Consider the following 57390-nt stretch of genomic DNA (forward strand, 5'->3'; position numbering starts at 1 on the left):
CAGCGGTAGTTCAGTCGGTTAGAATACCGGCCTGTCACGCCGGGGGTCGCGGGTTCGAGTCCCGTCCGCTGCGCCATCTTTGCCTCAAGGCCCCTTTGAACGCCTTGAAGCACAAAAAGAGCGACCTTAGGGTCGCTTTTTTTGTTTCTGCGGCTGAAAGCCTGTCTTTACCCATTTTTACACCAACCTGACAGACTCTTCACCGACCAGTGGTTCCTGTGCCTGCCTGCTGTGTTGCACAATAGGCACCTTCTCGACTTACCCGGAATTCGCAATGACCAGATCTTCCGTCTTTGGTGCGCTCGGGCTGGCCCTGGTGCTGGCGGGGGTGGCCGGTTGTTCCTCGAAAAAGACTGCCGTGTACGAGCACGAGAACTTCGATGACTCGGGTACCTTCTCGCGCAGCTTTCCGGTGAGCGATGCCGGCACTTGCGAGGCCGCCCGGCGTGCCTTGCTCAGCCAGGGCTACATCATTACCAACAGCGGTGCCAACCAGGTGGTGGGCAACAAGAGCTTCCAGCAGAATAGCGAGAATCACCTGCAGATCAGCTTCAACGTGACCTGTGCGCCGGATGTGAGCGACGAACAGCGCTCGACCATGTTCGCCAACGCCCTGCAGGACCGCTACGCGCTGAAAAAATCCAACACCTCTGCCAGCCTGGGCGTGGGGGTACTGGGTTCGGTATCGATGCCGATCGGCTCCAGCGACGACTCGATGGTCAAGGTGGCCAGCGAAACGGTGACGGCAGCGCAGTTCTATGACCGTTATTTCGCCTTGGTAGAGAGCTACCTGCCCAAGCCCAAGCCTAAGAAGGTTGAAGAAGCCAAGGTCGAGGCGCCCAAGGTTCCGAAGCCAGCGGTAGAACTGGGGTTACCTGAGCAGGCAGCGGCGAACCCGGTGGCGCCTGCGCCGGCTCCGGAAGCGGCACCGGAGGCGCAAGTTGCACCTGCGCCGGCCGTTGCCCCGGCCAGTGAAGCGGCAGCGGCACCGGTGGTGGATGACAGCCAGGGCTCGCAGCCGGTGGCGCCGCCGGCCGAAGCTGCGCCTATTCAGGTGGAGCAGCAATCCCAGCCTGCCGAGGCCGCGTCACCCTCCCTTTGACTGTTTGCCTGTTACAGACACCCCGCGATAACTTCCTGAACCCCTGCTACGTTTACCACTCATAAGCTTGTCATCATCCCTTCATCCCACCTGCTTAGGCTGAAGGCGATACCTACGAAGACAATATGAGTAAAGAGGACGCAGGGCGATGGATGAATACCAGGAAGAACTACTCGAAACCCAGGCTTACGAACTGGACACCCCGGAACCGGCTGAAGACGCTACCGAGCTTTAGCCCGCCCGCCGCTGGTTGCGGCGGAACTCCCCCGGCGTTAGGCCCGTCCAGCGCTTGAATGCGCGCTGGAAGGCCTCGGCCGAAGCAAACCCCAACAGATAGGCAATCTCGCCGAAGGCCAGCTCCGTGTCACGGATATAGGTCTCGGCCAGGTCGCGCCGCGTTTCGTTGAGCAGGTCGCGAAAGCGCGTGCCTTCTTCGGCGAGTTTGCGGCGCAACGTCCAGGTCGGTAGCTGTAAGTGCAGCGCCACTTCTTCCAGGTCCGGTTCACGGCCGCCATTGAGCAGCGGGCCCAGCAAGTGGGTAATGCGTTCACCCAGGCTGCGCACCCGTGTGCGTTGCAGCAGCTCTGCCTCACACAGTTGCAGCAGGTGCTGCCAGGTGCTCGGGCAATGCCTTGGGTTGGCCAGTTGCAGGGTTGCGCGGCTTAGCCGCAGCTGGTTGCCCTCGGCCGCGAATTGTACAGGTGTGCTGCACAGCGCCTGATAACCCTTGGCGTAGGCAGGGGCGGCAAACTCGATGTCCAGGCGCTCGGCCTGCACCTGTGTGCCGGCCAGGTCGGCAAGTTGCGCCAGCCAGCCGGCAAGCAGTGAGTCGACCACGAAGCGGTTGTAGGCGTTGTAAGGGCTGATGGAGTAGAAACGCAACCAGGCGCCTTGGGCGTCTTCCTCAAAGCTGGAGTGGCCACGGTAGTTGGCCGCATACAGTGGCTCGAAGCGCAGCAGGGTGCGCGCCGCGTCGCCCAGTGTCGGTGCCTGGGCGGCGGTGACCCCGGCCAGGCCGGCATGCGCAAGGCGGCTCAGGCGGCCCATGTGCAGGCCCAGTGCGGCCTCGCCGCTCAGCTCGATGGCTGCGTGGCCCAGGTGCATGTAACGGGGGATCGACAAGCGCGCGCCGGCCTCGGCAAGGCGGGGCGCACCCAGACCATAACGGCGCAGCAGGGGCTCGGGGTCGTGCCCCAGTTCGCGCAGGGCCTCTGTCAGCGGCTGGACAAAGCCTACCGAAAGGTCGCCCAGGCGTACGCGGGGGCGGGTCATGAGCCTACAGCCACAGATTCAGCAGGCGGGCGCCAGGGCTGGGGGGACCCGTCAGCAACTCACCCGACTGTCGGGCAAAGCCCTGGCCGTCGCTGGCCTGCTCCCAGAACTGCCCGCGCATGAACACGCTCATGCTGCTGACGCTGGCCCCGGCTGCCTCGGTCAGGCGTTGCCAGGCAGTCTGTTCGCTGACCTCGCCCCGTTGCAGGGCCAGCCCTGCGCTGGCGTCCTGGTGGCGATTGCCGCGCCATGACGCTTCCCAGCTACCCTTGCCGCTGAGGAACACCGGGTTGGCGATCAGCTGTACCGCTTGTTGTGCCAGTTGCTCATGGTTTTGCGGATACCAGCTGTCACTGCCCACCAGGACACCCAAGCGGCCGGCCGGGGTTTGCACCACTTGCAGCGGTTGCTGGCGGCCATCATGGACGTAGCGGCGGATTTCACTGTCGGGGAACTGTTGGCGCTGTGGCTGGCCCAGCAGCGAGCCATCTGCGGCAAACACCAGGCTGCTGTTGAACAGCGGGCCACTGCCGGCATGCAGCACGCCTTGTTTGACATAGGGTGCGGGCAGCACGATGGAGCCGGCCACCAGGGTGACGCCGAACTCCTTGGCCAACCCGCCGAACAACTGCTGATAGTCTGCGGCCATTTGCTCGGCCTTCATGCGCAAATGCGCGTCAGCGCGCCAGTCGTCGCCGTCTGCGCCGAGTATTGCCAGGCCGTAGCGCAGCGGGTTGCTCAGCTCCAGCCACTGCAAGGCCTCGCGGCTGTGCGTGACTTGATAAAGCTCATTCTTTTCCCCACGCGCCCACAGCCAGGTGCCGATGTGCTCCGGCAGCACCACCACCGTGCGCGGGCTCACCAGCCCTTGCGCGCGGGCTTGCTCCAGATAAGCCGCGAGCTTGCGGTGCAGGCGTTGCAGGTTCTGGTAGTCGCCCGGGTACAGCAGCGGCTCGACGCCCAGCAGATTACCGTGCTCGCCCGGCACGCCATGGTTGAGGGCCAGCTCGATGCGCAGGTCGGACAGGTAGTGGCCTTCAGGGCGCTGCTGGGTCCAGAAGCCGTAGCCGCACAGGGAGGCGATCATCACCAGCGCCAGCGCGCTTGCCAGGAGTTTTCGCATGGAACAGGACGAGGCCTTGAGAACCGAGGGTTCCCTAGGGTAGTCCGGCTGTACGTCAGGATCAATAACTTGTCATTTTCGATCATTGAGCCCATTCAAACGGCTGTTTAATCTCGCTGACAGACAAACGACGGGCCCCGCCGACCAGTGAGGTGCCCGCATACCGTGATCACGCCACCAGGGGACTTTTCCATGGCTGCCGACCGCTACCCGCACCTGCTCGCCCCGCTGGACCTGGGCTTTACTACCTTGCGCAACCGCACCCTGATGGGCTCGATGCACACCGGCCTCGAAGAGCGCCCCGGTGGTTTCGAGCGCATGGCTGCGTACTTTGCCGAGCGCGCCCGTGGGGGCGTCGGCCTGATGGTCACCGGGGGCATTGCGCCCAACGATGAAGGCGGGGTGTATTCCGGCGCGGCCAAGCTCAGTACCGAAGAAGAGGCCGACAAGCACCGCATCGTCACCGAAGCCGTGCACGCGGCGGGTGGCAAGGTGTGCCTGCAGATCCTGCATGCCGGGCGTTACGCTTACAGCCCTCGGCAGGTGGCACCTAGCGCGATCCAGGCGCCGATCAATCCGTTCACGCCCAAGGCGCTGGACGAGGAGGGCATCGAGAAACAGATTGCCGACTTCGTCAATTGCGCGGCACTGGCCCAGCGCGCGGGTTACGACGGCGTCGAGATCATGGGTTCGGAAGGCTACTTCATCAACCAGTTCCTCGCCGCCCACACCAACCACCGCACCGATCGCTGGGGCGGCAGCTATGAAAACCGCATGCGCCTGGCGGTGGAAATCGTCAGCCGGGTACGCGGCGCGGTAGGGCCGAATTTCATCATCATCTTCCGCCTGTCGATGCTCGACCTTGTTGAGGGTGGCAGCACCTGGGACGAGATCGAGCTGCTGGCCAAAGCCATCGAGCAGGCTGGCGCGACCTTGATCAACACCGGCATCGGCTGGCACGAAGCGCGTATCCCCACTATCGCCACCAAGGTGCCGCGTGCGGCATTCAGCAAGGTCACGGCCAAGCTGCGTGGCGTGGTGAATATTCCGTTGATCACCACCAACCGTATCAATACGCCGGAAGTGGCCGAAGCTGTATTGGCCGAAGGCGATGCGGATATGGTTTCAATGGCCAGGCCGTTCCTGGCCGACCCGGAATTCGTCAACAAGGCAGCGGCTGGCCGTGCCGATGAGATCAACACCTGCATCGGCTGTAATCAGGCCTGCCTGGACCACACCTTCGGCGGCAAGCTGACCAGTTGCCTGGTCAACCCGCGTGCCTGCCACGAAACCGAGCTCAACTACCTGCCCGTGCGGGCAGTGAAGCGCATTGCCGTGGTCGGCGCCGGCCCGGCTGGCCTGGCTGCGGCCACCGTGGCGGCCGAGCGGGGCCACGCGGTGACCCTGTTTGACGGCGCAAGCGAAATCGGGGGGCAGTTCAACGTGGCCAAGCGGGTGCCGGGCAAGGAAGAATTCTTTGAAACCCTGCGCTACTTTCGCAACAAGGTGAAGAGCACGGGCGTGGACCTGCGCCTGAATACCCGTGTCGACGTGCAGGCGCTGGTGAGCGGCGGCTACGACGAAATCATCCTGGCCACTGGCATCGCACCGCGTACCCCGGCCATTCCCGGTGTTGAGCATGCCAAGGTGCTCAGCTACCTGGACGTGCTGCTTGAACGCAAGCCGGTAGGCAAGGCGGTCGCGGTCATTGGTGCGGGTGGTATCGGCTTCGATGTCTCCGAATACCTCGTGCACCAAGGCGTGGCCACCAGCCAGGACCGTGAGGCGTTCTGGCAGGAGTGGGGCATCGATACCCGTCTTGAGGCGCGTGGCGGTGTGGCCGGGGTCAAGGCCGAGCCTCATGCGCCGGCGCGGCAGGTGTACCTGTTGCAGCGCAAGAAGTCCAAGGTGGGTGATGGCCTGGGCAAGACGACGGGCTGGATTCACCGCACCGGGTTGAAGAACAAGCGGGTACAGATGCTTAACAGTGTCGAGTACCTGGGTATCGACGATGCCGGTTTGCACATTCGTGTGGCCGACGGCGAGCCGCAGGTGCTGCCGGTGGATAACGTGGTGATCTGCGCTGGCCAGGATCCGCTACGCGAATTGCAGGACGGCCTGGTGGCGGCGGGGCAGTCGGTGCACCTGATTGGCGGGGCTGATGTGGCGGCCGAGCTGGATGCCAAACGGGCGATCAACCAAGGTTCGAGGTTGGCGGCGGAACTCTGAGATCGCTGGGGCTGCAAAGCAGCCCCAGGATTTCGCTGGTAAACTCGCACGATGCTTTTCGACCTCCCTCAAGCGCCCCTGCAACCCCTGAACCTGCCTTGGCTGGCAACTGCCAATGTCGAGGCCGCCATCCTGCGGCTGGACCTGATCGACCCACTGGTCAGCGGCAACAAGTGGTTCAAGCTTCGCCTTCACCTGCAGCAAGCCAGCGTCAGCAAAGCCCCGGGCCTGATCAGCCTTGGCGGCAATCACTCCAACCACTTGCACGCCCTGGCCGCCGCCGGCAAGCGCTTCGGCTTCGCCACCGCCGGCCTGCTGCGGGGCCACGTTCAGGAAACACCTACGGTGCGTGACCTTCAGGCGTTGGGCATGGAGCTGCACTGGCTCGGCTACGGCGGCTACCGCGCGCGCAACGAAACCGGGTTCTGGGGGGCCTGGCAGTCACGCTACCCAGGCTGGCATTGCATCCCCGAAGGCGGCGGCGGCCCGGCTGGTGCACAGGGCTGTGCGCTGATCATGCAGCAGGCGCGTTCGCAGCTCACGGCATTGGGCTGGTCGGGCTACGATGCCTGGTGGCTGGCTGCTGGAACCGGTACTACCCTGGCCGGCCTGGTGCTGGCCGAGGCGGGTGCGCATGTCGTACATGGCGCATTGGCTGTGCCCAGGGATCATGGCGTGCCGGAGACGGTGGCAGCATTCGCCGGTACACACGGCTACCAGCTACACGATGCGTGCCGTGGCGGTTTTGGCAAATTCGACGATGAGCTGCTGGCCTTCATTGCCGGGTGCGAGCAGCACAGTGGTGTACCGCTCGAGGCCCTGTACACCGGCAAGGCCCTGCTGGCCCTGCGTGATCAGGTCGAGGCCGGGCTGTTTGCGCCCGGCACCCGCCTGATCGTTGTGCATACCGGTGGCCTGCAGGGCCGGCGCGGTTACTTAAAGGGCAGCATGCGCAGCAGCGTGTTGTCGCGCTGCACGTAGTGGTGATACAGCCCGGCCAGGGCGTGCAGGCCGATCAACCAGTAGCCCCAACTGCCCACGCGTTCATGCCAGCCTTTGATGAACTTGGCCTGGTCCGGGTCCGGGCCAATCAGGTGTGGCAGCTCCAGGCCGAAGAACGGCACAGGTTTGTCGGCGGCGCTGAGGATCAGCCAGCCGGCCAGTGGCATGCCGATCATCAGCAGGTACAGCGCCAGGTGCATCAGGTGCGCAAGCCCGGTCTGCCAGGCCGGCGGCTTGGGCACGATGGGCGGGGTAGGGCGGCTCAGGCGCATGGCCAGGCGCAGCCAGACCAGCACGAACACGCTGAGCCCGAGCATGAAGTGCAGGTCTTTCATCAGATTGCGTTCGGCGCTGTCCTTGGGGAACAGGCCACGCAGTTCGATGAGCGCATAAACAGCGGCCAGCAGCACCAGCATCAGCCAATGCAGGGCGATGGACACGCGTGCGTAATGGGTCGCGGGGTTGGATGAAACCATGATCGGTCCTCGTCATCAGGTCAAAATGGCGCTCTTGCTGGCGCTCAGGTACCACTGTAGTGGTTACCAGAAATAAATCTTTGCGCTAGGTCTGTGAAAATTGGGTTGCCAGCACCGGCCCTATCGCCGGCAAGCCAGCTCCCACAGGGACGATGCTGAGCCTGGGGCCTGTGCAGTGGGAGCTGGCTTGCCGGCGATAGGCCCGGTACAGGTAACATCAGGCACCGGGCACGTGCGGCCAGTCATCAGCCACCAGAAACACCCGCTCCACCTCCTGCCAGGCACCCTCGGCATCAGCCTCCAACCTCACCAGCAACTGCGCCGGCGCCTGCCGCTCCAGCACATGCAACCAGGCCGCAAACTGCTCCACCGTCCAGCCTTCACCTGCCTCGACCCGCGCAGGTGCCAGCCAGGCATGCCGCTGCAAGGGCTGCCAATGTTCACCCTCTGCCATGACCCAGTCCCGCCGGCGCACCCAGCGCCCGTGCAAGTGCTGCGGGTTGGCGCCCGCGGGTGGCTCGGCATGCCCAGGCCATGGATAGAACAGGTAGCCACCCAGCCACACGTGTGCCTGCACCTGCTCAACCCCCAACCGCGCCAACAGCTCGCGGCTGTGCGCGCCGTTCGACATGGGCAACTGGTGCCCCGTCAGGTGCGCAAGTTTGCTCCCCAGCCGGTCATGGCACCCAGGTCCCAGCCAGGCATGCGGGTCGTGCCCGGCGTCTTGCGGCCCCAGGTACAACTTGATCGCCAGTTCCAGGTGGTGCACACCGTCGCGATCGCGCAGCACCACGTCCAGCTCGCCCAAGGTGCGCCCCGCGTCACGAATCGGCAGGTTGGCCGCCAGCAGCTCGATGCCGGGTGCCTGGCCCAGGGCAAATTGCCACAGCCGTTCGTAGTAAAGCCCCAGCCGCCGGCTGCCGAGCTTTGCCAGCCACGCTTGCAGCGGGCGATCGTCGGCATCCAGCGCTCGCAACCAGCCCTCGAGACGCTGCGGCTGCTGCGCCCAGAGGCTGCCCGTCAGCGGGTGGCGCTGGGGACAGGGCGGGGTGCTGAGCAGGGGCGGCGACAGCAGCGCCCAGGCCAGGTCGCGCACGGCGGGGCGGCGTAGCTGCCGGGGCAGGTCGATGAGCAGGGCGAATGGCATCATCCTGCGAGCATAGCCGGTTTGCCGCTACCCGGTGGTTTCGCCCATAATCGGGCCATCGTCACCCGTCGCAGAGCCCCGCAGGAGCCCCATGGAGCAATTTCGCAATATCGGTATCATCGGCCGCCTTGGCAGCTCGCAGGTGCTCGACACCATTCGCCGACTGAAAAAATTCCTCCTCGATCGCCACTTGCATGTGATCCTCGAGGACACCATTGCCGAAGTGCTACCCGGCCATGGCCTGCAAACCTCTACCCGCAAGCTGCTGGGCGAGGTCTGCGACCTGGTCATCGTGGTCGGCGGCGACGGCAGCCTGCTGGGCGCCGCCCGCGCCCTGGCCCGGCACAACATTCCGGTGTTGGGCATCAACCGTGGCAATTTGGGCTTCCTCACCGACATCCGCCCTGACGAGCTGGAAGAGAAAGTTGCCGAAGTGCTCGACGGCCACTACCTGGTGGAAAACCGCTTCCTGCTGCAGGCCGAGGTGCGTCGCCATCACGAGGCCATTGGCCAGGGTGATGCGCTGAACGACGTGGTGCTGCACCCAGGCAAGTCCACGCGCATGATCGAGTTCGAAATCTACATCGACGGCCAGTTCGTCTGCAGCCAGAAGGCCGACGGCCTGATCGTCGCCACGCCCACCGGTTCCACTGCCTACGCGCTGTCGGCCGGCGGCCCGATCATGCACCCCAAGCTCGACGCCATCGTCATCGTGCCGATGTACCCGCACACCTTGTCGGGCCGGCCGATCGTGGTCGACGGCAACAGCGAGCTGAAGATCGTGGTGTCCAAGGACCTGCAGATCTACCCGCAAGTGTCCTGTGACGGCCAGAACCACTTCACCTGCGCCCCCGGCGACACCATCACGGTGAGCAAGAAGCCGCAGAAGCTGCGCCTGATTCACCCGCTGGACCACAATTACTACGAGGTCTGCCGCACCAAGCTCGGTTGGGGCAGCCGCCTGGGGAGCAGGGACGACTGATGCTCGATCCGGCGCGAAGTTTCGACATCATCGGTGACGTACACGGCTGTGCACTGACCCTTGAACGCCTGCTCGACGCCCTCGGTTACAAGCGTGTGGCCGGCGTGTGGCGCCACCCGCGGCGCCTCGCGCTGTTTCTGGGCGATATCGTCGACCGCGGGCCACGCATTCGCGAGGCGCTGCACATCGTCCATGACATGGTCGAGGCCGGCCAGGCGTTCTGCATCATGGGCAACCACGAATATAACGCCCTGGGCTGGGTCACCCCGGCACTGCCCGGCAGCGGCAAGGCCTATGTGCGCGAGCACACGCCACGCCACGCCCGGCTGATTGACGAAACCCTCACCCAGTTCGCCCACCACCCCGGCGACTGGCACGATTTCGTCAACTGGTTCTACCAACTGCCGCTGTTCATCGATGCCGGGCGCTTCCGCCTGGTGCACGCCTGCTGGGACCCGCGGTTGATCGAGCCGCTGCGCCAGCAATACCCCGACGGGCGCATCGATGAACACTTCATCCAGGCCTCGGCGGTCAGTGGCAGTTTTGCCGACACGGTGTGCAACCGCCTGTTGCGCGGCACCGACATGCGCCTGCCGGACGGCCTGACGCTGACCGGCGGCGACGGCCTGACCCGCGCGTTCTTCCGCACCAAGTTCTGGGAAGAAGACCCGCAAACCTATGGCGACATCGTGTTCCAGCCCGATGCCTTGCCCGAGGAGGTAGCCAGTACCCCGCTCAGCCACAGCCAGAAGAACGCCTTGCTGCGCTATGCCGAAGACGAGCCCTTGCTGTTCGTGGGCCATTACTGGCGCAGCGGCCGCCCAGCGCCGATCCGCGCCAACCTGGCCTGCCTGGACTACAGTGCCGTGCTCTACGGCAAACTGGCCGCCTACCGGCTGGATGATGAAACCCGCATTGACCCGCACAAGTTCGTCTGGGTCGACGTCGACCGCCCACAGGCCAACCAATGAACATTATCGAAGTGATGCGCCTGCCGCTGTCGGTCGACCTCAGCGGCTTCGTCCACCTGCTGCAACGTCTGCAGGTGCCGCACCGGGTCAGCGAGGAGGGCGATGTCCAAGTGCTCTGGGCCCCCGACACCCTTGCCGAAGACGTGCTGCAACTCTACCAGCGCTACCCCGACGGCAACGCCGACCTCCAGGCGGTGGAGCAACCTGTGGGAGCGGGGCCTGCGAACGGCCCCACACAACCCTCCCTGGTGCAGCAGGCCAAAGCCTGCAAGATCACCACCCTCACGCTGCTGCTGTGCTTCATCGTCGCCGGCCTCACCAGCCTGGGCGACAATTTCACCACCATCAGTTGGTTTACCTTCCTCGACTTCCGCGTCCAGGGCGACTACCTGTACTTCAGCTCGCTGGCGCAAGTCCTGGACCAAGGCCAGTGGTGGCGCCTGGTATCACCCATGCTGCTGCACTTTGGCGTGCTGCACCTGGCCATGAACAGCCTGTGGTACTGGGAGCTGGGCAAGCGCATCGAGTTGCGCCAGGGCCCGTGGATGCTGCTGGGCCTGACCTTGCTGTTCAGCCTGGTGTCCAACCTGGCCCAGCACTACACCAGCGGGCCGAGCCTGTTCGGCGGCCTGTCCGGCGTGCTGTACGGCTTGCTCGGGCATATCTGGCTGTACCAGTGGCTGGCGCCCAACCGTCACTTCAACCTGCCCAAGGGCGTACTGGTGATGATGCTGGTCTGGCTGGTGGTGTGCCTGACCGGCGTGGTCGGCACCCTGGGCCTTGGCCAGATCGCCAACGCTGCCCATGTTGGCGGGTTGCTCATCGGATGCCTGACCGGGCTCTTGGGTGGGGCGCTGGCCCGGCGTAAACTGTCGGCTTGAATCAGGAGACACTATGTCCACTTTCGCGCAAATGATTGAAAACATCACCCCGGAAATCTACGAAAGCCTGAAACTGGCCGTGGAAATCGGCAAATGGTCGGATGGCCGCAAGCTCACGGCCGAGCAGAAAGAGCTGTCGCTGCAGGCGGTCATCGCCTGGGAGATGAAGAACCTGCCCGAAGAGCAGCGCACCGGTTACATGGGCCCGCAGGAATGCGCATCGAAGTCTGCGCCGATCGCCAACATCCTGTTCAAGTCGGACTCGGTACATTGATCGAACTCGCTCGTGGCTCGTTGAGCAAGATGGCAGTAAGCCTGCAGGCACCCGTGGTGCAATACAGCTTCCGGCTGGATGACACGCAGGTGCCAGTCAACCCGCTGATCGGCCAGCGCCTGCGCCTGGAATACCTCGGCGCCATTCACTGCAGCCATTGCGGCAAGCGCACCAAGACCAGTTTCAGCCAGGGTTACTGCTACCCGTGCATGACCAAGCTGGCCCAGTGTGACCTGTGCATCATGGCCCCGGAAAAATGTCACTACGATGCCGGCACCTGCCGCGAACCGTCGTGGGGCGAACAATTCTGCATGACCGACCACGTGGTCTACCTGGCCAACTCGTCGGGGATCAAGGTCGGCATCACCCGCGCCACCCAGCTGCCCACTCGCTGGCTCGACCAGGGCGCCAGCCAGGCCCTGCCGATCATGCGTGTGGCCACCCGTCAGCAATCAGGCCTGGTGGAAGATGTACTGCGCAGCCAGGTGCCAGACCGCACCAACTGGCGCACGCTGCTCAAAGGCGATGCCGAGGTGCTCGACCTGCCCGCCATTCGTGAGCAGATCTTCGACGCCTGCGCCGACGGCTTGCGCGAGCTGCACGGGCGCTTTGGCCTGCAGGCGATTCAGCCGCTGCCCGACGCCGAAGTGGTGCAGATGAACTACCCGGTCGAGGCCTACCCGAAAAAGATCGTCAGCTTCAACCTCGACAAGGACCCGGTGGCCGAAGGCACGCTGCTGGGCATCAAGGGCCAGTATCTGATCTTTGACACCGGGGTGATCAATATTCGCAAGTACACGGCCTACCAGTTGGCCGTGCTCCAGTAAAAAGGACCTGCACATGCGTACCGAACAACCGCAAGTGATCTACCTGAAGGATTACCAGGCGCCCGAGTACCTGATCGACGAGACGCACCTGACTTTCGAGCTGTTCGAGGACCACACCCTGGTCCACGCGCAACTGGTCATGCGCCGCAACCCGGCACGCGGTGCCGGCCTGCCGCCTTTGGTGCTAGACGGCCAGCAGCTGGAACTGCTGCGTGCCTCGCTGGACGACCAGGAACTGCAGTCGGGCGACTACCAGGTCGATGCCGACAGCCTGACCGTCCATCCCAAGGCCGAACGCTTCACCCTCGACACCAGCGTAAAGATCCACCCTGAGCGCAATACTGCGCTGGAAGGCCTGTACAAGTCCGGCAAGATGTTCTGCACCCAGTGCGAGGCCGAGGGCTTCCGCAAGATCACCTACTACCTCGACCGCCCGGACGTGATGAGCACTTTCACCACCACGGTGATCGCCGAGCAGCATCGTTACCCGGTATTGCTGTCGAACGGAAACCCGACGGGCAGCGGCCCGGCCGAGGATGGCCGCCACTGGGCAACCTGGGAAGACCCGTTCAAGAAACCGGCTTACCTGTTCGCGCTGGTGGCCGGTGACCTGTGGTGCGTCGAGGACACGTTTACGCGTCAGTCTGGCCGTGATGTGATGCTGCGCATCTATGTCGAACCCGAAAACCTCGACAAGTGCGACCACGCCATGGTCAGCCTGAAGAAGTCCATGCGTTGGGACGAAGAAGTCTACGGCCGTGAGTATGACCTGGACATCTTCATGATCGTCGCGGTCAACGACTTCAACATGGGCGCCATGGAAAACAAGGGCCTGAACATCTTCAACTCCAGCTGTGTGCTGGCCCGTGCCGAAACCGCCACCGATGCCGCGCACCAGCGCGTCGAAGGCGTGGTCGCCCACGAGTACTTCCACAACTGGTCGGGCAACCGTGTCACCTGCCGTGACTGGTTCCAGCTGTCGCTCAAGGAAGGCTTCACGGTGTTCCGCGATGCCGAGTTCAGTGCCGACATGAACTCGCGCACGGTCAAGCGCATCGAAGACGTCGCCTACCTGCGCACCCACCAGTTCGCCGAAGACGCTGGCCCCATGGCCCACCCGGTGCGCCCGGACAGCTTCATCGAAATTTCCAACTTCTACACCCTGACGGTGTACGAGAAGGGCGCCGAAGTGGTGCGCATGGTCCGTACCCTGCTGGGCGCCGACGGCTTCCGCAAGGGCAGCGACCTGTATTTCGAGCGTCACGATGGCCAAGCGGTGACCACCGATGATTTCATCAAGGCCATGGAAGACGCCAACGGTGTGGACTTCACCCAGTTCAAGCGCTGGTACAGCCAGGCCGGTACCCCGCGTCTGGACGTGAGCGAAAGCTATGACGCAGTTGCACAAACCTACAGCCTGACCTTCCGCCAGAGCTGCCCGCAAACCCCGGACAAGGCCGAAAAGCTTCCGTTCGTGATCCCGGTCGAGCTGGGCCTGCTGGACGCTCAAGGCAATGACCTGCCGCTGCGTCTGGCCGGTGAGCCGGCAGCTGGCGGTACCAGCCGTGTGCTGTCGGTGACCGAGGGCGAGCAGACCTTCACCTTCGAGGGTATCCAGGCCAAGCCGCTGCCCTCGCTGCTGCGCGGCTTCAGCGCACCGGTGAAGCTCAGCTTCCCTTACAACCGCGACCAGCTGATGTTCCTGATGCAGCACGACAGCGACGGTTTCAACCGCTGGGAAGCGGGGCAGCAACTGTCGGTACAGGTGTTGCAGGAGCTGATCGGCCAGCATCAACGCGGCGAAGCCCTGAAACTCGACCAGCGCCTGATCACGGCCCTGGGCACCGTGCTGGGTAACGCGTCGCTGGACCCGGCCATGGTTGCCGAAATGCTTTCGTTGCCGGGCGAGGCGTACCTCACCGAGATCAGCCAGGTGGCCGACGTGGACGCCATCCACGCAGCCCGCGAGTTCGCCCGCCAGCAGATCGCCGAGCAGCTGTTCGACGCCCTGTGGGCGCGCTATCAGGCCCACCGTGAAGTGTCGCGCGGCACCGCCTACGTGGCCTCTGCCGAGCACTTCGCCCGCCGTAGCCTGCAGAACATTGCCCTGTCGTACCTGATGCAGAGCGGCAAGCCGCAGGTGCTGGAAGCGACCCTGGAACAGTTCGATCAGTGCGACAACATGACCGAACGCCTCACGGCCTTGGCGGTGCTGGTCAACTCGCCGTTCGAAGCCGAGCGGGCCAAGGCCCTGGAAGCCTTTGCCGAGCACTTCAAGGACAACCCGCTGGTCATGGATCAGTGGTTCAGCGTGCAGGCGGCCAGCACGCTGCCGGGCGGGTTGGCACGGGTCAAGGCGTTGATGCAGCACCCTGCGTTCACCCTGAAAAACCCGAACAAGGTGCGTGCGCTGATTGGGGCCTTTGCCGGGCAGAACCTGATCAACTTCCATGCCGCCGATGGTTCGGGCTATCGCTTCCTCGCGGACCTGGTGATCGAGCTGAATGCGCTGAACCCGCAGATCGCCTCGCGTCAGCTGGCGCCGCTGACCCGCTGGCGCAAATATGACGATGCGCGTCAGGCGCTGATGAGGGGCGAGCTGGAGCGGATTCTGGCTTCGGGTGAGCTGTCCAGTGATGTGTATGAAGTGGTGAGCAAGAGCCTGGCTTGAGTTTTCTGTAGTCAGTGCCGGCCTCTTCGCGGGTAAACCCGCCCCCACAGGTACTTCACCGCTTTCATGGACGGTGTAGCACCTGTGGGAGCGGGTTTACCCGCGAAGCTTTTTGGGCCGACAACAAAACATAACACCCCGCCCGTTGTAATCGCGCAGACATCCCCGCTACGATCCCCTCAAGCTATTGCAGGCCTCTAGATCAGGCTTTTTGCAGTACCTGCAATGCATTGACCCACCAACAAGAACACAACAAGGGGGCAGTCATGAGGGAACAGCTACGGGCGCCGGCCAGGCGTGGTGCCTGGCCATTGGCGGCCAGCGCATTGCTGGCACTGGCATTGGGGGTGTGGGCCGACAGTGCCCAGGCCGCCGCTGCCGACGAATACTCCACCGAATCTGCCAAGGCCAGCCAAAGCCTGCTGATCGGCGCCACCCATGCCGGCAAGCGCCTGGTGGTGGTGGGTGATCGCGGCCATATTCTGTTCTCCGACGACCAGGGCAATACCTGGACCCAGGCTCGTGTACCCACCCGGCAGTTGCTCACCGCCGTGTTCTTCCTCGATGACAAGCGCGGCTGGGCGGTCGGCCATGATGCGCAGATCCTCGTCAGCAGCGACGGCGGCGCAACCTGGACCAAGCAGTTCGAAGACCTCGCCCGTGAAGCACCCTTGCTCGATATCGCTTTCCTCGATGCGCAGCACGGCTTTGCCGTAGGGGCCTATGGCGCCTTGATGGAAACCACCGACGGCGGGCAGCACTGGCAGGACGTGGCCGAGCGCCTGGACAACCCTGACCAGTTACACCTGAACGGTATTGCCCGTGTGCGGGATGCCGGCCTGTTCATCGTAGGCGAGCAGGGCGGCATGTTCCGCTCCGCCGACAACGGCCAGACCTGGGCCAAGGTGCAGGGCCCCTACGAGGGCTCGCTGTTCGGTGTGATCGGCACCGCCCAGTCGCACGCCTTGCTGGCCTACGGCCTGCGCGGCAACCTGTTCCGTTCCACCGATTTTGGTGACAGCTGGCAGCCGATCGAACTCAAGGTCGCGCGCGGCAACCTCGAATTCGGCCTGGCAAGCGCTACGCTTCTCGATGATGGCACCTTGGTGCTGGTCGGCAACGGCGGCAGTGTGCTGCGCAGTACCGATGGCGGCCAGACCTTCAGCGTGTACAACCGCGCCGACCGCATCGCCCTGGCTGGCGTCAGCGGCCTGGCCAATGGCGGCCTGCTGCTGGTGGGGCAGGGCGGCGTACACCTGGCGGATGCCCAGGGTGCCGAAGGGGTGAGCCGATGACCAGCAGGGAGAGCATTACCATGCACCCGCACCACCAGGACAAGGCCACGCTGCTTGAGCGCCTGATCTTCAACAACCGCCCCGTGGTCATCGCCCTGTGTGTGCTGGTGAGCATTTTCCTGTTCTGGCAGGCGACGCAGATTCGCCCGTCCACCAGTTTCGAGAAGATGATCCCGCTGCAGCACCCGTTCATCGAGCAGATGATGGAGCACCGCAACGACCTTGCCAACCTGGGTAACACCGTGCGCATTTCGGTGGAGGCGGTGAATGGCGACATCTTCGACAAGGACTACATGGAGACCCTGCGCCAGGTCCATGACGAGGTGTTCTACATCCCCGGCGTCGACCGTGCCGGGCTGAAGTCACTGTGGAGCCCCAGCGTGCGCTGGAGCGAGGTAACCGAGGAGGGCTTTTCCGGTGGCGAGGTGATCCCCAACACCTACAACGGTTCGCAGGACAGCCTCGACACCCTGCGCGACAACGTGCTCAAGTCCGGCCAGGTGGGGCGCCTGGTGGGTAACAACTTCAAGTCGAGCATCGTCGACGTGCCGCTGCTGGAGAGCTACCCCGACCCGCAGGACCCAGGCAAGCAGGTGAAGCTGGACTACCAGCAGTTCTCGCACCTGCTGGAAGAGAAGATCCGCGACAAGTTCCAGGCGCAGAACCCCAATGTGAAAATCCACATTGTCGGCTTCGCCAAGAAGGTCGGTGACCTGATCGATGGCCTGGTGATGGTGGCGATGTTCTTCGGCGTCGCCCTGGCCATTACCTGGGTGCTGTTGTACTGGTTCACCTGGTGCATACGCAGCACCATCGCCGTGCTCATCACCACCTTGGTGGCGGTGGTCTGGCAGCTGGGGCTGATGCATGCGGTGGGCTTTGGGCTGGACCCATACTCGATGCTGGTGCCGTTCCTGATCTTCGCCATCGGCATTTCCCACGGGGTGCAGAAGATCAACGGCATCGCCTTGCAGTCGAGTGACGCTGACAACGCCCTCACGGCGGCCCGGCGCACCTTCCGCCAGCTGTTCCTGCCGGGGATGATCGCCATCCTTGCCGACGCGGTGGGCTTCATCACTCTGTTGATCATCGATATAGGGGTGATTCGCGAATTGGCCATCGGCGCCTCCATCGGTGTGGCGGTGATCGTGTTCACCAACCTGATCCTGCTGCCAGTGGCCATTTCCTATGTCGGCATCAGCAAGAAGGCCATCGAGCGTAGCAAGAAGGACGCGACCCGCGAGCACCCCTTCTGGCGCCTGCTATCGAATTTTGCCAGTGCCAAGGTGGCGCCGGTGTCTGTCACCCTGGCGCTGGTCGCCTTCGCCGCTGGGCTGTGGTACAGCCAGAACCTGAAGATCGGCGACCTCGACCAGGGCGCGCCGGAGCTGCGCCCCGACTCGCGCTACAACCAGGACAACAGCTTCATCATCAGCAACTACTCGACCAGCTCCGACGTGCTGGTGATCATGGTCAAAACCCCGCCCGAGCAGTGCTCGGTCCACGCGACCATGGCGCCTATCGACGAGCTGATGTGGACCATGCAGAACACCCCGGGTGTGCAGTCGGCGATTTCCCTGGTGACCGTGTCCAAGCAGGTGATCAAGGGCATGAACGAGGGCAGCCTGAAATGGGAAACCCTGTCGCGTAACCCGGACATCCTCAACAACTCCATCGCCCGTGCCGACGGCCTGTACAACGGTGACTGCTCGCTGGCGCCGGTGCTGGTGTTTCTCAACGACCACAAGGCCGAGACCCTGGAGCGGGTGACCGCCGTGGCCAAGGCGTTTGCCGACAGCCACAACAAGGAAGGCCTGCAGTTCCTGCTGGCGGCGGGCAACGCCGGGATCGAGGCGGCGACCAACGAAGTGATCAAGTCGGCCGAGCTGACCATCCTGGTCCTGGTGTACATCTGTGTGGCGGTGATGTGCCTGATCACCTTCCGCTCGTTCGCCGCCACCCTGTGCATCGTCCTGCCGCTGGTACTGACCTCGGTGCTGGGCAATGCACTGATGGCCTACATGGGCATCGGGGTGAAGGTAGCGACCTTGCCGGTGGTGGCGCTGGGTGTGGGGATTGGCGTGGATTACGGCATCTACATCTACAGCCGGCTGGAAAGCTTCCTGCGTGCCGGGTTGCCGTTGCAGGAGGCCTATTACCAGACCCTGCGTTCGACGGGTAAAGCCGTGTTGTTCACTGGCTTGTGCCTGGCCATCGGCGTGTGCACCTGGATCTTCTCGGCAATCAAGTTCCAGGCCGACATGGGGTTGATGCTGACCTTCATGCTGCTGTGGAACATGTTTGGCGCGCTGTGGCTGCTGCCGGCGCTGGCACGGTTCCTGATCAAGCCGGAGAAGATGGTGGGCAAGGAAGGTGGGTCCATTTTCGCCCATTGAATCGCAAGGGGCCGCTTTGCGGCCCATTCGCAGCACAAGGCTGCTCCTGCAAGGGTTACGCGATCCCCTGTAGAAGCAGCCTTGTGCTGCGAATGGGCTGCAAAGCAGCCCCAGGGTTATAATGCCGCCATATTTCCCACAGGTACCCCCATGTCCCCCCTCGCCACCGCCCTGCAGTCCTGCGACATGCTCCTGATCGACGGCCTGCACGCCTTCGATTTCACCGCCGACGCATCCGGCCTCACCGTCGAATGCATGGACGGCCGCCAGCTGCGCCGCTGGTCCTTCACCCCTGATCAGGTCGCCGCCGCTATCGCCACCGGTGATGAATGGCAACTCAACGATGCCAACGGCGAGCATCGGCTAGTCTGTATGAGTGCCTTTCGCGCCCCGGATGAAGACCAAGATGAACCGGATCTGGACGAACCTGCTGACCGCTAGCCTGATGAGCCTGACAATCCACGCCCACGCCGCTACCTTGCTGGTGGGCAGTTACACCGATGGTGCCAGCCAAGGCATCTACCGCTATCAATTCGACGACAAGGTCGGCCATATTGACCCCACGCCCTTGCAGGTGGTGAAGAGCGTCAGCCCTTCGTGGCTGGTGTTGTCCGCCGACCAGCGTCAGCTGTTCGCGGTGAATGAAACCCCGCAGGGCCATGCCAGCAGTTTCAGCATCAGCAGCAAAGGCGAAATCAAGCCGCTCAACCAGGTGGCCACCGAGGGCGACGAGCCAACCCACGCCAGCATCAGCCGTGACCAGCGCTACCTGTTCGTGGCCAACTATGCGGTCAAGCCCGACCCCGGTGGCAGCCTGGTGGTGATTCCGGTGGCCAGGGACGGCAAGCTCAAGCCCGTGGTGCAGCAGGCCCGACACCAGGCCAGCGGGGTAAACCCTGAGCGCCAGGCCGGTGCCCATGTGCATTCGCTGGTGCTGTCGCCTGATGGCCAGCACCTGTATGCCAGTGACCTGGGTGCCGACAAGGTGTTCATCTACCGGTACGACGGTGCCAGTGCGGACCACCCGCTGACAGCGGCGATACCGGCGTCCGTGGCTTTGCCGCCGGGCAGCGGGCCGCGTCACCTGCTGTTCGATGCCAAAGGCCGCCATGCCTACCTCACCCTGGAAATGAACGCCGAGGTGGTGATGTTCGATGTGCAGGACGGCAACCTGGTCGAACGCCAGCGCTTGCCCCTGACCGAGCACCAGGAGGCAGCAGCCAAGGCTGCGGGTGGCTTGCACCTGTCGGCGGACGGGCGTTTCCTGTACGTGAGCAACCGCGGCACGGCTAACGAGATTGTGGTGTTTGGCGTGAGCAAGGACGATGGCCAGTTGACCTTCCTGCAGCGTCGTTCGGTGGAAGGCGATCACCCCAGGGAATTTGCTCTGGACCCGAGTGACAACTTCCTGCTGGTGGCCAACCAGAAGAGCAACCAGATCGTGGTGATGCGTCGCGATCCCCGCAGCGGCAAGCTGCTGGAGACGGTGCAGACGCTGCAGCAGGATGCACCCTCGGACCTCAAGTTCATCGAGTGATATCGATTGGCGTGATAATCGATACTGGCGCAATGAATTTTTGCGTGCGGCCTCGGCGGCGTAAGTTTGACCCAAGGCCCAAGCGGGCCACCGTCAAACCACCGCCGTCGAGGTCAGCCCAGATGAACTTCAATCTCTTCCCGGTTATTGCCGCATCCGCCATTTCCGCATCGGTCGTACTGCCGGCGCATGCCCATGCCGACAGCAGCGGCAAGGCCTCTGCCACCCACAGCTACACCGAGCAGTACCTGCGCCAGAGTGCCAACTTCCATGCGGCCTTGAGTGCCAAGCAGCACCACTGAGCCAGCCTGCTGCGGCCCCTGTGGGAGCGGCCTTGTGTCGCGAAAGGGGCGCACAGCGCCCCCAGGATTTGAGCGGTTTACTCTAAGAATGCTGGGGCCGCTGTGCGGCCCTTTCGCGACACAAGGCCGCTCCCACAGGGGACCGTGTAAAGCTGAGAGCTGTTCATTTGGCCATGACTGACCTGAACAGCTCCGAAGCCAGCCACCCCTCCAGCCAGCTCCGCACCCGCGGATAAGCCGCCTCGGCGAACCACTGCGGTTCGACCCCGGCAAACTGGCGCATCAGGGGTAGCAACGCGGCATCGGCAATGCTCGGGTGGTCGGCCAGCAGGTAGGGCCGGCCGGCCAGCAGGCCTTCGAGCTCCGCCAGCCAGGCCTCGGCCTGCTGGCGGTAATGCTCGCGGGAATGCTGCGGGTAACGCTCGGCATACTTGTACAGGTTCACCTGGGCCTTGAACGTGCTGTCGTTGCGCGCAATCAGCGCTTCAGCCTGCTGCGCCGCCGCAGGGTCAGCCTGTAGCTGCCAGTCCTGCGGGTCGTTTTGCGTCAGCGCCCAGCGCATGATGTCCAGGCTTTCTTCCAGTACCCCGGCACCGGTATCCAGCACCGGTACCGTGCCCTTGGGCGACAAGGCCAGCAGTGCTGCCGGCTTGTTCTTCATCGCCACCTCACAGATTTCCACCGCGCACCCGGCATAGCGCAAGGCCAGGCGCGCGCGCATGGCCCAGGGGCAGCGGCGGAACGAGTAGAGGATCACCCGCATACCTCCACGTCACTCAGGCCATTGCCCTGGCGGCGCACCTGGATTTGCACCGGGATACGCTCGTGCATTTCCTGCACGTGGGAGATCACCGCCACCTTGCGGCCTTGGGCCTGCAAGCCGTCGAGTGCGTCCATGGCCAGTTGCAGCGACTCGGGGTCGAGGCTGCCGAAGCCTTCGTCGATGAACAGCGATTCGATGCGCAGGGTGCTGGAGGCCATCGAGGCCAGGCCCAGGGCCAGGGCCAGTGAGACCAGGAAGGTTTCCCCGCCCGACAGCGAATGCACCGAGCGCAGTTCGTCGCCCATCTCGGTGTCCAGCACCAGCAGGCCCAAGGCGCTTCCGCCACGCTTGAGGCGGTAGCGGCGGGCGAGCTGGCGCAACTGGGTGTTGGCGTGGTGCAGCAGCAGATCGAGGTTGTAACCCTGGGCGATCTTGCGGAACACATCGCCCGAGGCTGAACCGATCAAAGCGTTCAGGCGCCCCCAGCGTTGCCATTGCTGATGGGCCTGTTCGATTTCTGCCGCCAACGCCTGGTGTGCCTGCTGGCGACGTTGGTCGTCGGCCTGTTGCGCGCGCAGTTCGGCGCACTGCTGCTCGTGGCTGGCCAGGCGCGCGCGCAGCCCGGTCAGGGCGTGCTCCAGGGCTTCGGCCGAGGTGTCCACGGTCATTTGCGTGGCGTGTTGTTGCAGGCGTTGTTCGCGCTCCTGCAGCAGCACACGGCCCTGTTCGATGGCTTTTTCGGCGTTTTGCAGGCGCTGGCGCAGTTCATTGACGTGCGCGTCATCCATGGCCAGCAGGCGATCCAGGCCGGCGTCATCCAGTTCCGGGTGCTCGCTGCGCCACTGGGCAATCTGGCCCTGCAACTGCTGGCACTCGGCGTCCAGCGCTTGCTGCTGCTGGACGTTGGCCTTGAGTTCACTGGCCAGTTGCACACCCTGGGTGCGCAGGTCTTGCAGGCGCTGGGCGGTGTCGGCGTCCAGGGCGCGGGCTTGCTCCAGCGTGCTGTTCATGTGCTGCTGCCAGGCTTCTGCACTGCTGTGCTCACCCAGCAGTTCGCCGAGTGAGGCCTGGGCCTGCTGGCGTTGTTCTTCGAGGACGGCCAGTTTCTGCTGCAACTGCTGCAGCCCTTGCACGCGCGCCTGTTGCTGGTCGTGCAACTTGTCCAGCTGTGCCTGACGGGCTTGTTGTTCTTCCAGTTCGTCCTTGCGCTGCTCCAGTTGCTGGAGGCGCTGGGCAATCTGCTGGTCGAGGGCGAGGAAGGCATTTGCCGGGTCTTCGTTGAGGGCCTTGAGGGCTTGCTCGGGCAATACGCCAGCGAGGTCGCTCAGCCCCTGCTGCAACTGCTGCTCATCGTTGGCCAGGGCCTGGTGCTGTTGCTCCAGATGACGCTGGGCCTGCTGCTGGGCGTCGTGGGCAGCCTGCAATTGCTGGTTGAGGCGGGCGGCATCTTTTTGCAGGGCGAGCAGGGCGCTCTGGCGCTTCTCGTCCTGGCCGATTTCTTCATCCAGGCGCCGCAACTGGCTGTCGAGCCAGGTGCTGCGGGCCTTGTCGTCCTGCGGGGCGAGGGCCGGCCACAGGCTGTGCGCCTGTACCTGGGCCACCAGCGGTTGCAGCTGTTCGCCCAATTGTTGCAGTTGCTGTTGGTAGTCCTTGAGCTGGGCATTCACCACGCCCAGCTGGGTACGCAGTTCCACCAGCTTGCCGTTGAGGGTTTCGACCTGCTTCTGCGCGGCCTCTTCTTCGGCCTGGTCATGGCGACCCAGGCTCTGCAGCAGCGCTTCGGGCTGATGAAACGGGTGCTCGGCGCTGCCACACACGGGGCAGGGTTCGCCGTCGCGCAGCTGGCCACGCAGTTCTTCGACGCTGGTGTTGCGCGCCAGGCGCTGGCGTTCCAGCAACTGGCGGGTGAGGGTCAGCGCTTGCTCGGCCGCTTCCAGCTCGGCCTTGGCGGCAGTGCCTTCGGTAATCAGTTGCTGGCGTTGCTGCATGGCCTGCTGCTGCCGATCGCGCATGGCATCCAGTTGCTGGCGCAGGTCTTGTTCACGGCCATGCAGGCGCGACAGCTCCTCGACGGCGCGCTGCTGCTTGCGGTTGTCCTGCAGCATGCCACCGAGCAGGTCGATTTGTTCGGCAAGGGCCTGCGGTTCGGCCTTGGCTTCACGGAATAGCAGGTCATAGGCGTCGCGCTCGGCCTGCAAGTGAGCATTGGCCTGGCTGGCCTGGGCCTGCAGGCCGGGCAGTTCATCACGGCCTTTGGCCAGGCGGCCACCAATCAGCATCACCTGCTTGAGCTGCGGCAGATAGGCGTGCCAGGCATCGGCCAGGCCCGCCAGGTGCTGGCTGTCGGCCAGTGCGGTGTTGATGTTGGCCAGTTGCTGCAGGCTGCGCTGCTGATTGGCTTCCAGCTGCTGCACCTGCTGCTGGCCCTCGGCGACCTGTTGTTCAGCCTGTTGGCCGGTGCTGCGCTGCGCGGCCAGCTCCTGGCCCAGGCGGGCCACGTTGTCCTGGGCGGCAAAGGCCTGACGCAGGCGTGGTGCGTCCTCGCTGTGCCGGGCCTGGCGGTCGGCAAGCGCTTGGCGTGCGGCGCTCAGCGCCTGTTCGAGCTCGAGGGTGCGCAGCTGCAGCTCGGTTTGCTGTTGCTGTTGCTCAGCGATCTTCGCGGCCACGGGTGCCAGTTGCGCAGCCAGCGCCTGCTGGCGGTGGAACTGGTGGCGCTGCGGGGCAAGGCGTTCCAGGCGTACGAGGTCCAGGCGGGGTTCGGCCAGTTGCTGCCAGCTGTGTTCGGCGGCCTGCAGCGCGGTGCCGGCTTCGGCATGCTGGGCCTGCAGCTGGCGTTGCTCATTCAGCCAGTTGCGTTGCTGCTCCAGTTGGCGCTCGCCGGCCTGGTCGGCCTTGAACTGCTGCTGCGCCTGCTCCAGGCGCTGGTCCAGTTCGGTGCGGGCTTCGGCGGCCATTGGTAACAGGTGGCTGGCGCGGTCCTTGAGGGCGTTGTGGGCCTCGGCGGCTTCACGGGCCTTGCTGAAGGCACGCTGGCCCAGGCGGGTGTAGATGGTGGTGTTGGTGAGCTTTTCCAGCAGCTCGCTGCGCTCTTTGTCGTCAGCCTTGAGGAAGGCCCCGAACTCGCTTTGAGCCAGCATCACCGCACGGGTGAACTGCTCGAAGTTCAGGCCCAGGCGGGCTTCGACCAGTTGCTTGTATTCGTTCTTGCCGCTGCCCAGCACCTGTTCGCTGTCCAGGTCGTAGAAGCTCTGGCGGCTGTGTTGCAGCTTGCCATTGGCCTTGTCGCGGGCGCGGTTGGCTTCCCAGCGGGCGCGGTAGCGGCGGCCGTCGATACCGATGAAATCGACCTCGGCGAAGCCACTGCCGGTGCCCCGGCGCAACAGGTTGCGCGGGTCGTAGGTGGGGATTTCGCCATCGGCGTCGGGCACCTTGGCCTCGCGGCCAATGTCGTTCAGGCGTGGCACCGTGCCAAACAACGCCAGGCACAGGGCGTCGAGCAGCGTGCTCTTGCCCGCCCCGGTGGGCCCGGTGATGGCAAACAGGCCAGCGCTGGCCAGCGGCTCGGCGGTGAAGTCGATTTCGACCGGGCCGGCCAGCGATGCCAGGTTCTTCAAGCGAATGGCGAGAATCTTCATGGCTGCTCCTCTTCCTGCTGCACGTCCTGCAACAGCAGGGCAAAGTCGGCCAGCGCCTGCTCATCTGCGGGGTTGCCATAAGCCTGCTCCCAGGCGCGGCTGAACAGGTCCTGCGGGGTCATCTGGGAAAGCTCGACAAAGGCCAGGTCATCGTCTTCGGCGTTATTGCGGCCGGCGTATTCGGCGCTGATGCGGATCAGCCGCACTGCCTTGCCTTCCAACGCCGTTTCAATCTGCTGGCGCAGGTCGGGTTGCGGCTCGTCCAGTATCACCCGCACCTCCAGCCAGGGCTGGCGGTTGGGGTCTTCGAGCAGGTCGATCACGGGCAGGTCGGCCAGTTGTTGCAGCAGTTCGCCGAGCGGCGCCGGGCCGACCCGTTGCAGGGCCACCGCGCGCGGTACCGGGCGCGGTTCGACGCTGACCAGGTTGGTGCCGTCCAGCTCCACTTCCAGCACCTGGTGCGGGTAGTTGATTTCGGCGAACGACAGCGGGATCGGCGAGCCGCTGTAGCGGAGGCGTTCTTCGCGGTTGACCTTCTGCGGCTTGTGCAGGTGGCCCAGGGCGACATAGCTGATGGCCTTGTCGAACAGCTTGGCCGGCAGTGCCTCGGCGTTGCCGATGATCAGGCTGCGCTCCGAGTCCTCCGACACCGAGCCACCGGCCATGTGCGCATGGCTGATGGCGATCAGCGCCTGGTCTTTCTTGCGCTTTTTCTGCGCGGCGGCGATCAGTTGCTGATGCACCTGGGTGATGCCTTGCAGATAGTCGTCGCCCAGGTTCGGGCCGGTGACCTCGGCCGGGCGCAGGAAGGGCAGGGCCAGGCACCAGGCGGCGACCTTGCCGCGGCCGTTGGTCAACGGGATCAACAGGCGCTCGGCATCCAGCTGGCCTTCATCCAGCCAGTGCACACGGCCCAGGGCATGGGTGCGCAGACGGCGCATCAATGCGGCGGGCAGCTCGATGCGCGAGCCGGAGTCGTGGTTGCCGGCGATCATCACGATGTCCAGCTTGGGCTGTTGCTCATGGGCCTGGACGATGAAGTCGTAGAGGCGCTCCTGGGCTTTGACCGGCGGGTTGACCGTGTCGAAGATGTCGCCGGCAATCAGCAGCGCATCCGGCTGGCGCAGGCGCAGCTGGCCGAGCAGCCAGTCGAGGAAGCAGGCGTGTTCGAAGTCGCGTTCCTGGCCGTGCAGGCTTTGGCCCAGGTGCCAGTCGGAGGTATGAAACAGACGCATGGATGACCTGTTGGTGTCGAGTCGGGCAAGCGGGGAAAGGGCGGTATGGTAACCCAAGGATGGGGTTGAGAGGTGTCTGCCTGGAGATGTTTGGCGGCTGTGAGATCGAGCGCCGCCCGCGATGCGCCGCGCGGGCGGCGCTCGATCTCACAGGCGCTGAAAACCTGGTGGCCTACTTGGGATAAAGCGGCGGCAAGCTGCCGTTGTCACCCGTCGGCAGCAGCACCTGCTCAGCCGGCGGAATGGTGCCAATCGCCCGCCATAAATCCTCACCCTGCCAATACTGGCCACTCTCGCTATACAACGCCCCGTTCAACCCATCCAGCGCATCCGACAACGGCACGAAGCGCGCGGCCATCTCGGCCAGGGTTTCCGGTTGTTGCCGGGCCCACGCATCCAGCGCCTGGCGCGTGGCCTGGGGGTCGTTGGCCTGGCACGCACGCTTGAGGTCGTCCAGCAAGGTACGTGGGCTTGGCCCGTTCTGCGCCGCGCGCAGCACCGCAGGCCGCGAGCGGGCGCGCCACCACAGGGCAAAGCCCAGCACGGTGGTCAGGGCGAACACCAGTGTGGCCAGTTGCCAAGGCCACAGCAGGGTGCTGGCGCTGCTGTTGTCGCCCACAGGGGTGTCTGCGCTTAGCGCCGGGTTGTCCTGCACATTCAGGGTGCGCGCCGGCAGGCTGCTGTGTTCCAGATGGTCTTCGCGGGTGTTCCACCAGGCCACTTCCAGCGCCGGCAAGGTCAGCGTACCGGCGTGAGTCGGCACCAGGGCTTCGCGTTCTTCGCGGTTGGCGGTCATGCCGCGCTCGCTGATTTCGTTGCGCAGCAGCGGTTGGTCAGGGTAGCGGCGCAAGCCGATGATCTCTGTGGCGGGCAGCGGCGGCAGTTGGGTGCTGGACAAGCCCTCGGCACGCAAGGTGATGTTGCGCGTCAGCGAGTCGCCAATCTGCACCTGCTGGCTGCCCGGGTCGGGGTTCCAGTGCTCTTCCAGGGTCAGGCTGCGGGCTGGCAACCATGGTACGCCAGCGGGCCAGGCCGCGGGAATCGGCCGCACGGTGAGGCGCAAGGGCAGCGAACTGACCTGCACCTGGCGGCCGGCGCGCGCCGTGCCATTGGCTTGTGGCGCTTCGTCGTTGCTGGCGGCGGCAGTGGCGGTAAAGGTCAGTGAGGGAATGTCGAGGCTGCCACTTTGCTGGGCGTACACCGCATAGCGGGTTTCGATCACGCCATGACGCACGCCGTTGATTTCCTTTTCATACGTGCGCGATTCGCCTAGTGGCTCGACCTTGGCGTTCTCCAGTTGCAGCGGGCTGAGGCTGCTGTCGTCGTACAGCGCCACCGAATGGTAGATGCGCAGGGTCAGCACAGCCTGGGCCTGGACGTAGACGTCGTTGCTGTCCAGGGTCGCTTCGATGAACACTTGCGAGGCGCTGTCCTGGCGGCTGGCATCGGCTTGCAGCACTTGCAGTTCGATGGCCTGGCTGTGCGACTGGCCCAGTTGCAGCTCGGGAATGCGCAGGCTGCCGCTGCGCCGTGGCAGCAGGGTGATGATCCAGCGGGTACTGGCGCGGGTTTCACCGTCCAGGGTGTGCAGGCTGTTAAGCTGGCGCGTGCCGCGCACTTCAAAGTCACCTTCCAGGGCGCGCAGGTCGGGCTTGCCGAACTCGGTGACGTCCTGGCTTTCCAGGGTCAGCTCCAGGCTCTCGCCGGCTTCCAGGCGGGTGCGGTCAACGCTGGCTTGCAGCAGCGGCTCGGCCTGGGCCAGCACGGCCCATACCAGGGTGAGCAGAAAGACGCCGAAGCGACTCATCGTGGGGTTTCCTGATGCAATTGCTGTTCATACCAGAATTTGCGCCGCAGCAGCTCCGCCGGGTTATCGGGGATCTCCCGCAGCCATTGTTCCAGGGCCTGGCGCTGCTCGGTGTCGAGGCTGGTCGAAACCGGGCGCTGTGGCGGCTGGGTGACATTGTCGTCAGCACCCGCCTGGTTGCCGGGCGCGGCCTGGTTGTTATTGCTGCTTTCACCGGGTTGTTCGGCGTTGGCCTGTTCGTCGCTGCCGGGCGTGCCTTGGGCCGGGCTGCTGGACGAGCTGCTATTGCCTTCGGTTTCACTGCCGGGTGTACCTTGGGCATCGCTGCTGGCTGACTGCTCCTCGGCCTTGGCCTCGCGCTGTTGCAGCAGTTGTTGCACCAGCGCCTGGTTGTCCAGCGCCGGTTGCAGGTCTGGCTGGCGCTCCAGGGCTTGCTCGTAGGCGTCCAGGGCGGCCTCCAGTTCGCCGCTGCGGGCGAGGGCATTGCCTCGATTGTAGTGGGCGGCGGCTGTGTCGCCTTGGGAAAATGCTTCGGCGGCACCGGCATAGTCGCCGGCCTGGTACAGCGCCATGCCGCGCCACTGTGGGTTCTGGAAGTGGCGTGCGGCGCTGGCCGGGCGGTTTTGTTCCAGCAGGCGCTGGCCTTGCTGGTCGGGGCGCAGCCACAGGTCGTTGAACTCAAAGGCCTGGCTGGGCTGTGGCAGGGCCAGCAGCAGTGGCAGGCAGAACAGCCAGCCACGACGGCCGGCGCAGGCGGCCAGCAACAACAACGGGATCAGCAGCCAGTAACCCTGGTCGGCCCAGCTGTCCAGTTGCAGGGTCTGGCCGTCATTGCGTGCGGTGCGCGGGTTGTCGAACAGGCCCAGCCCGCGCAGGTCGAGGTCGTCGATGCGGGCATGCCGGTAGCGTCCGCCCGTGCCGTTGATGAAGCCTTTGAGGCTGGCGCTGTCCAGCCGTGGCAAAAGAATGCCGCCCTGGTCGTCCTTGAGGTATTCGCCGCTGGCCTGGCGTACCGGCGCGCCTTCGCGGCTGCCAATGCCCAGCATCAGCAGGCTTGGGCCTTGACGGCCGAGGGCCTGGCTGATGCCTTGCCGTTCCTGGGCACTCAGCGACGAGCCGATCAACAGCAAACGCCCTTGGCCCAGGCCACTCTGGGCCAGCAAGGCCAGGCCTTTTTGCACGGCCAGGTCGGCGCGTTGGCCAGGTTTTGGCATGATCGACGGGTCGATGGCCTCCAGCAGGTTGCGGGTGGTGGCCAGGTCATCGGACAGCGGCACCAGGGTGTGCGCCGAGCCGGCATACACCACCAGCGCAGTCTGGCTGTCACGGCGGCGTTCGAGCAGGTCGAGCACCTTGCGCCGGGCCTGCTCCAGGCGGTTGGGCGGGCTGTCGTCGGCGAGCATCTGCGGGGTCAGCTCCAGCAGGATCACCAAGGGGTCGGCCGGGCGCTGGCGGTTTTCTTCCACGCGCTGCCAGCTGGGCCCGAGCAGGGCCAGGATCACCAGCGCCCAGGCCAGGCCCAGTGCTATCCACGGCAGCTTGCTTGCGCTGCCGCTGCCACCGCCCAGCAATACGCCGTGGAAGGCCGGCGGCAAGATCATCTGCCAGCGCCCGGCGCGCTTGCGCCGGTGCCACAGCTTGTACAGCAGCCAGCCGAGCAGCGGCACGGCCAGCAACCACAGCGGGCGAAGCCATTGGGGCCACAGTTCGATCATCGCCGCCTCCTCAGGCGCAGGCGCTTCAGACGCTGGCGCCATTCCGGGTGCGGCTGCAGGAAACGCGGCTTGCGCAGCAGGCGTTGCAACAGGTTGTCGGGCCATTGCACGGCCACCACCAGCAGCACGCTGAGCAGCAGCGCCAAGGCCAGGGGCCAGGCGTACAGGGCCTGGGCCGTGCGTGCCTGGGTAGGCTGTTGGGCTACCGGCTCCAGCTGGTCGAGGGCGTCGCCGATGGCGCCCAGTTCGGCGCCGTCATGGGCACGGAAATAGGCACCGTGGGTGATGTCGGCGATTTCCTTGAGCGAGGCCTCATCCAGGTCCAGGCTCGGATTCAGGCCAAGCAAGCCGGGGGTGCCACTGGCTTCGGGGTTGGCGCCAATGCCGATGGTGTAGATACGCACCCCTTCCTGGGCGGCCAGGCGGGCGGCGGTCAGCGGGTGGATTTGTCCGCCGTTGTTGGCGCCGTCGGTGATCAGCACCAGCACCCGGCTTTGTGCTGGCCGTTGGCGCAGGCGTTTGACCGCCAGGCCAATGGCGTCACCGATGGCGGTGTTTTTGCCGGCGATGCCGATTTGCGCCTCCATCAGGAATGTACGCACGGTGCGCCGGTCGAAGGTGAGCGGCGCCTGCAGGTAGGCCTGGCTGCCGAACAGGATCAGGCCCACACGGTCGCCTTCACGGTCTTGCAAGAAGTCGCCCATCAGCGCCTTGACCAGGTCGAGGCGGCTGATGTCTTCGTTTTTCCACTGCATGTCGGGGAAGTCCATCGACCCGGACACGTCCACCGCCACCAGCAGGTCGCGGCCGCTGGCGGCCACCGGCACCGGATCGCCCAGCCATTGCGGGCGGGCGGCGGCGCATAGCAGCAACAACCAGATGACCACGAACGGCGCCTGCTGGCGCCAGGTGGGCAGGTTGAGCCGTGCGCGGCGCCCGGCCAGGCCTTCCAGCTCGTTGAGGAAGCCTACCTTGAGCACCGGCTCGCCGCTGTCGGCGGCTGGCAACAGCAGGCGCGCCAGCCAAGGCAGCGGCAACAGGGCGAAGACCCACGGCCAGGCCAGTTCAAACATGCTTACGGATCCAGGTTTCGACGGCTTGGCTGAGCCCGGCAATGGCCTTGTCATCAAGCTTGCACTCAGGCTTGTAGGCGCCTTCGACCAGTATCATCCAGCGGGTCAGGCCGGCAGCCGGGCAGCGGTTGTCGAGAAATGCCAGCCACTGGCGGCCGTTGAGGGTGTGGCTGTTGGCACCTGGATAGTGGCTGCGGCACAGGCGCTTGAGCAGGGCATTGATCTGTTGCAGCCAGGCGCCGGCCGGGGCGCCGTCGTAGGGGCGCGGCAGGCGCGCCAGCTCGGCCAGGGCGGCCACGCGCACCGGGTCGAGCGGTTGTTCGGCGCGCACGATGCGGCGTTTGCCCGGGCGCCAGCGGCGCAGCCGCCACAGGCCCCAGCCCAGCAATGGCAGCACGGCCAGCAGCAGCCACCAGCCGGGCGCAGGCGGCCACAGGCCGACAGGCGCAGGCTCGATCAGTGGGTGCAACTGGTCGAGCGGGTTCATGACGCGCTCCTTGGCCGCTGGGCGTTCAGGTACTCGCGCAGTTGCTCGATCATGTCGCTTTGGGTGCTCAGCGGCATCAGCACGACGCGCAGTTTCTGGGCCATCAGCTCCCAGCGCTCGATGCGTGCTTCGGCCTGCTTGCGATAGGCCTGGCGCAGGTTGGCGTCCAGGGTGTCGAGTTCCAGCTGCGCGCCCCGCTGGGCAAAGCGTAACAGGCCGGCGGCAGGGAGGGCGTGGTCGAGCGGGTCGGAGACTGGTAGCAGCAACAAGTCGCAGTGGCGCGAAAGCATGGCCAGGTGCTGTTCGCACTGCGCGGTCAGCGCACGTTCGTCGCAAATGACAATGGCCAGGCTGCCAGGGCGCAGTACCTCTCGCGCCCGGCGCAGGGCCAGGCCAAGGCTGTCGGCCTGGGGCACGGCTTCGGTGTGCAGCGACTGGTTGACCTTGGCCAGGCGGTTGAGCAGTTGCAGCAGGCTCTGCTTGCTGCGCCGGGGCTTGATTTCGTGAGGGTCGTTGTCACCGAACACCAACCCGCCGATGCGGTCGTTGTGGCCCAGTGCGGCCCAGCCGAACAGTGCCGCAGCCTGGGCCGCCAGCACCGACTTGAACAGCAGCCCCGAACCGAAGAACAGCCGCTGGCTTTGCTCGACAAGGATGAAGATCGGCCGCTCGCGCTCTTCGTGGAACAGCTTGGTGTGCGGTTCCTGGGTGCGTGCAGTGACCCGCCAGTCGATGTTGCGCACATCGTCGCCGGCCTGGTACACGCGCACCTGGTCGAAGTCCACCCCGCGCCCGCGCAGTTTGGAATGGTGCAGGCCCACCAGCGGGCTGCGCTGGCCGGGCTTGGAAAACAGCTGGATTTCGCGCACGCGGTGGCGCATGTCGATCAGCTCGGCAAGGCCGATGCGGATGCCGGGTTCGGCCAGCTGCGCAGTGGGCATTGGGTCAGGCAACGGCGACGACGTCGAGGATGCGCTGGACCACACGGTCCTGGTCGATCCCCGCCGCCTCGGCCTCGAACGACAGGATGATGCGGTGGCGCAGCACGTCGAACAGCACGGCCTGGATGTCTTCGGGGCTGACGAAGTCCCGCCCGGCCAGCCAGGCGTGGGCACGCGCGCAGCGGTCCAGCGAGATGGAGCCGCGTGGGCTGGCGCCGTAGGCGATCCAGTCGGCCAGCTCGGTGTCGAACTTGGCCGGGGTGCGGGTGGCCATCACCAGTTGCACCAGGTATTCCTCCACCGCGTCGGCCATGTACAGGCCGAGGATTTCCTTGCGCGCGGCAAAGATGGCCTGCTGGCTGACCCGGCGCTCGGGCTTGGTTTCGCCGCCCAGCGCTTCGCCACGGGCTTGCGCCAGGATGCGCCGCTCCACGGCTGCGTCCGGGAAACCGATTTTAACGTGCATCAGGAAGCGGTCGAGCTGGGCTTCGGGCAGGGGGTAGGTACCTTCCTGCTCGATCGGGTTCTGCGTGGCCATGACCAGGAACAGCGGCGACAGGTCGTAGGTGCTGCGGCCCACGCTGACCTGGCGCTCCGCCATGGCTTCGAGCAGTGCCGACTGCACCTTGGCCGGGGCGCGGTTGATTTCGTCGGCCAGTACCAGGTTGTGGAAGATCGGCCCCTGCTGGAACACGAAGCTGCCGGTTTCCGGGCGGTAGATTTCGGTACCGGTGATGTCGGCCGGGAGCAGGTCTGGGGTGAACTGGATGCGATGGAACTGCGCCTCGATGCCTTCGGCCAGTTCTTTGATGGCCTTGGTCTTGGCCAGGCCCGGGGCACCTTCGACCAGCATGTGGCCGTCGGCCAGCAGCACGATCAACAGCCGTTCGACCAGTTTCTCCTGGCCTAGGATCTGGGTAGAAAGAAAGGTGCGCAGCGCGGTCAGCGCTTCACGGTGTTCCATCAGTGACGGTTCCTGGTATGGGGCCGCAGGCGGGGCTGAAGGCAGCTGCCCTGGCAAGGGGTGATACTTTAATCCATCCGGGGGGGTGGCGACCAATGGCGGCTGGGAAATTTATCCAGCCCTGGGCCTTGTATATACAGAAATGTCCTGCAAGTGGCTGGCCAAAGGCCGATGTTCTGCGGCGGGGTCCTGGCGCCTGCTTGTGCTTCTGACGCAAGCAGGAGCACAACGATGGAACTGAACAGCTGCAGTAATGAAGCCGCTGCGCCGCTCACTTTGAGGTTCGGCGTGTTTTTCGACGGCACGGGTAACAACCAGCACAATGCGATATCGGCGGATGCGAACGGCGACAAAGGCGCCAGTTATGCCAACGCCTTGAGCAATGTGGCCCTGTTGCATGCGCTGTACCCGGCGCAGGCGGCCGATACGGGCGGGGCCATGGCGTTTCTGAAATGTTATGTGGAGGGGGTGGGTACCCGAGCCGGTGAGGCGGATGGCACCTATGCCTCGGCCACCGGGCGTGGCCACACGGGGGCGCAAGCGCGGGTTACCGAAGCCTTGGCGGGGCTTGCCGGGCAACTGCGCGACTGGCGCCGGGCGCATCCGCAGGCCATGCTGGCGCAGGTCGAGTTCGACCTGTTCGGCTTCAGCCGCGGTGCGGCGGCAGTGCGTCATCTGGCAAATCTGCTGCACGACGACGGCGCCAGGCTGCTGGCAGTACCGTGCAGTATCACGATCAATTTCATCGGCCTGTTCGACACCGTGGCTGCGATCATTGCGCCGTTGCAGGGCGATTTCGACCCTGCCGACGACCGCCATGGCGGCTTGCGGCTGGGCCTGGGTAGCGGCATTGCCCGTCATGTGGTGCAACTGGTGGCGGGGGATGAGCAGCGGCACAACTTCCCATTGGTGAGCAGCGGTCACGACATCGTGTTGCCGGGTGTGCATTCGAATATTGGTGGTGGTTACCCGAGCAGTACGCAGGAGCGGGTACTGCTGTGCAAACCGCAGTCACAGCGTGTGATGCGGCGCGTCTGCGCTGAACAGACCCGCGCATATGCCAAGGTAAGTGCGTTGTTGGCGTCGGCATTTGGCGGCTTGGGCGCGCGGGTGATTACCTGGGAAGAAGCGATTGCCGGTGGGCGGCCAGAGGAGGCGCAAAAGCAGGTGTATGCGGCGGTGTACCGGGAGCGGGAGGTGGCGGGGCAGCTTTCGCGGGTGTACCTGAGTGTCATGCGTGAGCTGGCGGTGCGTGCGGGGGTGCCGTTTGAGCCGTTGGGTGGGCAGGCTGAGCATGGGGTGCCGGCTGATTTGCTGGAGATCAGCCGCAAGTTGCATGCGTTTGCCCTGGGCGAATGTGAACAGCCTGGCCTGACCGGGGATGAGCAGCGGTTGTTGCGTGACAGGTATGTGCACACCTCGGCGAACTGGAATGCGCTGAAGGGGTTGCGCAACAGTGTGCTGGATATGTTGTTCATCAACCGGCCAGCGGCAGGCGGTCGGGTGGTGCATCCGAACCCGGTAGCTTTATCAACCTGAACCGGCCTCATCGCCGGCAAGCCGGCTTCCACACGGATCGCGCCGCACTCAAGAGGTGTGGAGTCCTGTGGGAGCTGGCTTGCCGGCGAAAGGGCTGCAAAGCAGCCCTAGGGTCTAAGCCAGCTGGCGACGCTTACTGGCTAAATATGCCTCCTGCGCCAGGGTCAGCAGCACGGTCAGCAGCATGAACACCACCGAAGCGATGAAGATGCCTTCGGGCAGGCGCTGATCGAGCATCCAGCCGAATGCAATGGGCCCGAGAGCGCCGCCGATGTTGAAGCCGGTCGAGACCAGCCCGAAGGTTTTACCCTCGGCACCACGGGGTGCCGCCGCCTTGACCAGCATGTCCCGCGACGGCGCGATGACCCCGGTCAGCAAGCCGATGGCCCCCAGTACCGCTACCAATGCCCAGTCCCGCACCAGCCCCAGCGCCACCAGCGTCGTCAGCGCCGCCGCCAGGGCAAAGGCCATGGCCGCCACCAGGCCATGGCGGCGGGTGCGGTCAGCCAGGGCTCCGCCGCACAAAACGCCCACTGCACTGCTGAGTAGAAACGCTGTGAGCGCCGTGTTGGCCCAGGCCAGGGTCAGGCCTTGGCCCTGGACCAGGGCGGCCACGGAGAACTTCTCGATGGCACTGGTGCTCAGGTTCAGCAGGATGAACAACACCGTCAACACACCGATCATCGGCGTGAGCAAGCGCACGCGGCCAGGCGCAGCACCAAGGCCAGCGTCACTTTTGTTGCCATGCCCGCAAACCTGATAAATGCCGCTGCGTGGCACAGAGATCAGCAGCAGCGCGGCAATACCTACCACCGCACCTGCTGCCAGGGCGGCCTGGGTACCCAACACGGCGGCGATGCCGAGAAATACCGCTGGCGTTACCGCCGAACCGAGGAAACCGGCGAACGTATGGATCGAGAACGATCGCCCCAGGCGGCCTGCCTCAATGCCGTTGACCAGCAACGCGTAGTCGGCAGGGTGGTAGACGCCATTGGCCAGCCCGGCCAAGGCCATCGCTACCAGCAATACCGCATAGCCGGGGCTGACCGCCAGCATCAGGAAACTGAGACTGCCCAGCAGCAACCCGGCCTTGAGCACCTTGCGCGCACCGTAGTGGTCGACGGCAAAGCCCAGCGGTGCCTGCACCAAGGCAGAGACGATGTTGAACACCGCCAGGGCCACGCCAAGCTCGACGAACCCCACACCCAGCAGGCCGGGGAGGACGGGCAGCAATGCCGGGATCAGCATGATGTGCACATGGCTGACAAAGTGCACGGCAGCAATTTGGGTAAGAAGCTTGGGGCCAGCTTGGGGCATGTCGATACCTGTCGAACGGCGTGGATACAGGGCGCAGGGTAGGTTGGTTGTAAGCTGTCTATCGGGATGAACGGCTGGCGCGTGGCAGGCGCCCGTTCAGCACGGCATACGCCAGCAGGCCAATGACCAGCCCCCAGAAGGCCCCGCCAATGCCGAACAGGCTGATGTTGGCCGCCGCCGCCAGGAAGGTGATCAGTGACGCTTCGCGCGAGCTGGCATCCGCCATTGCGCCGGCCAGGCTGGCACCGATGGTGCCCAGCAGGGCAAGGCCGGCCAGAGTCGTGATAAAGGTACCTGGCAGCGCCATGAACACACTGGCCAGGGTGACCCCGAACACCCCCACGCCGATGTAGCAGACACCGGCAGCAATCCCCGCCACCCAGCGCTTGCCCGGGTCTTCATGGGCTTCCTTGCCGGTGCAGATGGCCGCCGTGATAGCGGCGATGTTGAAGGCGTGGGAACCGAATGGCGCCATCAGCAATGAGCCCAGGCCCGTGACCGCGACGATCGGGTTGGCGCTGGTCTTGAAACCGTCGTTGCGCAGCACCAGCATGCCTGGCATGTACTGGCCGGTGAGTGTGATCAGGAACAATGGCAGGGCCACGCTGAGGGCGGCGTTGAGGGTGAAGGTGGGCGCGGTGAACACTGGGGAGGCGAATTCCAGCTGCAATGCCGTCAAGCCTGCTTGCCCCTGCAGCAGCAGGTAGCCCAGGCCCAGGAGCAGAATGCCAACCACGGCATAACGGGCGGTGAAGCGTTTGAATGCCACATAGGCCGCAATCAGCAGCCCGGCCAGGACGGGGTCGAGCGACAGGCTGGCAAAGGCGCCGATACCGAACTGCAGCAGGATGCCCGCCAGCAGCCCGGCGGCAATGCCGCCAGGGACCACCCGCACCAGGCGCTCGAAGCACCCGCTCAGCCCCAGCACCACGAAGCCCGCGGCCGACAGCAGGTAGGCACCGATGGCTTCGCTGTAGGGCACGCTGGCCAGGGCGGTGACCAGGAATGCTGCGGCTGGCGTGGACCATGCCGTGATTATCGGCTCGCGGCTGTACCAGGACAGCAACAGGCCGCTGAGGCCGACGCCGATCGACACGGCCCAGACCCATGATGACGTCAGCTCTGGACTCAGCCCGGCCACCTTGGCCGCCTGGAACACCAGGATGAAGGTGCCGCCATAGTTGACGATGACCGAAACGAGCCCGGCTATCACGGGGTGAAGGAGGTCTGTAGGCCGAAACGGGGTTGAAGAGCTTTGTGCAGGCGCGTCCATGGTTGCCTCTGGTGAAGGTCGGGTGCAGCAGGGGCCCGGCTGCGAGGTGCCGCCGGGCAGGTTTCAAGGTCAGTTGGCCAGTTCGGTCAGCAGGCTTTTCAGGTAGTTGCTGCCTTGCGCATCCAGCGGCTGCAGGGGAAGGCGCGGCGCGCCGACATCCTGGCCGAGCATTTTCAGGCCGGCCTTGATGGTGGTGGGCAGGCCACGGCGGGTGATGTATTCCAGCAGCTCGAACTGGCGGTAGAACAGCGCGCGCGCTTGGGCCAGGTCGCCTTGCTGCACGGCGTCCCACAGCGCCAGGTTCAGGGCTGGTATCAGGTTGGGTGCGGCGGTGCACCAGCCCGTGGCGCCAGCCACCAGGGCTTCCAGGGTGAGCGGGTTGCAACCGTTATAGAAGGCCACCCGGCCGTCGGTGGCCTTGAACAGGCGGTGCATGCGCTGAATGTCACCGGTGCTTTCCTTGACCATGGTCACATTGGGCACTTCGCCGAGGATGCGCAGGATCAGCTCCACCGACAGGTCGGTGCCGCTGGTGCCCGGGTTGTTGTAGAGCATGATCGGAATGTCGATGGCCGCGCCGACGGCCTTGTAGTGGGCAACCACTTCGGCTTCGGTGAGCTTCCAGTAGGAAATGGGCAGCACCATCACTGCTGTGGCACCGCAGGCCTGGGCGAGGCGGGCACGCTGCACGGTACGGGCGGTTGTCAGGTCGGATACGCTGACCACGCTGGGTACGCGGCCGGCGATGCGTGCCTGGCTGAAGCGCACCACGGTTTCCCATTCGCTGTCGGACAGGTAGGCCCCTTCGCCGGTGCTGCCCAGCGGTGCGATGGCGTGCACGCCGTCTGCGATCAGGCTGTCGATGGACGTGCCCAGGGCATCAAGGTCGAGCGTGCCCTCAGCCGTGAAGGGAGTGATGGTGTAGCCGATAACGCCGCGAATTACAGGTGTAGACATGACCAGGCACCTTTGCCGTTGTTGAGGAAAGAGTACAGCTTCGATCAGCCCAGGCAGTCGCCATGGGCACGCAAGGCACGGCGTGCGTAGTAGCTGAACGCGGCGCCATGACGTTTGGGGGTGGAGATCCAGTCGTGGGCTTCTTTGCCCAGTGCCTCAGGGATGGGGCGGATGTCACCGGCGCCCATGGCCAGCAATTGCATCTTTGCTGCGCGCTCGAACAGCAGGGCGAGCACGCAGGCTTCCTCGATCGAGCCACCGGCAATCAGCAGGCCGTGGTGGGAGAGCAGGATTGCACGCTTGTCGCCAATCGCCTTCGCGATGATTTCACCTTCCTCGTTGCCCACCGGTACGCCTGGCCATTCCTTGAGGAATGCGCAGTCGTCGAACAGCGGGCAAAGATCCATGTGCGAGATGGCCAACGGCACCTCAAGCATCGACAGGGCGGCGCTGTGCAGCGGGTGGGTGTGGATGATGCAGTTGACGTCGGGGCGGGCCCGGTACAGCCAGCTATGGAAGCGATTGGCCGGGTTGGCCATGCCGCGGCCTTGCAGCACGGTGAGGTCTTCGTCCACCACCAGCAGGTTGGAGGCAGCGATTTCGTCGAAGCCCAGGCCCAGTTGCTGGGTGTAATAGGTGCCAGGTTCCTGCGCACGAGCGGTGATCTGCCCGGCCAGGCCGGAGTCGTGGCCGCCATCGAACAGGATGCGGCAGGTGAGGGCAAGCTTTTGTCGGGGGGTGTAGGTGTTGTCGGCCAGGGCCGTCAGCATCTGCTGCTGGGCCAGCTTGACCAACTGGTCCTTGGGGATGTGCATGGTGGTCGTCATGGGCGGTACCTGCATGGGAAAGGGCGGGCGCTGGCTGTTCGTCGTGATGGCGTCGCCAGGACACATGGCGATCTTAATGACACTTTGTGTCATGCGCAAGCATTGTGTCATTCAAAAGGGGGGGCTGGCTGGCAACCCTCTGAAAGCTAGCGCGATCAAGGTGGGAGCCACTGTCTTGCTCAATGTCTAGAATCTAGCGCGGTCCCTGTGGGAGCGGGCTTGTCCCGCGAACACGGGCGAAGCCCGTGCCATTCACTGCGCGGGTTGCAGGCTTATGCAGTACCTCATGCGCCTATGCAAAGGTCGTCCCGCCTGGTTGCCATATCCCTTTGCGGGTACTGTCGAAACGCCTCTGAAATGGCGGTGATCAGCTGCTCATCCCTGATCGGGTGCAATCCTGGAAAACGCTTGCCATTACAGTCACCGTCACGGGTAAGCACGGCCTCAACGCTGGCGTCGTTTTCCCGATAAACCTGTCTGATCGCCTGGGCTTCCTGGTCCTTGCTGTCTTCGCAGCGCAACGCATGGTGAATGGCCAAGGCCGCGCCAAACGTCAGTGCCGGGGTTTCGATACCGTGTTTGCGTGCAAGGTCGATGCTGCTGAGGATCCGTTCGTTACGCTGAAGCTTGCGCAACGGGTCGCGCCCCACCCGGGCACAAGGGTCTTTGAACGAGGTTGCACAGCGCTCAAGGAACGTATCGGCAAAACGGCTGACCACTTCGGCCATGTGTGGGTACTCCGCCACCAGTGCGGGCCCGACTTCCTGGCGAATCAGGCGTTCGGCCAGTTCGCTGACACGCGCGTCGCCCATACCCTGGCCCACCGAATCATGGCCCAGCAGGCTTGCGTACCAGGCAACAACGGCATGTGGGCCGTTCCACAGGCGGTTCTTGATGACCTGGATCTGGGTGATGTCAGGCACCGTCTTCACCTGGCGCAGGCGCTCGAGCAGCTCGCTGCCGTGCTCTACATACAGCGGCATGTCGGGTTCGCTGTTGAACAGGATCAGGTGCAACTGGCTCATCGCGCTGCTCGGCTGGGCGAAAGGCCTGAAGCGCCCGATCAGTCGTTCGTACTCAGGCACTGGCGTGGATGCCTTTGTGGCGACTGCCGGTTCGTCTTCCAGGCTGTTCTGGAACATCTGCGACTTGATGCGCAGTTGCCGCACCAGTGCGTCATTGCTGAGCTTGGAGACGATGCGGCTGACCACCGTTTCGGCGAAATGGGTCTTTTCCAGCACTTGCTCGCCAATGGCCGGCGGGCACAGCAATGCCAGCTCCGCTTGCACATGGCGGCGCACGAACGCGGCGCCGCCTACCTTGTTCAGCACGATCAGCAGCGTCAGCTCACGGCCACGTCGTTCGAAACGTTGCAGCAGCCCCTTGGCGATCACCTTCGCCTGGTTGCGGATGGCCTGCTCGGGCAGGCTCAGGCCGACAATTTCGGCAGTGGTGTACATGCCGATCACGGCGTCGTCATCGTCCAGGTCGATCATGCGTACATTGTCGATGGTCTGGTCGAACGAAGTGGCCCCGTAGCGCACGCTGTAACGGCCGAAGGCATTGACGCTTTCGCGCAGCATGCGCGAGCGGGTCGCGGCGATGATTTCACGGGGCCGGGTGTAGCCGTCCCAATGGGAAAATACCTGTGTCAGGTACCCACCGCCGATGGCGCCGAAGCCATGAATGCCCACGCTGAACTGGTTCAACGAAGCCGGGAACGGCTCGCTCAATGCTGGCATGCCCAAGTCAGGTACGCACTCGCTCAGGTCGGCGAGAAACTCATGCATGCTGCGGTAGGCTTTGAGTGCGCCTGCCTTGATCTGGGCAGCGGGCGGCTTGATGTCTTCGATCAGGATCGCCTGGCCTTCGGCGCGGATGGCCGACAGCATGCCGTTCTCTGAATCCTCGACCATGAAGCACTGATCGGGTTCGCAATTGAGCGCGCGGGCGGCTTTCAGGAAAATCTCGGGGTGGGGTTTGCCCTGGCTGACTTCATCGCCACAGACAGTGATGTCGAAATACTTCAGCACATTGGCATTGATCAGGTATTCCTCGGCAATGGCACGGCGGCTGGAGGTGGCCACTGCCATGGTCAACCCCGACTTGCGCAGGCGTTCGAGTACCTCCAGCAGGCCGGCCTTGATGGGTACGCCGTGATTGCGCACATATTCGAGCTCAAGTTCATCCGCGCGTTTGCGAATCTCGGCGTACGGGAAGTTTTCACCGTTATGCGCCTTGGCCAAGGCTTCGGCCTTGGTCGCGCTCAAACCCAGCGAGCCGATCAATGTGTCCTCGCTCAGCGCTTTGCCGAAGATTTCCACAGAGGCTTGCTTCAGTGTCTTGAAGCGCAAGCGTTCGGTGTCGAAGAGGGTGCCATCCATATCGAAGATGGCGCTGAAAATGCGTTTACCGTGAAAGAAAAGCATTGGGTATTGCCCCTTGTTGTTGCGTCATACATCCCGCCTGTAACAGGCGAATACGGTGTGTGAGCTGCAGCGATGGCAGTCAGGTAGGGGGCACACGGTCGACAGGGGGGCGCTCAGGGGTGACGCAGAGGTAAGGCGGGGCGGAGCGGGGCGTGCAGAGCAGGTTTGTAACCTTTGAGGCGAGGCGGGCAACTGGTTTGGCCTTGAGGTCACGCCCACTGGCTGCAGTCGGTTTTGCAGGCAGTGGGCGCAAGTAGCGATGGATACGTGTGATTCCAAGCATAAGGTGCTTTGCTTCCTTTTTCGTCATGGGTCATCCTTTTTCAGCCTTGCACGTATGCGCGCCGCCATGCAAGGCTTGGGCTTCCGTTACAAGGTGAAGCGCAATGACCCAAGCTACCGATCAGGCCTTTTATGACCGCGCCGATGCGCACATCGACCTGGCCAACCAGCAGATTGAAAAATTCGAAGACCTGGGCAAGGTAAGTGCCTCGCTGACCTTTGGCGCCACGCGTTTCAGCGCCTGGATGAGCGCCCGCAGCTTCAAGTCGGGCGCGGAACTTGCGGCAGCCCGGGAGGAGATTCTGAAGTACTTCTGCGAGCAGTACCGGATGATGCTCGAAGATAATCTGGATGAGCACATCGAGCATTTCGACCGCATTGTGCTGGGCAAGGACGCCTGACCTCACCTGCCTGCGCAGCCGCGACTCAACGGTTGGGCCACTGCTGCAGCAGGATCGAAACGAACTTCTCCGCCGCAGGCGACAATGACGCACCGCGCCGGTACACCAGCCCCAGGGTGCGTGTGACCTGCGGCTCGATCAACGGCACGCTCACCAGCGTCGGGTGATCAGCGTTGGGCATGGCCAGGCTGGGCATGGCCGACACGCCCAGCCCGGCCTCGACCATGCCCAGCGACGTCGACAGGTGCTGCACTTCGTAGAACCATTTGGGCCGCAGGTTGAGCCCGGACAACGCATGGTCCAGCAGCATGCGGTTGCCACTCAGGCGGCCGACGCCGATCAGGCGGTAATCAGCCAGCTCTGTCCAGGTAACGGATGCGCGTTCTGCCAGTGGGTGGTCGCGCCTGCACGCCAGTACAAAATGCTCTTGCACCAGTGAGACAAACTCGATGTCCGGGTGCTGGCCGCTCATCATGTTGATGCCGAAGTCGGCCTCGCCGCGCAGCACTGCTTCGAGCCCGTCGTTGGCGCTAAGGTCCAGCAGGCGAATGCGGATTTTAGGGTACTGCTCGTTGTAATCGCGGATCACCGACGGCAGGAAGTAGAACGCTGCGGTGGGAATGCAGGCGAGGGTAACCTGGCCGGTCTGGCGCTCGGCCAGCTCGCGAATGCTGAGGATCGAGTCTTCAAAATCATCCAGCAGGCGCCTGGCCTTGGGCAGGAAGTCGCGGCCCACGCTGGTCAGGCTGACCCGGCGAGTGGTGCGTTCCAGCAGCGAGGTGCCCAGGCCTTCCTCGAGCTTCTTGATCCGCCGGCTTAGCGCTGGTTGGGACAGGTGAAGCGCTTCGGCGGCCTCGTGGAAGCTGCCGAGTTCGGCGATTTTCACGAAAGATCTGATGTCTTGCAGCTCATATTCCATAAGAAAACCCGCTACTGTCGCCGTGCTTGATTAATGTTTGAATCGCAATAATGGCTACGATATTTGCATTGGATTGATTTATCCATGCCTGTCACTCTTTTGCTCACAGCATCAATGATGTCCATTGATCAACAAGAGTGCGAAATCATGCAACGAATTCCTTGCGTACTCATGCGCGGTGGTACCTCCAAAGGGCCGTTCTTCCACGCTTGGGACCTGCCTGCCAATGTGGTCGAGCGCGACGAGTTGCTGATCAACCTGATGGGCTCTGGCCATGAGCTGGAAATCGACGGCATCGGTGGCGGCAGCCCGCAGACCAGCAAGGTGGCGATCATCAGCCCGTCTTTGCACGCCGACGCCGACGTCGACTACCTGTTCGTGCAGGTGATGGTTGCACAGCGGCGGGTCGATACTGCTCCCAACTGCGGCAACATGCTGTGTGCCGTTGGCCCGTTCGCCATCGAACAGGGGTTGGTCAAAGGCAAGGAAGGCAAGACCCTGGTCCGTATTCGCAACCTGAACACCGGTACCTTCGTCAATTCGCTGGTAGAAACCCCAGGCGGCATCGTGCGCTACGAAGGCCGAACCGCAATCGACGGCGTACCAGGCACGGCGGCCCCGGTGCACCTGACTTTCCTTGATGCAGTCGGCAGCAAGACCGGCAAGCTGTTCCCCACCGGTCAGGCCAAGGATTTGATCGATGGTGTCCCGGTGACCTGCATCGACATGGCCATGCCGATGATGGTGGTAGAGGCCAGCCAGCTGGGTGTCACCGGCTCGGAAACCCCGGCCCAGCTGGACGCCAACAGCGAACTGTTGCAACGCCTTGAAGCATTGCGGTTGAAGGCCGGCAAGGCCATGGGCCTGGGCGACGTCAGTGGCATGGTCATTCCCAAACCAGTGCTGGTATCCAGGCCTCGCTACGACGGCACGCTGCAGGTTCGCTATTTCATGCCGCACAACTGCCATCGCGCCTTGGCTATCACTGGCGCAGTGGGGCTGGCGACTGCCTGCGTCAGCCCCGGCACGGTGATTGCCGACCTGCTGGGCGAAGGCGCGCAGCAGCTGACCGAGGTCCGACTCGAGCACCCCAGTGGCGGCATCGATATCGCCCTGACGCGCAGCGGTGCCGATGGCCAGACGATCCAGGCCTCGGTCGTACGAACCGCCCGGCGGCTCTTCTCAGGCTTCGTCTACGCCCCTACATTCCGCAGGTTGGCCGGGTAGCACCAGGCGTCGATCAAGCCCCGCACATTCGTAGCAAGCGCATCCGCACAATTTCAACAATGGTGATGCCCCATGAAACTCGCCAAATCGCTGTACTTCCAGATCCTCTGCGCCGTCCTGCTGGGCGTGGTGGTCGGCCACTTCTGGGCGCAACAGGCCGTGGCCCTCAAGCCGCTGGGTGATGCGTTCATCAAGCTGATCAAGATGATGATTGCGCCGGTGGTGTTCTGCACCATCGTCACCGGCATCGCCGGCATGACCGACAAGCGCTCGCTGGGGCGGCTGATGAGCAAGACCCTGCTGTTGTTCCTGGGCCTGACGGTGGTCAGCCTGGTGATCGGACTGGCGGCGGTCTACCTGTTCAAGCCGGGGAGTGGCATGAACATCGACCCTGCCACCCTCAGTACTGCAGGCCTGAGCCAGTACACCGCCTCGGCCGCCAAGCTGAGCGTGGTGGACTTCTTCATGCACATCATCCCGGACACCTTCGTCGGTGCCTTCAACAAGGGAGAGGTCTTGCCGGTGCTGTTCATCGCCGTGCTCAGCGGTTTCGCGCTGTCGTCGATGGGCGAAAAGGGCAAGCCGGTACTGGATGTGCTGGAATCGGCGTCGACCATGGTGTTCCGCATCTTCGGTTACCTGATGCGCTTTGCCCCGATCGGCGCTTTCGGCGCACTGGCATTCACCGTAGGCCAGTACGGCATTACCTCCCTCGGCTCGCTGGCCAAGCTGGTGGGGACGTTGTATATCGCCTGTGCGTTCTTCGTTCTGGTGGTGCTCGGTGGCATCTGCCGGGCCCATGGCTTCAGCCTGTGGAAGCTGCTGCGCTATTTCCGTGAGGAGTTCCTGGTGGTGCTTGGCACCTCGTCCACCGAACCTGTGCTGCCGCGCATGCTTGAAAAGCTCGAGAAGCTTGGATGCAAGAAAGGCGTGGTCGGCCTGGTGCTGCCCACCGGCTATTCTTTCAACCTTGACGGTACTGCCATCTACCTGTCGTTGGCAGCCGTGTTCATCGCACAAGCCTGCAACATCGACCTGAGCCTGGGCCAGGTGGTGACCATGCTGGCGATCATGCTGTTGTCTTCCAAGGGCGCGGCAGGTGTCACCGGCAGCGGTTTTGTGGCCTTGGCCTCGACCCTTACCGTTATCCATGACATTCCCCTGGCCGGCCTGGCCCTGCTGATCGGCGTCGATCGCTTCATGTCGGAAGCCCGTGCGCTGACGAGTCTTGCCAGCAACGCAGTGGCTACGGTGGTGGTTTCGCTATCGGAAAATGCCTGTGACCGCCAGACGCTTCACAGCCGCCTGAACGGCGAGCCGGTGGCCACCCCCGTGGTTGAATCCGCCGACTGGGTCGCCGAACCGCGCCGCCACGGCTGAACACCCACTCCTTCACCCTTTTGACAAGGCCCCCACCAGGCGCTGCCGGGTGGGGTAGGGGGCCGTCTGCGCTGCAGGTGGCCACATAGACAATAAAAACAAGAGAACAAACCATGCTCGCACTCTTGGGCCTGATCATGGTGGTGACTTTCACCTACCTGATCATGAGTAAACGCCTGTCCCCGATCGTTGCACTGACCGTCGTTCCGATTGTTTTCGCCCTGGTTGGCGGCTTCGCGCCAGACCTGGGCAAGATGATGCTCGATGGGCTGAAAATGGTCGCACCGTCTGCCGCGCTGCTGTTGTTTGCCATCTTGTTCTTCGGCTTGATGATCGACGCTGGCCTGTTCGACCCGCTGATCCGCAAGATCCTCAAACGGGTAAACGGCGACCCGGTCAAGATCGCCATCGGCACGGCCTTGCTGTCGCTGCTGGTGGCGCTGGACGGTGACGGCACCACGACCTACATGATTACCTGCGCCGCCATGTTGCCGCTGTACAAGCGGATCGGCATGAACCCGATGATCCTGGCCACCGTGTCGATGCTGTCGTTGAGCATCATGAGCGGCATGAGCCCTTGGGGCGGCCCCGCCACCCGCGCCATTGCCGCGCTCGGTCTGGATGCGACCGAATACTTCATTCCGATGTTGCCCACCGTCATCGGCGGCGCATTGTGGGTGGTGTTCACCGCTTACCTGCTTGGTCGCACCGAGCGCCGGCGTATCGGCAATATTGCGCTGGAGTCGGGAGGGGGTAACTGCTACATCAAGGAAATCCTCGGGGACAGCCCGCACAAGCGCCCGCGCCTTGCCTATGTGAACCTGGTGCTGGTGATCGCCGTGATGACCGCGCTGGTGCTGGGGCTGATGCACGCGGCCATCCTGTTCATGATCGGTTTTGTCGCCGCACTGATGATCAACTACCCGCAGCTGGACCTGCAGAAAGAGCGCATCCTCGCCCATTCGGGCAACGCCATGACCGTGGTGCTGCTGGTGTTCGCCGCAGGCATATTCGCCGGTATTTTCTCGGGTACCAAGATGGTCGATGCGTTGGCCCAGACCCTGGTGGACTGGATTCCGGAAGCCTGGAGCCACTGGTTCCCGCTGGTGGTGGCGCTGACCAGCATGCCGCTTACCTTTGTGCTGTCCAACGACGCGTACTACTTCGGCGTTGTGCCGATCCTGGCAAACGCCGCGGCCGCGTACGGCATCGACCCGGTGGAAATTGCCCGCGCTTCGGTGCTAGGCCAGCCTGTGCACCTCATGAGCCCGCTGGTGGCTTCCACGTTGTTGCTGGTGGGCATGGTCGACCGCGATATCGGTGACTTCCAGAAAGCCACCGTGAAATGGGCCGTGCTCACCTCGTTGGTGATCACAGCGCTGGCGCTGCTCACGGGCGCCTTGTCCTTCTTCGTCTAAGCATTACTGGGCGTTGCCAGGCGCCCGGGCTCCCGCTCACTCAGAAAACAACAATAGAGTACCGATCATGTCCCGAGCTGTGTTCCGTGGGGCCACCTGTGGCCTGCTTTGCGGCTGGCTGCCTGTTGCCGGCGCTTCCGGTTTTGTCGACGACAGCAAGCTCAAGCTGCAGTTGCGCAATGTGTATTTCAACGAGAATTTCCGTGACGAGCACGGTATGAGCGCCCGCGCGGCCGCCACCGCCAAAAGCGAACGGGTGGAGTGGGCTCAAGGTTTTCTGCTCGACTACCAGTCTGGCTTTACCCAAGGTACGGTGGGCGTGGGGCTCGATGCACTGGGGCTGCTAGGCTTGCGCCTCGATTCCGGTCGTGGGCGCAGCGGCACGGGTTTGTTGCCGGTGCACGACGATGGCCGCGCAGCGCAGGAGCTTGCCAGTGCCGGGGCCACGGCCAAGGCACGCCTGGGCCAGACCGTGGTCAGGTACGGCACCTTGCTGCCAAAGACACCGGTGCTGGTTTACAACGATGCGCGGCTGCTGCCGCAGACCTACCAGGGCACTCAGCTGACCAGCACGGATATCGACGGGCTGACCCTGACGGCCGGGCACCTCGACCGCTTCAAGCAGCGTGACTCGTCAGACAGCACCGGTATCTATCTGGACGGATATGGGGGCGGCAAATCGGGTGACTTCAGCTTTGCAGGTGCCGATTATGCAGTGACCAAACAACTGCGCCTGAGTGTCTACCATGGCCAGCTGGCAAACTTCTATCGCCAGGATTTTGCCGGGCTGGTCCATGACCTGCCGTTGGCCGGCGGGGTACTGACCACCGACCTGCGCTACTTCAAAAGCCGCGACAGCGGGGCGGCCTACGGCGGCGGCATCGACAACCACATGTTCAGCGGCCAGGTGGCGTACGCGCATTCCGGTCATTCTGTGGGTGCCGGTTACCAGGTGCTCGATGGCGAAGCCGGCTTGCCGTACATCAGCGGTGCGACCGTGTATTCGTTCAGCAACGTCGGCATCGGCAAATTCATCGAGGAGGAAGAGAAAACCTGGATGGCCAGCTACGCCTACAACTTCGCTGCGGCCGGGGTGCCGGGGCTGACCTTCATGACGCGGTACCTGAGTGGGGACAATGGCCGTTCAGCTGGCGAGGGCATCAAGGAGTGGGAGCGTGACGCCGAGATTGCCTACGTGGTGCAGGGCGGACCGCTGAAAGGGCTGGGCGTGAAGCTGCGAAACTATGTGTATCGATCAGATTTCGCCCGCGGCCGAGACAGCAATCGCCTGTACCTGACCTACGATATTGCCATCTGGTGATGGCACAGGCCGGACGATATCTCCGGCCCTGAGCCGCCTGAGGCGCCGTGGTTCAGCGGCGCAGCAGGCGAGAAACCACCAGTGTGACGGCGGCGGTGATGGCCAGTGCGGCGAAGGGCTTTTCCTTGACGAACGAAGACACCGTATCCAGGGTGTCGCCGTAGGTCTTGGTCACCTGGCCTGCGGCCTGACGCGCATCGCCTTCGGCTTCCAGCGCCGGGTCTTCGACCAGACGGCCTACAGCGCTTTGTGCCTTGCCTGCGAGGTTCTCTGCAACACCTTCGATCTGTTCACGTTTCATGATGGCTTTGTTCCTTCCTGTGATCGGCTTTGGGTTAACAGCACAGGGTTAGGGCGGTGAAGGACCGCAATGGTTCCAAGCAACTGCTTGCCACCTGCAGGCCACGCGCTGTTGCGAAGGGTTGCACATGGCTCGAGAGCGCGAGGTTAGCGGGCCTTCTTCTCCAGAATCCGTGCCCCGGTACCTTCCTTGCCCAGCACATCCTCGGGGTTGCGCAGCGGGCAGTCTTCCAGCGACAGGCAACCGCAACCAATGCAGTTGTCGAGGCTGTCGCGCAGCGCCTCCAGCGTGCGGATGCGGGCGTTCAGGTCTTCGCGCCAGGCGGTGGACATCTCACCCCATTGCGCCGCCGTAAGCTTGCTGTTGGGCGCATAGCGGCTGAACGCCTGCCTGATTTCCTCCAGCGGAATACCCGTGCGCTGCGCCACCTTGATGATCGCCAGTGTACGCAGCACCAGTGAGGGAAAGCGGCGCTGGTTGCCAGCCGTGCGCACGCTGGCGATCAGCCCCTTGGTCTCGTAGAAGTGCAGCGCAGACACCGCCACGCCGCTGCGCCTGGCCACTTCACCCACTGTGAGCATCCGCGTGTTGTCCGCTGCCATGCCTGTTGACCTCAAGTTAAGTTGAGCTCTTATAGTCCTGCCCGATCTTCCCCGCAACCGCTTTCCCTGTGATCGGAGCTGTGCATGAACAAACGGACGTTACTGGCCTGGGCTGGCGCTGTAGCCGGTGTGCTGGCTGCTTGCTATGCGTTAGTGGGTAGCGGTTCGGCGCCACCCGCCGCGGCGGCGTGGCCGGCGACCAAGGTGGCGCTGGCCACGGCCGAGCAGGTGCCACTGGCGCGGCAGCACTTTGCTTCGGGGGAGCTGGAGGCGGTCAACCAGGTGCAGGTAGCGGCCGAGACGGCGGGGCGCATTACCCGCATTGCCTTCGAGTCGGGGCAGGCGGTAACCGCCGGGCAGTTGCTGGTGCAGTTGAACGACGCGCCGGAGCAGGCCCAGCGGGTGCAGTTGCGGGCGAAATTGCGTAACGCTAACGTGGTGCTGCAGCGCAGCCGCAAGCTGCGGGCGATGAATGCCGTGTCGCAAGAGTTGCTGGACAACGCCGCCACCGCCGTGGACGTGGCCAGCGGGGAGCTGCAGCATGTCGAAGCGCTGATCGCGCAGAAGGCCATTCGCGCACCGTTTACCGGCAAGCTGGGCATTCGGCGGGTGCATCAGGGCCAATACCTGGACGCCGGCGAGGCCATCGTCAGCCTGGCCGACATCAGCCAGTTGCATGTGAATTTTGCCGTGGGCGAGCAGGCCGCCCCCGAAGTGCACGTCGGGCAAGTGCTGGCGCTGACGCTGGACGCCGTACGCGGGCAAGGCTTCCAGGCCCGGGTGGTGGCGGTCGATCCGGTGGTCAGCAAGGCGCGCCTGGTGCAGGTGCAGGCAGCCTTGCCGAACCCGGACGGGCAGTTACAGCCGGGCATGTACGCTGGCGTGCGCCTGGATGCTGTGCAGCCGTCGACTGTATTGGCGGTGCCGGAAACCGCGATCACCTACGCCGCCTATGGCCAGACAGTATTCGTTGCCACTCAGGACGCGGCGCATGGTACCCGGGTCAGCAGGGTGCGGGTAACCACGGGTGAGCGCTGGCAGGGGCGGGTGGAGGTTACCTCCGGCCTGGCGCCCGGTGACCGGGTGGTGGTGTCTGGCCAGTTGAAGCTGAGCGACGGCATGTCGGTCGAGCCGGTGGCGCAGGACAGCTTGCAGGCCAACCTCGGAGGCCGGCAGCGGTGAAATTTACCGATCTCTTCGTGCGCCGCCCGGTGCTGGCGCTGGTGGTCAGCAGCCTGATCATCCTGATGGGGCTGTTTGCCATGGGCAAGTTGCCGATCCGTCAGTACCCGTTGCTGGCAAGCTCGACCATTACCATCAGCACCGAGTACCCCGGCGCTTCTGCCGAGCTGATGCAGGGCTTCGTGACCCAGCCGATTACCCAGGCGGTGTCGTCGGTCGAGGGCATCGACTACCTGTCCTCGTCGTCGCAGCAGGGGCGCAGCCTGATCACCTTGCGCATGGTGCTCAACCGCGACTCGACCCAGGCGCTGGCCGAGACCATGGCCAAGGTCAACCAGGTGCGCTATCGCCTGCCGGAAAAGGCGTACGACCCGGTGGTGGAGCTGTCGGCAGGCGACTCCACCGCCGTGGCCTATGTGGGTTTTTCCAGCTCCAGCGTGTCGATCCCGGAGCTGAGCGATTACCTGTCGCGGGTGGTGGAGCCGCAGTTCTCAGGCATCGACGGCGTGGCCAAGGTGCAGTCGTTCGGTGGGCAACGCCTGGCCATGCGCCTGTGGCTGGACAGCGAGCAGATGGCCGGGCGCGGGGTGACGGCAGCGGACGTGGCGCAGGCGGTGCGGGCCAACAACTACCAAGCGACGCCGGGCCAGGTGCGTGGGCAGTACGTGCTGGCCGATATCCAGGTGGACACCGACCTGACCCGGGTCGAGGACTTCCGTGAGCTGATCATCCGCAACCATGGTACCGACCTGGTGCGCCTGCGCGATGTCGGCACCGTCGAGCTCAGTGCGGCGGCCACCCAGACCAGCGCTACCATGGACGGCAAGCCTGCCGTGCACCTGGGGCTGTTCCCCACGCCGGCCGGCAACCCGCTGGTGATTGTCGAGGGCATTCGCCAGCTGCTGCCGCAAATCCAGCAGACCCTGCCGCCTGGGGTGAAGGTGGCGCTGGCCTATGAGACTGCGCGCTTCATCGATGCTTCGATCCATGAGGTGTTGCGCACCCTGGTGGAGGCGATGCTGATCGTGGTGCTGGTGATCTGGTTGTGCCTGGGTTCGTTGCGCAGTGTGCTGATCGCGGTGGTGGCCATTCCGCTGTCGATGCTCGGTGCCGCGGGCCTGATGCTGATGTTCGGCTTCAGTCTCAATCTGCTGACCTTGCTGGCGATGGTGCTGGCCATCGGTCTGGTGGTGGACGATGCCATCGTGGTGGTGGAGAACGTGCACCGGCATATCGAAGAGGGCAAGTCGCCGGTTGCTGCGGCATTGGCCGGGGCGCGGGAAATCGCCGGGCCGGTCATTGCCATGACCCTGACCTTGGCGGCGGTGTATGCGCCGATCGGGCTGATGGGCGGGCTGACCGGCACGCTGTTCCGCGAATTCGCCCTGACCTTGGCGGGGGCGGTGATCGTGTCCGGCATTGTGGCGCTGACCTTGTCGCCGGTGATGAGCTCGTTGCTGTTGCAACCCGGGCAGCAGCATGGCGCGATGGCCAACATGGCCGATCGGTTGTTTGCTGCTTTGACCGGGGCCTATGGACAAGTGCTGGCCTACTCCCTGGCGCATCGCTGGATCAGCGCTGGTGTGGCGCTGCTGGTGTGCCTGAGCCTGCCCTGGCTTTACCTGCTGCCCCAACGCGAGCTGGCGCCACCCGAGGATCAGGCCGCGGTGCTGACCGCCATCAAGTCGCCGCAGCATGCCAGCCTCGAATATGCGGAACGCTTTGCGCTGAAGCTCGACCAGGTGATGAAGTCCATCGCCGAAACCACCGACACCTGGATCATCAACGGCACCGACGGCCCGGCCGCCAGTTTCGGGTGCATCAACCTCAGCGCCTGGCAGGCGCGCGAGCGGTCCGCGGCACAGGTGCAGGCACAGCTGCAGCAGGCCGTGGCGGATATCGAAGGCAGCAGCATCTTCGCCTTCCAGGTCGCTTCGCTGCCGGGCTCCAGTGGTGGCCTGCCGGTGCAGATGGTGCTGCGCAGCGCCCAGGATTACCCCGAGCTGTACCAGACCATGGAAGTGCTCAAGCAACGCGCCCGCGACAGCGGCCTGTTTGCCGTGGTGGACAGCGACCTCGACTACAACAACCCGGTGGTCAAGGTGCGTGTCGACCGGGCCAAGGCGGCCAGCCTGGGCATCAGCATGCAGGCCATTGGCGAGTCGCTGGGGGTGCTGGTGGGCGAGCAATACCTCAACCGCTTTGCCCTGTTCGGGCGCTCCTATGATGTGATCCCGCAGAGTATCCAGGACCAGCGCCTGACGCCTGCGGCGCTGAACCGCCAGTATGTGCGCGCCGAAGAGGGCAGCCTGGTGCCGCTGGCCACGGTGGTGCACCTGGATCTCGAAGTGGCGCCCAACCGCCTGTTGCAGTTCGACCAGCAGAACGCCAGTACCCTGCAGGCAATCCCGGCCCCGGGTGTGTCGATGGGCAATGCCGTGGCCTTTCTCGAACAGCTCACCGCCGAGTTGCCACCGGGCTTCAGCCACGACTGGCAATCGGAATCGCGCCAGTATGTGCAGGAAGGCTTTGCCTTGATGTGGGCGTTTCTTGCTGCCCTGGTGGTGATCTACCTGGTGCTGGCGGCGCAGTACGAAAGCCTGGTTGACCCACTGATCATCCTGGTGACTGTGCCGCTGTCGATCTGCGGTGCGCTGCTGCCGCTGGCGCTGGGCTGGGCCACGCTGAACATTTACACGCAGATTGGCCTGGTGACGCTGATCGGCCTGATCAGCAAGCACGGTATCCTGATGGTGGAGTTCGCCAACGAGATCCAGGTGCGCGACAACCTCGACCGTGCTGCCGCCATTGTCCGTGCCGCGCAGATACGTTTGCGGCCGGTGCTGATGACCACCGCAGCGATGACCTTTGGCGTGCTGCCGCTGCTGTTTGCCAGCGGCGCCGGGGCCAACAGCCGCTTCGGGCTGGGGGTGGTGATTGTGTGCGGGATGCTGGTGGGCACCTTGTTTACCTTGTTCGTGCTGCCGACCCTCTATGCCTGGCTGGCGCGCGATCACCGGGTGACCACGGTGCGGGGGCAGCAGTTGCTGGAGGCCGATCGGGTGTTGGGCATGTGAAGTGAGGGAACAGGAATATCGGGGCCGCATAGCGGCCCCGGTTGCACGATCAGGACGGTGAGCGAACCCGGCGCATCTGGGTCACCAGGGTGAAGCGGTCATCCGGGTGCACGGTTTCGGAAACCGCCATCAAATCACCGTTTTCCTCGCGGTACTGGCGGATGATTTTCAGCCCCGGTGAACCCGCCTCGGCCTTCAGTGCTTTGGCCAGCTCTGCCGTCAGCAACACTGCCCGTACCTGCTGGTCGACCACCGCGATTGACCGGCCAACGTGCTGCTCGATCAGCCCTGCAATCAGCTGGTCGGGGTGCTCGCGGGCCCGCTCGATGACCTCGGCATAGTCGCGCTGTGCGTACACATCGATCCAGCACAGCGGTGCGGCATTGTGCAGGCGGTCGACGCGAATGCTGGACACGCAAAAGTAGTGCTCCCCCGGTACCAGCCCCAGCCGCGCCGCCTCGCTCAGGTCGGCGACGAAATGGCGCACGTCCTGGATTTCCCGCTGCTGGGTTTCGGCCAGGTGGGCCAGGTCGGCCACGCTGGCCAGCGACTGCGAATAGCCGCCGCGCGGGCTGCTGGCCTCTACCCGGGTGCCTACGCGCTTGCGCCGCGACACCAGCCCCTGGTCGAGCAGCTGGTTGATCGCGGCGCGCACCGTGTGCCGGCTCACATCGTAAAGGTCGCACAGCTCGAACTCGGTCGGCAGCAGGCTGCCCACCGGGTAGCGGCCGTTGGCGATGCCATCCATCAAGTCCTTTGCCACGGTGGAGTAGCGCGTCGGGTTCATACCTCTGGTCTGTCTCGTAAATTTCATCGGTTGGCAGTGTAACAGCGACAGGGATATGTTCGGCACCGCCGAAATGCGTGCGGTGCTGGGCCGCGCGCCGGGTGCGGCACTCTAAACGCATGCTCCGACAGGGAGATGTGTCGGCGTCACAATTGGTGTTTTGACCGTAACAGCAATGCCGCTACTGCACACCCGACCAACGCCAGGCACGCCAGGTAGAACGCATCACTGTAAGCCAGCAGGTAAGCCTCCCGCCGAATCGTCCCGGCCAGCCCCTCCAGCATCTGCTGCTGGTGCGGCAACCAGCTCTGTACTGTCTGGTTGATGCGCTCTTGCACGCCAGGCGCGAACACTGTCACCTGCTCGTGAATGCGCTCGCTGTGAAAGCGCTCACGGGTGGCCACCAGTTGCGTCAACCCGGCCGTGCCGATGGCTCCCCCCAGGTTGCGCAGCATGGAGAACACCGCCGAGGCCGAGCCGGCTTCACGCTTGTCCAGCCCGGCCACCGCCAGCACCGACAACGCCACCATGATGAAAGGCTGGCCAATACCGCGCACCACCGTGGACGGGATGATCACGTTGTCGGCACTGTCGGCGCTCAGGCTAGCCCCCAGCCAGCAGCCCAGGGCCATGATCAGAAAGCCGCTGGCGACCATGAACTTGGCGCTGGTCCAGCCCATCAGCCGGGGCATCAACGGCGCCAGCAGCAGCTGCACCACGCCATAGGCGATCAGCGCCACGCCGACATCGTGCGCGCTGAAACCCTGCAGCTGCGACAGGTAGTTGGGCACCAGAAAAACCAGGCCGAATGTGGCGGCGCCAAAGATGAACATCGCCACGCTGGCGACGCCGAAGTTGTAGCGCCCGAGCAAGCGCAGGTTGATGAAGGCGCGCTGGCCGAACAGCTGGGTCACCACGAACACCACCAGGGCAATGGTGGCGACCACACTCATGGCGACGATGAATGGCGAGCCGAACCCGTCCAGCCGGCCGCCTTCTTCCAGCACGATCTGCAAGCCACCCAGGCCGATCACCATGGCGGCGATACCCAGCCAGTCACCTTTGCGTAGCAGCTCAAGCTTCATGGGCTTGGCCTCGATCGACCAGGCGATGGCGAACAGCAGCGCAAGGCCGGGGAACAGTTGCAGATAAAAGATCCAGCGCCACGAATAGGCATCGGTCAGCCAGCCACCAATCGATGGCCCGGCCGCCTGCGCCACGCTGTTGGCCAGGCTGAACAGCGCCATGCCCATGGCCATCTTGCTGGCCGGCAGTTCGGTGATGATCAGCTGGAACGACAGGGGGATCAGCACCGCGCCCGCAGCACCCTGGATCACCCGGATGGCAATCATCGCCTCCAGGTTGGGCGCCCAGGAACAGGCCACCGAAGCGATCAGGAAGATGAGCGAGCCGGTCCACATCACCCGGCGCAGCGAGAACACGTCCACCAGCCAGGCCGTCAGCGGAATCATCACGATTTCCGCTACCAGGTAGGCGGTGGAAATCCAGGAGCCCTCTTCGAAGCTGGCGCCCAGCGAGCCGCGGATTTCCGGCAGTGCGGCGCTGGTGACATGCACGTTCATGCCGGCCATGAAGCACCCCAGCAGGCCGCCGAGCACCGCTACCCAGGCGCGCAGTGTGACCGTTGGTTCAGTGCCCATCGGCCACCTCTGCGGGGCGCGTGTCGACCGTGCTCACCACGGACATGCCGGGCAGTACCTGCGGGCCATCCAGCGGTGTGTCGAGCAGAATACGCACCGGGAAGCGCTGGACAATCTTGGTGAAGTTGCCGGTGGCATTGTCCGACGGCAGCAGTGCGAAGACATTGCCGGACGCTGGCGAGAAGCTGGCCACATGGCCGCGCAGTGGCTGGCTGACGAAGCTGTCGACGCGGATTTCTACCGGCTGCCCCGGGCGCATGTTGGCCAACTGGGTTTCCTTGAAATTGGCCACCACATAGGCCTGCTGCAGGGGTACCACGGCCAGCAGCGGCTGGCCCGGCACCACGTACTGGCCGGCACGTACGCGGCGTTGGCCGACCACGCCCGTGATCGGTGCGCGGATCACGGTGTCCTGTTCGTCCTGCTCGGCCAACTGTTGGCGGGCCTGCGCGCGGGTCAGCGCTGCCGCGCGCTGTTGCAGTTCGGCGTTACCCTGGGCTGACCGGGCCTTGGCCATGGCCAGTTGTGACCGTTGTTGGCGCACCGCGGCCTGGGCACCTTGCAGCGCGGCTTGTGCCTGGGTGGCATGGGCGCTGGCGGTTTCCAGGCGCTGCACGGTCGCGGCCTCGTCTCGCACAAGGCCACGGTAGCGTTGCATGTCCAAGTCACTGCGCCGCTGTTCGGCAGTGGCACTGCGCATGGCTGCTTCAGCCTGCAAGATGGCTTGTTGTTGCTGGTTGATACGCTCGCTGGCCACCTGCTGGCGGGCCTGGGCGGCGATCAGTGCCGCCTGGGCCTCGGCCACACCTGCCCGTGCCTGGTCGAGGCGGGCGCGGTAGTCGCGGCTTTGCAGGCGCACCAGTACATCGCCGGCTTTCACGGGCTGGTCGTCAGCCACTGCGACCTCGGCCACGTAACCGGCCACACGCGGGCTCAGGGCTACCCAGTCGGCGCGGACGTAGGCGTCGTCGGTGGTCTCCAGGTAGCGGCCGGTGGTGAGCCAGTAGCTGGTGAAGGCCAGCAGGGCGATTGCTGCCAGGCTGCCGCTGGTGGTGTAGGCCAGGCGGCGACGGGATCTGGCTTTGGCCCGCGGTTCAGTTTCGGCTGGTGCGGTTTGTTCTACGGCAACATTCATGTACGGTTTCCATGCTTGATTTTTGGGGCTGCTGTGCAGCCCTTCGCGGGCACGCCCGCTCCCACAGGGATGGCGTTTTCTTCGGGCGCTGCGCAGTTCCTGTGGGAGCGGGCGTGCCCGCGAAGGGCCGCTAAGCGGCCGCATTTGTTGTTACCTGAAGCTACCACCGCCCGCCCAGGGCGCGGAACAGGTTGACCTGTGCCTGCGCCAGCCGCCCTCGGGCTTCTACGTGGCTGGCCCGCAGGCGT

General features: G+C 64.3%; 47 protein-coding genes (1 of these 47 only partly in view). 22 read left to right on the forward strand and 25 right to left on the reverse strand.

Annotated elements, in window-relative coordinates:
* Positions 1-274 precede the first annotated feature (274 nt).
* On the forward strand, positions 275-1102 hold the full coding sequence (locus tag AC07XM_RS07910) for a DUF2242 domain-containing protein (RefSeq protein WP_096425773.1): 828 nt from the start codon (positions 275-277) through the stop codon (positions 1100-1102).
* Between the two features lie 231 nt (positions 1103-1333).
* Here the strand turns inward: AC07XM_RS07910 and AC07XM_RS07915 are convergent, their stop codons facing one another.
* Together AC07XM_RS07915 and AC07XM_RS07920 are read right to left on the reverse strand one after the other, a co-directional pair.
* Entirely contained in the window at positions 1334-2374 is a 1041-nt protein-coding gene (locus AC07XM_RS07915; protein ID WP_060519093.1) for an AraC family transcriptional regulator, read from the reverse strand.
* Between the two features lie 4 nt (positions 2375-2378).
* Entirely contained in the window at positions 2379-3497 is a 1119-nt protein-coding gene (locus AC07XM_RS07920) for a nitrilase-related carbon-nitrogen hydrolase (RefSeq protein WP_023049504.1), read from the reverse strand.
* A gap of 192 nt (positions 3498-3689) precedes the next feature.
* Between AC07XM_RS07920 and AC07XM_RS07925 the strand changes: the two genes are divergently transcribed.
* A complete protein-coding gene (locus AC07XM_RS07925; protein WP_102689345.1) occupies positions 3690-5726 on the forward strand; it encodes an NADPH-dependent 2,4-dienoyl-CoA reductase in 2037 nt (678 codons plus the stop codon).
* A gap of 51 nt (positions 5727-5777) precedes the next feature.
* Positions 5778-6707, forward strand: coding sequence for a 1-aminocyclopropane-1-carboxylate deaminase/D-cysteine desulfhydrase (locus AC07XM_RS07930; RefSeq protein ID WP_102689346.1), 930 nt, complete (start codon positions 5778-5780; stop codon positions 6705-6707).
* Here the strand turns inward: AC07XM_RS07930 and AC07XM_RS07935 are convergent.
* Both AC07XM_RS07935 and AC07XM_RS07940 read right to left on the reverse strand, forming a co-directional pair.
* Positions 6659-7204, reverse strand: a complete 546-nt coding sequence (locus AC07XM_RS07935) for a cytochrome b (RefSeq protein ID WP_016485535.1) — start codon at positions 7202-7204, stop codon at positions 6659-6661. The genes AC07XM_RS07930 and AC07XM_RS07935 overlap by 49 nt on opposite strands.
* 217 nt (positions 7205-7421) lie before the next feature.
* Entirely contained in the window at positions 7422-8354 is a 933-nt protein-coding gene (locus tag AC07XM_RS07940) for a DUF1853 family protein (protein ID WP_102689347.1), read from the reverse strand.
* An 88-nt stretch (positions 8355-8442) separates the two neighbouring features.
* Between AC07XM_RS07940 and AC07XM_RS07945 the strand changes: the two genes are divergently transcribed.
* The 11 genes from AC07XM_RS07945 to AC07XM_RS07995 all read left to right on the forward strand — a co-directional run bounded on the left by AC07XM_RS07945 (position 8443) and on the right by AC07XM_RS07995 (position 20487).
* Positions 8443-9333, forward strand: a complete 891-nt coding sequence (locus AC07XM_RS07945; RefSeq protein ID WP_016485536.1) for an NAD(+) kinase — start codon at positions 8443-8445, stop codon at positions 9331-9333.
* Positions 9330-10304 carry a metallophosphoesterase gene (locus AC07XM_RS07950; RefSeq protein WP_169725181.1) on the forward strand — a complete coding sequence of 325 codons (975 nt, stop codon included), beginning with the start codon at positions 9330-9332 and terminating at the stop codon, positions 10302-10304. Before AC07XM_RS07945 ends, AC07XM_RS07950 begins: the two co-directional genes overlap by 4 nt.
* Positions 10301-11185 carry a rhomboid family intramembrane serine protease gene (locus tag AC07XM_RS07955; protein ID WP_016485538.1) on the forward strand — a complete coding sequence of 295 codons (885 nt, stop codon included), beginning with the start codon at positions 10301-10303 and terminating at the stop codon, positions 11183-11185. Before AC07XM_RS07950 ends, AC07XM_RS07955 begins: the two co-directional genes overlap by 4 nt.
* A gap of 13 nt (positions 11186-11198) precedes the next feature.
* The gene (locus tag AC07XM_RS07960) at positions 11199-11459 is read left to right on the forward strand and encodes a YeaC family protein (protein WP_016485539.1); all 261 of its coding nucleotides are present in this window, start codon (positions 11199-11201) and stop codon (positions 11457-11459) included.
* Positions 11456-12286 (forward strand): DUF2797 domain-containing protein, encoded by an 831-nt coding sequence (locus AC07XM_RS07965; RefSeq protein ID WP_016485540.1) that lies wholly within the window; start codon positions 11456-11458, stop codon positions 12284-12286. The genes AC07XM_RS07960 and AC07XM_RS07965 overlap by 4 nt, the downstream gene beginning before the upstream one ends.
* Positions 12287-12299: 13 nt before the next feature.
* Entirely contained in the window at positions 12300-14957 is a 2658-nt protein-coding gene (gene pepN / locus AC07XM_RS07970; RefSeq protein WP_016485541.1) for an aminopeptidase N, read from the forward strand.
* Between the two features lie 266 nt (positions 14958-15223).
* A complete protein-coding gene (locus AC07XM_RS07975; protein ID WP_102689348.1) occupies positions 15224-16252 on the forward strand; it encodes a WD40/YVTN/BNR-like repeat-containing protein in 1029 nt (342 codons plus the stop codon).
* Between the two features lie 20 nt (positions 16253-16272).
* Positions 16273-18648: an efflux RND transporter permease subunit gene (locus tag AC07XM_RS07980; RefSeq protein WP_102689365.1), complete on the forward strand. Its 2376-nt coding sequence runs from the start codon at positions 16273-16275 to the stop codon at positions 18646-18648.
* Between the two features lie 150 nt (positions 18649-18798).
* On the forward strand, positions 18799-19089 hold the full coding sequence (locus AC07XM_RS07985) for a DUF5629 family protein (protein WP_016485544.1): 291 nt from the start codon (positions 18799-18801) through the stop codon (positions 19087-19089).
* On the forward strand, positions 19055-20185 hold the full coding sequence (locus AC07XM_RS07990) for a lactonase family protein (RefSeq protein ID WP_024717868.1): 1131 nt from the start codon (positions 19055-19057) through the stop codon (positions 20183-20185). The genes AC07XM_RS07985 and AC07XM_RS07990 overlap by 35 nt, the downstream gene beginning before the upstream one ends.
* A gap of 122 nt (positions 20186-20307) precedes the next feature.
* Positions 20308-20487, forward strand: a complete 180-nt coding sequence (locus tag AC07XM_RS07995) for a hypothetical protein (RefSeq protein WP_016485546.1) — start codon at positions 20308-20310, stop codon at positions 20485-20487.
* Between the two features lie 163 nt (positions 20488-20650).
* Here the strand turns inward: AC07XM_RS07995 and AC07XM_RS08000 are convergent, their stop codons facing one another.
* The 9 genes from AC07XM_RS08000 to AC07XM_RS08040 all read right to left on the reverse strand — a co-directional run bounded on the left by AC07XM_RS08000 (position 20651) and on the right by AC07XM_RS08040 (position 33107).
* A complete protein-coding gene (locus tag AC07XM_RS08000; protein ID WP_060519113.1) occupies positions 20651-21244 on the reverse strand; it encodes a glutathione S-transferase in 594 nt (197 codons plus the stop codon).
* Positions 21241-24885 (reverse strand): SbcC/MukB-like Walker B domain-containing protein, encoded by a 3645-nt coding sequence (locus AC07XM_RS08005; RefSeq protein ID WP_102689349.1) that lies wholly within the window; start codon positions 24883-24885, stop codon positions 21241-21243. Before AC07XM_RS08005 ends, AC07XM_RS08000 begins: the two co-directional genes overlap by 4 nt.
* The gene (locus AC07XM_RS08010; RefSeq protein WP_102689350.1) at positions 24882-26120 is read right to left on the reverse strand and encodes an exonuclease SbcCD subunit D C-terminal domain-containing protein; all 1239 of its coding nucleotides are present in this window, start codon (positions 26118-26120) and stop codon (positions 24882-24884) included. The genes AC07XM_RS08005 and AC07XM_RS08010 overlap by 4 nt, the downstream gene beginning before the upstream one ends.
* 172 nt (positions 26121-26292) lie before the next feature.
* A complete protein-coding gene (locus AC07XM_RS08015) occupies positions 26293-27927 on the reverse strand; it encodes a BatD family protein (protein WP_016485550.1) in 1635 nt (544 codons plus the stop codon).
* The gene (locus tag AC07XM_RS08020) at positions 27924-29642 is read right to left on the reverse strand and encodes a vWA domain-containing protein (protein ID WP_102689351.1); all 1719 of its coding nucleotides are present in this window, start codon (positions 29640-29642) and stop codon (positions 27924-27926) included. The genes AC07XM_RS08015 and AC07XM_RS08020 overlap by 4 nt, the downstream gene beginning before the upstream one ends.
* On the reverse strand, positions 29639-30715 hold the full coding sequence (locus AC07XM_RS08025; protein ID WP_016485552.1) for a vWA domain-containing protein: 1077 nt from the start codon (positions 30713-30715) through the stop codon (positions 29639-29641). Before AC07XM_RS08025 ends, AC07XM_RS08020 begins: the two co-directional genes overlap by 4 nt.
* A complete protein-coding gene (locus AC07XM_RS08030; protein WP_016485553.1) occupies positions 30708-31202 on the reverse strand; it encodes a DUF4381 domain-containing protein in 495 nt (164 codons plus the stop codon). Before AC07XM_RS08030 ends, AC07XM_RS08025 begins: the two co-directional genes overlap by 8 nt.
* Positions 31199-32143 carry a DUF58 domain-containing protein gene (locus AC07XM_RS08035; RefSeq protein WP_016485554.1) on the reverse strand — a complete coding sequence of 315 codons (945 nt, stop codon included), beginning with the start codon at positions 32141-32143 and terminating at the stop codon, positions 31199-31201. Before AC07XM_RS08035 ends, AC07XM_RS08030 begins: the two co-directional genes overlap by 4 nt.
* 4 nt (positions 32144-32147) lie before the next feature.
* Entirely contained in the window at positions 32148-33107 is a 960-nt protein-coding gene (locus tag AC07XM_RS08040) for an AAA family ATPase (protein WP_016485555.1), read from the reverse strand.
* 231 nt (positions 33108-33338) lie between these two features.
* Between AC07XM_RS08040 and AC07XM_RS08045 the strand changes: the two genes are divergently transcribed.
* Complete coding sequence (locus tag AC07XM_RS08045; protein WP_096425783.1) at positions 33339-34646, forward strand: T6SS phospholipase effector Tle1-like catalytic domain-containing protein; 1308 nt, start codon at positions 33339-33341, stop codon at positions 34644-34646.
* 114 nt (positions 34647-34760) lie between these two features.
* On the opposite strand, the gene AC07XM_RS08050 is transcribed toward AC07XM_RS08045, so the two are convergent.
* From AC07XM_RS08050 to mtlD, 5 genes are all read right to left on the reverse strand, one after another.
* Entirely contained in the window at positions 34761-35963 is a 1203-nt protein-coding gene (locus tag AC07XM_RS08050; RefSeq protein WP_016485557.1) for an MFS transporter, read from the reverse strand.
* Between the two features lie 58 nt (positions 35964-36021).
* A complete protein-coding gene (locus AC07XM_RS08055) occupies positions 36022-37236 on the reverse strand; it encodes a benzoate/H(+) symporter BenE family transporter (protein WP_023049012.1) in 1215 nt (404 codons plus the stop codon).
* 69 nt (positions 37237-37305) lie between these two features.
* Positions 37306-38193 (reverse strand): dihydrodipicolinate synthase family protein, encoded by an 888-nt coding sequence (locus AC07XM_RS08060; RefSeq protein WP_016485559.1) that lies wholly within the window; start codon positions 38191-38193, stop codon positions 37306-37308.
* 44 nt (positions 38194-38237) lie between these two features.
* Entirely contained in the window at positions 38238-39020 is a 783-nt protein-coding gene (locus AC07XM_RS08065; protein WP_102689352.1) for an aldolase, read from the reverse strand.
* 284 nt (positions 39021-39304) lie between these two features.
* The gene (gene mtlD / locus AC07XM_RS08070) at positions 39305-41449 is read right to left on the reverse strand and encodes a bifunctional mannitol-1-phosphate dehydrogenase/phosphatase (RefSeq protein ID WP_023049009.1); all 2145 of its coding nucleotides are present in this window, start codon (positions 41447-41449) and stop codon (positions 39305-39307) included.
* 386 nt (positions 41450-41835) lie between these two features.
* Here mtlD and AC07XM_RS08075 point away from each other — a divergent pair, with 386 nt between their 5' ends.
* Positions 41836-42132, forward strand: coding sequence for a DUF3144 domain-containing protein (locus AC07XM_RS08075; protein WP_016485563.1), 297 nt, complete (start codon positions 41836-41838; stop codon positions 42130-42132).
* A 25-nt stretch (positions 42133-42157) separates the two neighbouring features.
* On the opposite strand, the gene AC07XM_RS08080 is transcribed toward AC07XM_RS08075, so the two are convergent.
* Positions 42158-43051: a LysR family transcriptional regulator gene (locus tag AC07XM_RS08080; RefSeq protein ID WP_016485564.1), complete on the reverse strand. Its 894-nt coding sequence runs from the start codon at positions 43049-43051 to the stop codon at positions 42158-42160.
* A 147-nt stretch (positions 43052-43198) separates the two neighbouring features.
* On the opposite strand from AC07XM_RS08080, the gene AC07XM_RS08085 reads away from it, so the two are divergent.
* The 4 genes from AC07XM_RS08085 to AC07XM_RS08100 all read left to right on the forward strand — a co-directional run bounded on the left by AC07XM_RS08085 (position 43199) and on the right by AC07XM_RS08100 (position 48397).
* Entirely contained in the window at positions 43199-44278 is a 1080-nt protein-coding gene (locus AC07XM_RS08085; RefSeq protein WP_016485565.1) for a 4-oxalomesaconate tautomerase, read from the forward strand.
* Positions 44279-44350: 72 nt separating this feature from the next.
* A complete protein-coding gene (locus AC07XM_RS08090) occupies positions 44351-45658 on the forward strand; it encodes a dicarboxylate/amino acid:cation symporter (RefSeq protein WP_102689354.1) in 1308 nt (435 codons plus the stop codon).
* A 113-nt stretch (positions 45659-45771) separates the two neighbouring features.
* Positions 45772-47076: a CitMHS family transporter gene (locus AC07XM_RS08095; protein ID WP_016485567.1), complete on the forward strand. Its 1305-nt coding sequence runs from the start codon at positions 45772-45774 to the stop codon at positions 47074-47076.
* A 67-nt stretch (positions 47077-47143) separates the two neighbouring features.
* Positions 47144-48397, forward strand: coding sequence for an OprD family porin (locus AC07XM_RS08100; protein WP_016485568.1), 1254 nt, complete (start codon positions 47144-47146; stop codon positions 48395-48397).
* A 52-nt stretch (positions 48398-48449) separates the two neighbouring features.
* Here the strand turns inward: AC07XM_RS08100 and AC07XM_RS08105 are convergent, their stop codons facing one another.
* Positions 48450-48698 carry a CsbD family protein gene (locus AC07XM_RS08105; protein WP_016485569.1) on the reverse strand — a complete coding sequence of 83 codons (249 nt, stop codon included), beginning with the start codon at positions 48696-48698 and terminating at the stop codon, positions 48450-48452.
* 146 nt (positions 48699-48844) lie between these two features.
* On the reverse strand, positions 48845-49300 hold the full coding sequence (gene soxR / locus AC07XM_RS08110) for a redox-sensitive transcriptional activator SoxR (RefSeq protein ID WP_023049466.1): 456 nt from the start codon (positions 49298-49300) through the stop codon (positions 48845-48847).
* An 84-nt stretch (positions 49301-49384) separates the two neighbouring features.
* On the opposite strand from soxR, the gene AC07XM_RS08115 reads away from it, so the two are divergent.
* Both AC07XM_RS08115 and AC07XM_RS08120 read left to right on the forward strand, forming a co-directional pair.
* Positions 49385-50482: an efflux RND transporter periplasmic adaptor subunit gene (locus AC07XM_RS08115; protein WP_096425789.1), complete on the forward strand. Its 1098-nt coding sequence runs from the start codon at positions 49385-49387 to the stop codon at positions 50480-50482.
* Positions 50479-53559 carry a MexW/MexI family multidrug efflux RND transporter permease subunit gene (locus AC07XM_RS08120; protein ID WP_102689355.1) on the forward strand — a complete coding sequence of 1027 codons (3081 nt, stop codon included), beginning with the start codon at positions 50479-50481 and terminating at the stop codon, positions 53557-53559. Before AC07XM_RS08115 ends, AC07XM_RS08120 begins: the two co-directional genes overlap by 4 nt.
* Before the next feature lie 49 nt (positions 53560-53608).
* On the opposite strand, the gene AC07XM_RS08125 is transcribed toward AC07XM_RS08120, so the two are convergent.
* The 4 genes from AC07XM_RS08125 to AC07XM_RS08140 all read right to left on the reverse strand — a co-directional run.
* Positions 53609-54346 carry a GntR family transcriptional regulator gene (locus AC07XM_RS08125; protein ID WP_070086450.1) on the reverse strand — a complete coding sequence of 246 codons (738 nt, stop codon included), beginning with the start codon at positions 54344-54346 and terminating at the stop codon, positions 53609-53611.
* 146 nt (positions 54347-54492) lie between these two features.
* Positions 54493-56007, reverse strand: a complete 1515-nt coding sequence (locus tag AC07XM_RS08130; RefSeq protein WP_102689356.1) for an MDR family MFS transporter — start codon at positions 56005-56007, stop codon at positions 54493-54495.
* Positions 55997-57142: an HlyD family secretion protein gene (locus tag AC07XM_RS08135; protein WP_102689357.1), complete on the reverse strand. Its 1146-nt coding sequence runs from the start codon at positions 57140-57142 to the stop codon at positions 55997-55999. The genes AC07XM_RS08130 and AC07XM_RS08135 overlap by 11 nt, the downstream gene beginning before the upstream one ends.
* A gap of 160 nt (positions 57143-57302) precedes the next feature.
* Positions 57303-57390 carry the 3' end of an efflux transporter outer membrane subunit gene (locus AC07XM_RS08140; RefSeq protein WP_102689358.1) on the reverse strand. Its footprint extends 1328 nt past the window's final position, so only the last 88 of its 1416 coding nucleotides appear in the window; its start codon lies off the right edge, out of view; the stop codon is at positions 57303-57305.

This window comes from Pseudomonas sp. GW460-LB5 (assembly GCF_059423245.1).

Excerpts from the sequence above, each read along its gene's own strand:
- AC07XM_RS08025 (WP_016485552.1), bottom strand. The coding sequence starts at position 30,715 with ATGTTTGAACTGGCCTGGCCGTGGGTCTTCGCCCTGTTGCCGCTGCCT.
- AC07XM_RS08005 (WP_102689349.1), bottom strand. The coding sequence starts at position 24,885 with ATGAAGATTCTCGCCATTCGCTTGAAGAACCTGGCATCGCTGGCCGGC.
- AC07XM_RS08100 (WP_016485568.1), top strand. The coding sequence starts at position 47,144 with ATGTCCCGAGCTGTGTTCCGTGGGGCCACCTGTGGCCTGCTTTGCGGC.
- AC07XM_RS08085 (WP_016485565.1), top strand. The coding sequence starts at position 43,199 with ATGCAACGAATTCCTTGCGTACTCATGCGCGGTGGTACCTCCAAAGGG.
- AC07XM_RS07925 (WP_102689345.1), top strand. The coding sequence starts at position 3,690 with ATGGCTGCCGACCGCTACCCGCACCTGCTCGCCCCGCTGGACCTGGGC.
- AC07XM_RS08045 (WP_096425783.1), top strand. The coding sequence starts at position 33,339 with ATGGAACTGAACAGCTGCAGTAATGAAGCCGCTGCGCCGCTCACTTTG.
- AC07XM_RS08010 (WP_102689350.1), bottom strand. The coding sequence starts at position 26,120 with ATGCGTCTGTTTCATACCTCCGACTGGCACCTGGGCCAAAGCCTGCAC.
- AC07XM_RS07955 (WP_016485538.1), top strand. The coding sequence starts at position 10,301 with ATGAACATTATCGAAGTGATGCGCCTGCCGCTGTCGGTCGACCTCAGC.
- soxR (WP_023049466.1), bottom strand. The coding sequence starts at position 49,300 with ATGGCAGCGGACAACACGCGGATGCTCACAGTGGGTGAAGTGGCCAGG.
- mtlD (WP_023049009.1), bottom strand. The coding sequence starts at position 41,449 with ATGCTTTTCTTTCACGGTAAACGCATTTTCAGCGCCATCTTCGATATG.
- AC07XM_RS07910 (WP_096425773.1), top strand. The coding sequence starts at position 275 with ATGACCAGATCTTCCGTCTTTGGTGCGCTCGGGCTGGCCCTGGTGCTG.
- AC07XM_RS08040 (WP_016485555.1), bottom strand. The coding sequence starts at position 33,107 with ATGGAACACCGTGAAGCGCTGACCGCGCTGCGCACCTTTCTTTCTACC.
- pepN (WP_016485541.1), top strand. The coding sequence starts at position 12,300 with ATGCGTACCGAACAACCGCAAGTGATCTACCTGAAGGATTACCAGGCG.
- AC07XM_RS08065 (WP_102689352.1), bottom strand. The coding sequence starts at position 39,020 with ATGACGACCACCATGCACATCCCCAAGGACCAGTTGGTCAAGCTGGCC.
- AC07XM_RS07990 (WP_024717868.1), top strand. The coding sequence starts at position 19,055 with ATGAACCGGATCTGGACGAACCTGCTGACCGCTAGCCTGATGAGCCTG.
- AC07XM_RS08030 (WP_016485553.1), bottom strand. The coding sequence starts at position 31,202 with ATGAACCCGCTCGACCAGTTGCACCCACTGATCGAGCCTGCGCCTGTC.
- AC07XM_RS07920 (WP_023049504.1), bottom strand. The coding sequence starts at position 3,497 with ATGCGAAAACTCCTGGCAAGCGCGCTGGCGCTGGTGATGATCGCCTCC.
- AC07XM_RS08115 (WP_096425789.1), top strand. The coding sequence starts at position 49,385 with ATGAACAAACGGACGTTACTGGCCTGGGCTGGCGCTGTAGCCGGTGTG.
- AC07XM_RS08050 (WP_016485557.1), bottom strand. The coding sequence starts at position 35,963 with ATGCCCCAAGCTGGCCCCAAGCTTCTTACCCAAATTGCTGCCGTGCAC.
- AC07XM_RS08105 (WP_016485569.1), bottom strand. The coding sequence starts at position 48,698 with ATGAAACGTGAACAGATCGAAGGTGTTGCAGAGAACCTCGCAGGCAAG.
- AC07XM_RS07915 (WP_060519093.1), bottom strand. The coding sequence starts at position 2,374 with ATGACCCGCCCCCGCGTACGCCTGGGCGACCTTTCGGTAGGCTTTGTC.
- AC07XM_RS07985 (WP_016485544.1), top strand. The coding sequence starts at position 18,799 with ATGTCCCCCCTCGCCACCGCCCTGCAGTCCTGCGACATGCTCCTGATC.
- AC07XM_RS07960 (WP_016485539.1), top strand. The coding sequence starts at position 11,199 with ATGTCCACTTTCGCGCAAATGATTGAAAACATCACCCCGGAAATCTAC.
- AC07XM_RS08095 (WP_016485567.1), top strand. The coding sequence starts at position 45,772 with ATGCTCGCACTCTTGGGCCTGATCATGGTGGTGACTTTCACCTACCTG.
- AC07XM_RS07945 (WP_016485536.1), top strand. The coding sequence starts at position 8,443 with ATGGAGCAATTTCGCAATATCGGTATCATCGGCCGCCTTGGCAGCTCG.
- AC07XM_RS08035 (WP_016485554.1), bottom strand. The coding sequence starts at position 32,143 with ATGCCCACTGCGCAGCTGGCCGAACCCGGCATCCGCATCGGCCTTGCC.
- AC07XM_RS08125 (WP_070086450.1), bottom strand. The coding sequence starts at position 54,346 with ATGAACCCGACGCGCTACTCCACCGTGGCAAAGGACTTGATGGATGGC.
- AC07XM_RS07975 (WP_102689348.1), top strand. The coding sequence starts at position 15,224 with ATGAGGGAACAGCTACGGGCGCCGGCCAGGCGTGGTGCCTGGCCATTG.
- AC07XM_RS08080 (WP_016485564.1), bottom strand. The coding sequence starts at position 43,051 with ATGGAATATGAGCTGCAAGACATCAGATCTTTCGTGAAAATCGCCGAA.
- AC07XM_RS07930 (WP_102689346.1), top strand. The coding sequence starts at position 5,778 with ATGCTTTTCGACCTCCCTCAAGCGCCCCTGCAACCCCTGAACCTGCCT.
- AC07XM_RS08015 (WP_016485550.1), bottom strand. The coding sequence starts at position 27,927 with ATGAGTCGCTTCGGCGTCTTTCTGCTCACCCTGGTATGGGCCGTGCTG.
- AC07XM_RS08090 (WP_102689354.1), top strand. The coding sequence starts at position 44,351 with ATGAAACTCGCCAAATCGCTGTACTTCCAGATCCTCTGCGCCGTCCTG.
- AC07XM_RS07935 (WP_016485535.1), bottom strand. The coding sequence starts at position 7,204 with ATGGTTTCATCCAACCCCGCGACCCATTACGCACGCGTGTCCATCGCC.
- AC07XM_RS08055 (WP_023049012.1), bottom strand. The coding sequence starts at position 37,236 with ATGGACGCGCCTGCACAAAGCTCTTCAACCCCGTTTCGGCCTACAGAC.
- AC07XM_RS08130 (WP_102689356.1), bottom strand. The coding sequence starts at position 56,007 with ATGGGCACTGAACCAACGGTCACACTGCGCGCCTGGGTAGCGGTGCTC.
- AC07XM_RS07980 (WP_102689365.1), top strand. The coding sequence starts at position 16,273 with ATGCACCCGCACCACCAGGACAAGGCCACGCTGCTTGAGCGCCTGATC.
- AC07XM_RS08075 (WP_016485563.1), top strand. The coding sequence starts at position 41,836 with ATGACCCAAGCTACCGATCAGGCCTTTTATGACCGCGCCGATGCGCAC.
- AC07XM_RS08135 (WP_102689357.1), bottom strand. The coding sequence starts at position 57,142 with ATGAATGTTGCCGTAGAACAAACCGCACCAGCCGAAACTGAACCGCGG.
- AC07XM_RS07995 (WP_016485546.1), top strand. The coding sequence starts at position 20,308 with ATGAACTTCAATCTCTTCCCGGTTATTGCCGCATCCGCCATTTCCGCA.
- AC07XM_RS08060 (WP_016485559.1), bottom strand. The coding sequence starts at position 38,193 with ATGTCTACACCTGTAATTCGCGGCGTTATCGGCTACACCATCACTCCC.
- AC07XM_RS08020 (WP_102689351.1), bottom strand. The coding sequence starts at position 29,642 with ATGATCGAACTGTGGCCCCAATGGCTTCGCCCGCTGTGGTTGCTGGCC.
- AC07XM_RS07940 (WP_102689347.1), bottom strand. The coding sequence starts at position 8,354 with ATGATGCCATTCGCCCTGCTCATCGACCTGCCCCGGCAGCTACGCCGC.